49 protein-coding genes, 2 tRNA genes and 1 pseudogene (1 of these 52 running past the window's edge) are annotated in these 57,671 nt (G+C 67.4%); 30 read left to right on the top strand and 22 right to left on the bottom strand.

Going from position 1 to position 57,671, the window contains the following annotated elements; genetic code table 11:
• Positions 1-494 carry the 5' portion of a pirin family protein gene (locus tag NI1_RS27285; RefSeq protein WP_157535369.1) on the bottom strand. 286 nt of this gene lie to the left of the window's left edge, so only the first 494 of its 780 coding nucleotides appear in the window; its start codon is at positions 492-494; the stop codon falls past the left edge of the window.
• 258 nt (positions 495-752) lie between these two features.
• Here NI1_RS27285 and NI1_RS27280 point away from each other — a divergent pair, with 258 nt between their 5' ends.
• From NI1_RS27280 to NI1_RS27270, 3 genes are all read left to right on the top strand, one after another.
• Positions 753-1,223 (top strand): NUDIX hydrolase, encoded by a 471-nt coding sequence (locus NI1_RS27280; protein WP_067826142.1) that lies wholly within the window; start codon positions 753-755, stop codon positions 1,221-1,223.
• Positions 1,220-2,614: an MFS transporter gene (locus tag NI1_RS27275; protein ID WP_439957304.1), complete on the top strand. Its 1,395-nt coding sequence runs from the start codon at positions 1,220-1,222 to the stop codon at positions 2,612-2,614. The genes NI1_RS27280 and NI1_RS27275 overlap by 4 nt, the downstream gene beginning before the upstream one ends.
• 109 nt (positions 2,615-2,723) lie before the next feature.
• Positions 2,724-4,343: a DUF4185 domain-containing protein gene (locus NI1_RS27270; protein WP_067826140.1), complete on the top strand. Its 1,620-nt coding sequence runs from the start codon at positions 2,724-2,726 to the stop codon at positions 4,341-4,343.
• 9 nt (positions 4,344-4,352) lie between these two features.
• Here NI1_RS27270 and NI1_RS27265 read toward each other — a convergent pair whose 3' ends face one another.
• The 3 genes from NI1_RS27265 to NI1_RS27255 are packed head-to-tail and all read right to left on the bottom strand — an operon-like array spanning position 4,353 to position 6,705.
• Entirely contained in the window at positions 4,353-5,216 is an 864-nt protein-coding gene (locus NI1_RS27265) for a 5-oxoprolinase subunit C family protein (protein ID WP_067826138.1), read from the bottom strand.
• Entirely contained in the window at positions 5,213-5,938 is a 726-nt protein-coding gene (locus tag NI1_RS27260; protein ID WP_067826136.1) for a 5-oxoprolinase subunit B family protein, read from the bottom strand. Before NI1_RS27260 ends, NI1_RS27265 begins: the two co-directional genes overlap by 4 nt.
• An 11-nt stretch (positions 5,939-5,949) precedes the next feature.
• Positions 5,950-6,705, bottom strand: coding sequence for a LamB/YcsF family protein (locus tag NI1_RS27255; RefSeq protein ID WP_067826134.1), 756 nt, complete (start codon positions 6,703-6,705; stop codon positions 5,950-5,952).
• A 205-nt stretch (positions 6,706-6,910) separates the two neighbouring features.
• On the opposite strand from NI1_RS27255, the gene NI1_RS27250 reads away from it, so the two are divergent.
• Positions 6,911-7,738: a hypothetical protein gene (locus NI1_RS27250; RefSeq protein WP_067826132.1), complete on the top strand. Its 828-nt coding sequence runs from the start codon at positions 6,911-6,913 to the stop codon at positions 7,736-7,738.
• 25 nt (positions 7,739-7,763) lie between these two features.
• On the opposite strand, the gene NI1_RS27245 is transcribed toward NI1_RS27250, so the two are convergent.
• Complete coding sequence (locus NI1_RS27245; protein ID WP_157535367.1) at positions 7,764-9,197, bottom strand: CCA tRNA nucleotidyltransferase; 1,434 nt, start codon at positions 9,195-9,197, stop codon at positions 7,764-7,766.
• A 122-nt stretch (positions 9,198-9,319) separates the two neighbouring features.
• Here NI1_RS27245 and NI1_RS27240 point away from each other — a divergent pair, with 122 nt between their 5' ends.
• From NI1_RS27240 to NI1_RS27205, 8 genes are all read left to right on the top strand, one after another.
• Complete coding sequence (locus tag NI1_RS27240; protein ID WP_067826128.1) at positions 9,320-9,874, top strand: NUDIX hydrolase; 555 nt, start codon at positions 9,320-9,322, stop codon at positions 9,872-9,874.
• Positions 9,871-12,414 (top strand): DUF6049 family protein, encoded by a 2,544-nt coding sequence (locus NI1_RS27235; RefSeq protein WP_245663425.1) that lies wholly within the window; start codon positions 9,871-9,873, stop codon positions 12,412-12,414. The genes NI1_RS27240 and NI1_RS27235 overlap by 4 nt, the downstream gene beginning before the upstream one ends.
• A 953-nt stretch (positions 12,415-13,367) precedes the next feature.
• A complete protein-coding gene (murJ, locus tag NI1_RS27230; RefSeq protein WP_245663431.1) occupies positions 13,368-17,156 on the top strand; it encodes a murein biosynthesis integral membrane protein MurJ in 3,789 nt (1,262 codons plus the stop codon).
• A 301-nt stretch (positions 17,157-17,457) separates the two neighbouring features.
• Positions 17,458-18,042, top strand: a complete 585-nt coding sequence (sigM, locus tag NI1_RS27225) for an RNA polymerase sigma factor SigM (protein WP_067826126.1) — start codon at positions 17,458-17,460, stop codon at positions 18,040-18,042.
• Between the two features lie 102 nt (positions 18,043-18,144).
• A complete protein-coding gene (locus tag NI1_RS27220; RefSeq protein ID WP_067826124.1) occupies positions 18,145-19,005 on the top strand; it encodes an RsmA family anti-sigma factor in 861 nt (286 codons plus the stop codon).
• Positions 19,006-19,247: 242 nt separating this feature from the next.
• Positions 19,248-20,231: a thioredoxin-disulfide reductase gene (trxB, locus tag NI1_RS27215; protein ID WP_067826122.1), complete on the top strand. Its 984-nt coding sequence runs from the start codon at positions 19,248-19,250 to the stop codon at positions 20,229-20,231.
• Positions 20,232-20,241: 10 nt separating this feature from the next.
• Positions 20,242-20,580 (top strand): thioredoxin, encoded by a 339-nt coding sequence (gene trxA, locus NI1_RS27210; protein ID WP_067826120.1) that lies wholly within the window; start codon positions 20,242-20,244, stop codon positions 20,578-20,580.
• 222 nt (positions 20,581-20,802) lie between these two features.
• A complete protein-coding gene (locus NI1_RS27205) occupies positions 20,803-21,999 on the top strand; it encodes an N-acetylmuramoyl-L-alanine amidase (protein WP_067826118.1) in 1,197 nt (398 codons plus the stop codon).
• Positions 22,000-22,085: 86 nt separating this feature from the next.
• Here NI1_RS27205 and NI1_RS27200 read toward each other — a convergent pair whose 3' ends face one another.
• From NI1_RS27200 to rpmH, 9 genes are all read right to left on the bottom strand, one after another.
• Positions 22,086-22,820 carry a hypothetical protein gene (locus tag NI1_RS27200; protein WP_067826389.1) on the bottom strand — a complete coding sequence of 245 codons (735 nt, stop codon included), beginning with the start codon at positions 22,818-22,820 and terminating at the stop codon, positions 22,086-22,088.
• A 221-nt stretch (positions 22,821-23,041) separates the two neighbouring features.
• Entirely contained in the window at positions 23,042-24,067 is a 1,026-nt protein-coding gene (locus tag NI1_RS27195) for a ParB/RepB/Spo0J family partition protein (RefSeq protein ID WP_067826387.1), read from the bottom strand.
• A gap of 65 nt (positions 24,068-24,132) precedes the next feature.
• Positions 24,133-25,101: a ParA family protein gene (locus NI1_RS27190; RefSeq protein WP_174564531.1), complete on the bottom strand. Its 969-nt coding sequence runs from the start codon at positions 25,099-25,101 to the stop codon at positions 24,133-24,135.
• 589 nt (positions 25,102-25,690) lie between these two features.
• Positions 25,691-26,398, bottom strand: a complete 708-nt coding sequence (gene rsmG / locus NI1_RS27185; RefSeq protein WP_067826114.1) for a 16S rRNA (guanine(527)-N(7))-methyltransferase RsmG — start codon at positions 26,396-26,398, stop codon at positions 25,691-25,693.
• 156 nt (positions 26,399-26,554) lie between these two features.
• The gene (locus tag NI1_RS27180; RefSeq protein ID WP_067826112.1) at positions 26,555-27,091 is read right to left on the bottom strand and encodes a Jag family protein; all 537 of its coding nucleotides are present in this window, start codon (positions 27,089-27,091) and stop codon (positions 26,555-26,557) included.
• A gap of 47 nt (positions 27,092-27,138) precedes the next feature.
• Positions 27,139-28,203 (bottom strand): membrane protein insertase YidC, encoded by a 1,065-nt coding sequence (gene yidC, locus NI1_RS27175; protein WP_067826110.1) that lies wholly within the window; start codon positions 28,201-28,203, stop codon positions 27,139-27,141.
• Positions 28,204-28,207: 4 nt separating this feature from the next.
• Positions 28,208-28,549 carry a membrane protein insertion efficiency factor YidD gene (gene yidD, locus NI1_RS37470; protein ID WP_084523786.1) on the bottom strand — a complete coding sequence of 114 codons (342 nt, stop codon included), beginning with the start codon at positions 28,547-28,549 and terminating at the stop codon, positions 28,208-28,210.
• Entirely contained in the window at positions 28,546-28,947 is a 402-nt protein-coding gene (gene rnpA, locus NI1_RS27170) for a ribonuclease P protein component (protein WP_084523784.1), read from the bottom strand. The genes yidD and rnpA overlap by 4 nt, the downstream gene beginning before the upstream one ends.
• Before the next feature lie 112 nt (positions 28,948-29,059).
• Complete coding sequence (gene rpmH / locus NI1_RS27165; protein ID WP_033085250.1) at positions 29,060-29,203, bottom strand: 50S ribosomal protein L34; 144 nt, start codon at positions 29,201-29,203, stop codon at positions 29,060-29,062.
• A gap of 562 nt (positions 29,204-29,765) precedes the next feature.
• Between rpmH and dnaA the strand changes: the two genes are divergently transcribed.
• The 13 genes and pseudogenes from dnaA to NI1_RS27100 all read left to right on the top strand — a co-directional run.
• Entirely contained in the window at positions 29,766-31,613 is a 1,848-nt protein-coding gene (dnaA, locus tag NI1_RS27160) for a chromosomal replication initiator protein DnaA (RefSeq protein ID WP_067826109.1), read from the top strand.
• A 797-nt stretch (positions 31,614-32,410) separates the two neighbouring features.
• Positions 32,411-33,580 carry a DNA polymerase III subunit beta gene (dnaN, locus tag NI1_RS27155; RefSeq protein WP_067826108.1) on the top strand — a complete coding sequence of 390 codons (1,170 nt, stop codon included), beginning with the start codon at positions 32,411-32,413 and terminating at the stop codon, positions 33,578-33,580.
• 140 nt (positions 33,581-33,720) lie between these two features.
• Positions 33,721-34,893, top strand: coding sequence for a DNA replication/repair protein RecF (gene recF, locus NI1_RS27150; protein WP_067826107.1), 1,173 nt, complete (start codon positions 33,721-33,723; stop codon positions 34,891-34,893).
• 76 nt (positions 34,894-34,969) lie between these two features.
• Positions 34,970-35,563, top strand: coding sequence for a DUF721 family protein (locus NI1_RS27145; RefSeq protein ID WP_067826106.1), 594 nt, complete (start codon positions 34,970-34,972; stop codon positions 35,561-35,563).
• 445 nt (positions 35,564-36,008) lie between these two features.
• Positions 36,009-38,042: a DNA topoisomerase (ATP-hydrolyzing) subunit B gene (gyrB, locus tag NI1_RS27140; protein WP_084523782.1), complete on the top strand. Its 2,034-nt coding sequence runs from the start codon at positions 36,009-36,011 to the stop codon at positions 38,040-38,042.
• A 126-nt stretch (positions 38,043-38,168) separates the two neighbouring features.
• Entirely contained in the window at positions 38,169-40,682 is a 2,514-nt protein-coding gene (gene gyrA / locus NI1_RS27135) for a DNA gyrase subunit A (protein ID WP_067826102.1), read from the top strand.
• Between the two features lie 179 nt (positions 40,683-40,861).
• Positions 40,862-41,668 (top strand): DUF3566 domain-containing protein, encoded by an 807-nt coding sequence (locus tag NI1_RS27130; RefSeq protein ID WP_245663424.1) that lies wholly within the window; start codon positions 40,862-40,864, stop codon positions 41,666-41,668.
• A 113-nt stretch (positions 41,669-41,781) separates the two neighbouring features.
• Positions 41,782-41,855, top strand: a tRNA-Ile gene (locus NI1_RS27125).
• 29 nt (positions 41,856-41,884) lie between these two features.
• Positions 41,885-41,992: a DLW-39 family protein gene (locus NI1_RS38950; protein WP_218026833.1), complete on the top strand. Its 108-nt coding sequence runs from the start codon at positions 41,885-41,887 to the stop codon at positions 41,990-41,992.
• Between the two features lie 28 nt (positions 41,993-42,020).
• Positions 42,021-42,093: transfer RNA gene (locus NI1_RS27120), tRNA-Ala, on the top strand.
• A 64-nt stretch (positions 42,094-42,157) separates the two neighbouring features.
• Positions 42,158-43,186, top strand: a complete 1,029-nt coding sequence (locus NI1_RS27115; protein WP_169815645.1) for an adenylate/guanylate cyclase domain-containing protein — start codon at positions 42,158-42,160, stop codon at positions 43,184-43,186.
• Positions 43,187-43,533: 347 nt separating this feature from the next.
• A complete protein-coding gene (locus NI1_RS27105) occupies positions 43,534-44,529 on the top strand; it encodes an ATP-binding cassette domain-containing protein (protein ID WP_067826095.1) in 996 nt (331 codons plus the stop codon).
• 8 nt (positions 44,530-44,537) lie between these two features.
• Positions 44,538-45,371: pseudogene (locus tag NI1_RS27100) on the top strand (ABC transporter permease); the annotation flags it as partial.
• Positions 45,372-45,630: 259 nt separating this feature from the next.
• On the opposite strand, the gene glmS reads toward NI1_RS27100, so the two are convergent.
• Both glmS and NI1_RS27090 read right to left on the bottom strand, forming a co-directional pair.
• Positions 45,631-47,469 (bottom strand): glutamine--fructose-6-phosphate transaminase (isomerizing), encoded by a 1,839-nt coding sequence (gene glmS, locus NI1_RS27095; RefSeq protein WP_067826093.1) that lies wholly within the window; start codon positions 47,467-47,469, stop codon positions 45,631-45,633.
• A 15-nt stretch (positions 47,470-47,484) separates the two neighbouring features.
• A complete protein-coding gene (locus NI1_RS27090) occupies positions 47,485-47,754 on the bottom strand; it encodes a hypothetical protein (protein ID WP_067826091.1) in 270 nt (89 codons plus the stop codon).
• A gap of 257 nt (positions 47,755-48,011) precedes the next feature.
• On the opposite strand from NI1_RS27090, the gene NI1_RS27085 reads away from it, so the two are divergent.
• Together NI1_RS27085 and NI1_RS27080 are read left to right on the top strand one after the other, a co-directional pair.
• Positions 48,012-48,539 carry a peptidylprolyl isomerase gene (locus NI1_RS27085; protein ID WP_067826381.1) on the top strand — a complete coding sequence of 176 codons (528 nt, stop codon included), beginning with the start codon at positions 48,012-48,014 and terminating at the stop codon, positions 48,537-48,539.
• Positions 48,540-48,566: 27 nt separating this feature from the next.
• On the top strand, positions 48,567-49,445 hold the full coding sequence (locus NI1_RS27080) for a rhomboid family intramembrane serine protease (RefSeq protein WP_067826089.1): 879 nt from the start codon (positions 48,567-48,569) through the stop codon (positions 49,443-49,445).
• Here the strand turns inward: NI1_RS27080 and NI1_RS27075 are convergent.
• Positions 49,442-49,876, bottom strand: coding sequence for a PH domain-containing protein (locus tag NI1_RS27075; protein ID WP_067826087.1), 435 nt, complete (start codon positions 49,874-49,876; stop codon positions 49,442-49,444). The two genes, NI1_RS27080 and NI1_RS27075, sit on opposite strands and share 4 nt — an antisense overlap.
• Positions 49,877-49,949: 73 nt before the next feature.
• Positions 49,950-50,216, bottom strand: a complete 267-nt coding sequence (gene crgA, locus NI1_RS27070; RefSeq protein WP_067717872.1) for a cell division protein CrgA — start codon at positions 50,214-50,216, stop codon at positions 49,950-49,952.
• 218 nt (positions 50,217-50,434) lie between these two features.
• On the opposite strand from crgA, the gene NI1_RS27065 reads away from it, so the two are divergent.
• From NI1_RS27065 to NI1_RS27055, 3 genes are read left to right on the top strand one after another with little or no spacing between them, the layout of a single operon-like run.
• On the top strand, positions 50,435-51,073 hold the full coding sequence (locus tag NI1_RS27065; RefSeq protein ID WP_067826085.1) for an aminodeoxychorismate/anthranilate synthase component II: 639 nt from the start codon (positions 50,435-50,437) through the stop codon (positions 51,071-51,073).
• On the top strand, positions 51,070-51,762 hold the full coding sequence (locus tag NI1_RS27060; RefSeq protein ID WP_067826083.1) for a RibD family protein: 693 nt from the start codon (positions 51,070-51,072) through the stop codon (positions 51,760-51,762). The genes NI1_RS27065 and NI1_RS27060 overlap by 4 nt, the downstream gene beginning before the upstream one ends.
• Positions 51,755-52,216, top strand: coding sequence for a cytidine/deoxycytidylate deaminase family protein (locus NI1_RS27055; protein ID WP_067826081.1), 462 nt, complete (start codon positions 51,755-51,757; stop codon positions 52,214-52,216). The genes NI1_RS27060 and NI1_RS27055 overlap by 8 nt, the downstream gene beginning before the upstream one ends.
• 57 nt (positions 52,217-52,273) lie before the next feature.
• Here NI1_RS27055 and pknB read toward each other — a convergent pair whose 3' ends face one another.
• The 4 genes from pknB to NI1_RS27035 form a co-directional block, all read right to left on the bottom strand.
• Positions 52,274-54,178 carry a Stk1 family PASTA domain-containing Ser/Thr kinase gene (pknB, locus tag NI1_RS27050; RefSeq protein WP_067826079.1) on the bottom strand — a complete coding sequence of 635 codons (1,905 nt, stop codon included), beginning with the start codon at positions 54,176-54,178 and terminating at the stop codon, positions 52,274-52,276.
• Positions 54,175-55,734 carry a serine/threonine-protein kinase gene (locus NI1_RS27045; protein WP_067826077.1) on the bottom strand — a complete coding sequence of 520 codons (1,560 nt, stop codon included), beginning with the start codon at positions 55,732-55,734 and terminating at the stop codon, positions 54,175-54,177. The genes pknB and NI1_RS27045 overlap by 4 nt, the downstream gene beginning before the upstream one ends.
• 34 nt (positions 55,735-55,768) lie before the next feature.
• The gene (locus tag NI1_RS27040; RefSeq protein ID WP_067826075.1) at positions 55,769-57,241 is read right to left on the bottom strand and encodes a peptidoglycan D,D-transpeptidase FtsI family protein; all 1,473 of its coding nucleotides are present in this window, start codon (positions 57,239-57,241) and stop codon (positions 55,769-55,771) included.
• Positions 57,238-57,671: FtsW/RodA/SpoVE family cell cycle protein (locus tag NI1_RS27035; protein ID WP_169815642.1), on the bottom strand; the 434-nt coding region annotated here is incomplete at its 5' end. The genes NI1_RS27040 and NI1_RS27035, both read right to left, overlap by 4 nt.

The raw sequence follows: 57,671 nt of genomic DNA, 5'->3' as shown, positions 1-57,671 counted from the left end.
CCCGAGGCCACCGTCACCAGCCCGCCCCCGGCCAGCTCGTCGTCGATCTCCAGCTGCTGATAGCCGGGCGTCAGGCCGGGTTCGTCCGGCACCACCCACATCTGCACGAAATGCACCGGCTCCTCGTGCGCGGGGGCCGTGCTGATCCGCCAGGAATCGTTCTTCTCCGAATGCAGAATGCCCGCGCCCGCGCTCATCCGCTGCGCCAGGCCCGGATAGATGACACCGCTGTGCCCGAGCGAATCCTGATGCACCAGGCTGCCGCTCAGCACCCAGGTGACGATCTCCATATCCCGATGCGGATGGGTTTCGAATCCCTCGCCGGGCAGCACAATGTCCTCGTTGTTGACGAGTAAGAGGCCGTGATGGGTGTTGTCGGGATCGTAGTGTTCCCCGAAGGAGAACGAATGCTTCGAATCCAGCCATGCCACACGCGTTTTCATACGATCGCCCGCGCGATGGACATCGATGTGTGGTGTCGTGAGGGTGGACACCGCCGTACTCCTCTCACCGGCGAGCACCGATCAGAATCCAGGGTAGGGGCACAATCCGCGCCTTCAGCTGAATTCCCGGTAAATTCTATCGTGAGAGCAGCACCGTCCTGCACGCCGCCGACCAGGCACTTCGATATCGGCGTAGCGAGCAGGCAAATACGCGGCGACCATCCGCCCTTGTGAGTGCCTTGTCAGCGGTATTCGGTCGGCGACCGTATCATGATGTGCCGCAAGTGAAACCGGAGGGAGAGCAGGGGGATGCGACCCGAAGTACTCGCGGGCATCGAACGCGAACTCCGGCAGCAGGCCGAGGGTGAGGGGATCGTCCACTTCGTAGTCGGAGTGGCGGTATTCCGTAATGGGAAACTCCTGGTCGTACGGCGTGTCGCCGATGATTGGCACGGCGGGATGTACGAACTGCCCGGTGGCGGAGTGGAATCCGGGGAGAGTTTCGCCGAATGTGTGGAACGCGAACTCTTCGAAGAAACCGGGCTGCGGGTCACCCGGATCACCGATGTGCTGGGCGGGTTCGACTACGCCACCCGGACCAAATCCCGGGTGCGGAAATACAGCTTCGTGGTGGAGGCGCTGGGCGGGGAGATCATCCTCGATCCGAGCGAACACGACCAATTCCAATGGGTCGATGCCGACGGACTCGACAACCTCCCCATGGCCGAGGATATGCGCGCGGCCGTGTTCGCCCTCGTCACCACGCACCCCGCCAGGTGAGCACACCCGCTACCGACCACACCGCCGGATCCGAACCGACCCGTCCGTCAGGCCGCCGTGCCGCGCTCGCGACCGCACGCGCCGCGATCCGGGAGAGTCCGGGCACGCTGCGGCTGAGCGTCATCCGGCTGGCGGGCCAGTGCGGCGACGGCATGTTCCAGGCCGCGCTGTCGGGGGCGATCCTGTTCAATCCGGAGCGGGAGACCGATCCGCTCGCCATCGCGGGCGGGTTCGCGGCCCTGCTGCTGCCCTACTCGATCATCGGGCCGTACGCGGGCGCCATGCTCGACCGCTGGGATCGGCGGCTGGTGCTGCTGGTCGCGAATATCCTGCGCGCCTTGCTCATCGCGATCACCGCGGCCGGACTGCTCGCCGGCATGGGCAATCGGCTGCTGCTGGTGTTCGCACTCGCCGTGATCGGGGTGAGCCGGTTCGTGGGAGCGGGCGTATCCGCCGCGCTGCCCCGCGTACTGGCACAGCGGTGGCTGGTGCCGATGAACTCCGTCCTCGCCACCGTGGCGTCCGGGTGTGCGGTGCTGGGCGCGGGCGTCGGATTCGGCATCATCGGCGCGGCCGGAGCGGGGGATCTCGGCTCGGCGCTCGCGGTCGGGGTGAGCGCCACCGGGTCGGTGATCGGCGCGCTCGCGGCCCGCGGGTTCTCGCCCGGGGCACTGGGACCCGAGCGGGCACCCGTCACCGTGAATACCCCACCTGCTTATCCGCCCGGCGATACCGGCACGCTGCGGGCGCTCGCGGCCGGGCTGCGGTCGGGGGCGACGGCGGCGTGGCGGTCCCGCGAGGTCACCACGGCAATGCTCGGAATCGGGGCGCACCGCATGGTGTTCGGGGCCGACACGCTGTTGATGGTGTTGGTGCTGCGGCGTGGCACCGAGGCCGGGGTGGGGAAGAACCTGGCGAAATTCAGTGCCGCCATCACCTCGACCGGGGCGGGCATGCTGGTGGCGGCCGCGGTCGCGCCGCTGCTGATTCCCCGGCTGGGCCGCTCGCGGACCGTGGTGGCGGGGCTGGTGACCGCCATCGTGGTGCAGTTGGCGCTGGTCACGCCGATCACCATTGCCACCGGCGCGGGGGAGCGGCGCGCGGAGCTGATGCTGCTGGCGGCGGCGTTCCTGCTCGGGCTGTGCGGGCAGACCATCAAGCTGACCGGGGACGCGGCCATGCAGATCGATATCGACGATGCGCATCGCGGGCAGGTGTTCGCCTTGCAAGACACCGTTTTCAACATCACCTACGTGCTGGCGCTGGCCGGGACGGCGCTGTGGATTCCGGCCGACGGGCGCTCACCGGCGCTGGTGCTGGTGGCGGCGGGCGTCTACGGGTGCGGGATCGCCGCCATCGCGGTGAATTCGCGGCGGCATGCCGGACGGTAGCCGGTCTCGGCTCGATCACATCCGGTCGACAGCCGGGTGAACGTCCGGGCGTGTCGCGCGGAACCGGTTACGGTGGAGACTCAGCCCGCCCGAGGAGGCTCCACCACGCATGAGATTCCGGACGCCCGGTCACCCGCCGCGCCTCGGAATCCCTGTCGCACTGGCCCTCTCGGGCGCTCTTGCCGTGGGCGCGGGAATGTTGCCGGTCGCCGCGCGCGGTGCGCCGCATCCGTGGGCGCCGCCGCCGGTGAACAGTTGCGGGGAAACAGGATTCGACCCACTGCTGCGTGAGTCACCGGAACCGGCCCCCGAACCCGCACCCGCGCAACCGGATCCGACCGTTCGCATCACGGTGCCCGCGCCCAGCTTCCTGCCGGTACCGGTGCCGGGTCCGCGACCGGACGGTACGCGGATCGATCCGGCGCCGCTGCCGGCGAATCCCTGCGACAATCCGTGCCCGGATATCCGGGACAGTCCCAAACCCGCGCCGGCCACCACGACGCCGGAAACTACCGCGCCGGAGGCGAATCCGGGCGAACCGGCCGAACCCGCCACCACCACCACCGCGGCCCCGGCCACCCCGCCGGGACTCTTCCCCGATATCGAGATCACGCCGCGCACCGAGACCGTTCCCATCCCGTACCCGGGCGGCGACCCACCCGAACCGCAGCCGGGACCCGCCGTGGAGCCGCAGCCCTGGGAAGCCGGCCCGGCCGCCGCACCCGGGCCGGTGCCGGAGGTCGAATCGGTGGAGCTGGTCGAGCAGCTCACCGGGCACGGTTCCGCCAACCGCACCGATATGCGCTGGTCGGTGGATGGCACCGATCTCGGACTGATCTACGAGACCGGTCCGGGCCAGGTCGCGTTGGTCTTCGGCGACACCTTCGGCAAGGGCTGGGAACCGCCCGGCGCGGGCACCGGCGAACAGGATTGGCGCAGCAACACCCTCGCCTACAGCACCGACCGGAATCTGGCCGACGGCCTGACGCTCGATACCTTCGTCCAGGATTCGCGCTGTCACGCGGCCGAGATCCTGGACAGCCGCAAGATCGAGAACTTCGAGGTCACCACCATTCCCACCTCCGGGTTCACCCTCGGCTCGCGGCAATACCTGACCTATATGTCGGTCAACGCCTGGAGCAGCCGGCCCGGCGCCTGGGTGACCAATCGCGGCGGGCTGGCCTGGTCCGACGACAACGGCCGGACCTGGACCAAATCCCAATGGGCGCAATGGGACAACCTGCTCGGGCTGGCGCGGTTCCAGGTCTCGGCCATGGTGCCGCACGGCGATTACGTCTATCTGTTCGGTACGCCGAACGGCCGGTACGGGACGCTCGGGCTCGGGCGGGTACGAAGCGAACAGGTGCTCAACAAATCCGCCTACCAGTACTGGATCGGGAACACCTGGGTCTCGGCCGACGGGCCCACCGAAATGCTGGTCAGCCCTTTGGTTTCCGGTCCGGTCGGGGAGGTGTCGATCAGGTACGACGCGGCGTCGGGGGAGTGGCAGATGACGTACCTGGACGTGAACCGGCATCAGATCGTGCTGCGCACCGCGGCGGAACCGCAGGGAGCGTGGAGTGAACCGGTGCCGCTGATCGACACCGACGACTACCCCTCGGCCTACGGCGGATTCATCCACCCGTGGTCGACGAGCAAGGACCTGTACCTGACCATGTCGGCGTGGAACAGCTACAACGTGTACCTCGTGCACGTAGCGCTGAAGTGAGACAACCGATCACGACGCGCGGCGGAAACGCAGGGCCTGCCCCGGTCGCGCCTGCGCCACCGCATCCACATCGGCATCGACCACCACCGCGATCACCGGGTAGCCGCCGGTGATCGGGTGATCGGCCAGGAAGATCACCGGCTGTCCGCTCGGCGGCACCTGGATCGAGCCCAGAGCCATTCCCTCGGTGGGTAATTCGCCGCGAACGCGACGCTCCAGCGCGGGGCCCGACCGCCGGTCCAGGCGAGCGCCGATCCGATCGGTATCGGAGGAGATCAGCCATTCGCCCGCGAAAAGCGCTGCGGCATCGGTGAACCAGTCGTCGCGCGGTCCGGGGATGGCACGCACCACGAGTTCGCCGTCCGGGGGCGGCGGGACCGGGGCCACATCCACGATGGGATGGCTGCGCGGGGGAGCGCCGATCGGGAGGACATCGCCCGCACGCAGCGGGTCGGGGCCGATGCCCGACAGCGTGTCGCGGCTGCGGGAACCCAGCACCGGGGGGATGTCCAGGCCACCGCGCACCGCGAGGTAGCTGCGCAATCCGGCGGTGGCCCAGCCGAGCCGAAGGCGTTGCCCCTCCTCCAGTTCCAGCACGCTCGCCATGCCCATGGCGCGGCCGTCCAGGGTGATGGGCACCGCCGCGCCCGTGACCGCGACGGTGAGATGGCGTTCGGCCAGCAGTTCCAGACCGCCCAGCAGCACCTCGATACCGGCCGCGCCCTCCGGGTTCCCGACCAGTCGATTGGCCAGCCGCAACGCGGAGCGATCGGCCGCACCGGATCGCCCGACACCGGAATCGAACCAGCCGGGACGGCCCAGATCCTGCACGGTGGCCAGCGGTCCGACCCGCTCCACTCGAATCGCCGTCATCGGGCCGCCTCCGCGATCACGAATCGCACCCGGGTACCCGCGCGCACCAGCGCGGGCGGATCCCGATCCACCTGCCACATGGGCGATTCGGTGGTGCCGATCAACTGCCAGCCGCCCGGACTGCGGCGCGGATAGACCGCCGAATACCCGCCCGCCAGGGCCACCGCGCCCGCCGGGATCGCGGTGCGGGACTGTTTGCGGCGCGGCACCGTCAACCGGCCGTCCGGGGATTCCAGATAGCCGAACCCGGGTGCGAAACCCACAAAGGCGCAACGCCATATCGTCCCGGTGTGCTGGGCGATGACCTCCGCCGGCGGCACCCCGAGCAGCTCGGCCACGGCATCCAGATCCGCGCCGTCGTAGCGCACCGGGATCACCACCGGTTCCGAACGGAAACCGTTGCCGCCCACCGTGGGCTCGATCCGTTCGGACCGGTCCGAACTGCGGGGACCGAACGCACCGGCGGGCACTCGCGACCGCGCGGCCGAACGGGCCAGCAATACCTCCAGCTGCCGTCGCACCGATTCGGCCGCAGCCGCCGAAACCAGTGTGACCAGTACGGTTTCGGCCGCGGGCAGCACATCCAGCACGCCATCCGGCCGCTGCCGCAATCCGGCCACCAGCTCCACCACCAGATCACGCGACGGCGGAATCACCAGCAGCGCACGATCACCCGCCGACCGGATCTCCCCGGTCGGTAGCACGCCCTCCGCCCCAGTCATCGGCTGTCAGCTCACCGGGTGAAGGACTCGACGGGCAGGCCGGACTCGTCCAGGGCCGCGCGGATGCGCCGGGCCATCTCGACGGCGGCGGGGGAGTCGCCGTGCACACAGATGCTGGCGGCGTGCACGGCCACGGTACCGCCGTCGAGGGTGACGGCTTTGCCGGTGCGAGCGATCGAAAGCGCCTGGGCCACCGCATCGTCCGCGGTGAGGACCGAACCGGGAAGTCCGCGCGGGGCGAGCAGGCCGTCGGGGGTGTAGGCGCGGTCGGCGAAACCCTCACCGATGAAAGGGGTTCCGGCCGCGATGGCGGCGGCTTCCATCTCGGTGCCCGCCGGACCCAATAGCGCGAGGGCGGAATCGAATTCGCGGAGCGCCGCCACCACGGCATCGGCGAGGGCGCGGTCGGCGGCGGCCGCGTGATACAGCGCGCCATGCGGTTTCACATAGCGGACGCGGTCACCGGCGGCGCGGGCGAAGGCATCCAGGCTGCCGATCTGATACAGCGTTTCGTCGCGGAGTTCCGCCGGATCCACCGCGATGGCACGCCGGCCGAACCCGGCCAGGTCGCGGTAGCCGACATGGGCGCCGATGCGTACACCCCGCTCGACAGCCAGCCCGCAGGTGCGCCGCATGATCGACGGGTCGCCGGCATGGAAACCGCAGGCGATATTGGCGCTGGTGACCACCTCCAGCATGGCCGCGTCATCGCCCATCCGGTACACGCCGAAACCCTCGCCCAGGTCGCTGTTCAGATCCACGGGCATATGTTCTCCCTCGGTAGGCCGGTCGCAGGTTCGATTGTGGTCGCGTACGCGGGCCGCGACAACACACATGGTCCGGACGGGGCAGACCGGCCCGGGACGGAGGTCGCGGTACCCCGACCGTCGCGGACGGGCCGCGGCCGCTGTGACGTGGATCGCAGGGCGATCCCGGCCGCTGTCACCGCCGACCGCTACGCTCGAACCAATCATGGCCACGTATTTCGATCCGAAGTCCTGGTCTCCACTGCGTGCGGTGGATCTGGGGATGGACTTGGGTAAGCGCCTGTTCGACCAGACCTGGGTCGACCAGTGGACCAGCTTCACCTCCGCGTGGCTGGATCCGGTGGCGGATTTCGGGGTCGGCACCGTCACCGCGCTCATGCCCGACGTGCTCATGACACTGCTGTCGGAGGGGATACTCAGCCAGTTCGGCGGGCAGGAGGTCAACGCGACCTTCCTGGGACACGAACTACGCGCCACCCTGCACACTTTGAAGGTACGAAGACGCGGGGCGCACTTCCAGTCCAAAACCGTACTCACCGAACTGTTCTGGAACGAGCATCCGATCCAGGAGCTCACCGTGATCGCGCACGGGGTGCGTTTGATTCCGGGGGTGCCGACCAAGCTGCGCAGTCAGCAGCTGGATGTGAGCGGCGTGATATCCGTTGCGGCGCTGCTGAAGTGGATCAATACCTGGCAGCCGGACTGGGAACTGGAGCCGGCCGAGAACGGTCTCGTACTGGCCAAGCACCGGCATCGCAAGTTCCGGGCGCTGGCCGAGGCCGAGATCGTGGACAATACGCTCGTCATCAAGGTGCACAGTGCGCACTGGCGGAAAGTACGGGCGCCCAGGCGATTGACGATGTTGAAGCCGATCGCGTTGACACAGTTGCCGAATCAGGCCCGCATCCTCCGCGCCCAGCGCAAGGGCGACCTGATCGAATTCGCCGCCGACCTACCGGGATTGGCGGCCTCGTTCGATCTGGCGCAGATCCGGTCGGCCATCGTCGCCGGAACCACGCTCATCGTCTTCTAGCCGAGGGGCGAAACCCCCCTCAGCGCTACGAGAGTTGCCCGTTCCACCACTTCAAAAGTTCGGCCTCGGCTTCTTCGCGCTCCATCGGGCCGCGGTCCAGGCGCAGTTCCTTCAGGAAACGCCACGCCTTGCCGACATCCGGACCCGGTTGCAGGCCGAGCAGTTCCATGATGGCGTTGCCGTCCAGCTCGGGGCGGACGCGTTCCAGATCCTCCTGCTCCTTGAGCCGCTCGATGCGCACCTCGAGGTCGTCATAGGTCGAACGCAGCAGCGCGGCACGGCGTTTGTTGCGAGTCGTGCAATCCGCGCGCACCAGCTTGTGCAGACGGGGCAGCAGCTCACCGCCATCGGTCACGTAGCGCCGCACCGCCGAATCCGTCCACTGCCCCTTGCCGTAGCCGTGGAACCGCAGGTGCAGGTACACCAGCCGCGCCACATCCTCGGTGAACTGCTTCGGATACTTCAAGGCGCGCATGCGCTTTCGCACCATCTTCGCGCCCACCACCTCGTGATGGTGGAAGCTGACCCCGCCGCCGGGCTCGTTCCGCTTGGTCGGCGGCTTGCCGATGTCGTGCAGCAGCGCCGCCCAGCGCAGCACCAGATCCGGATCGCCCTCTTCCTGGTCGATGGCCTGGCGCAGCACGGTCAGCGAATGCTGGTACACGTCCTTGTGCTGATGGTGTTCGTCGATCTCCAGCATCATGGCCGGGACCTCGGGCAGCACCTGCTCGGCCAGGCCGGTCTCCACCATGATGTCGATGCCGTCGGTCGGGTAGTCGCCGCCGATCAGCTTGTCGAGCTCGGTGTGAATGCGCTCCGCGGTGATCCGGTCGATCTCCGGAGCCATGGCCACGATCGCCGCCCGCACCCGCGGCGCGAGGGTGAAACCCAGCTGCGAGACGAACCGCGCGGCACGCAACATGCGCAGCGGATCGTCCTGGAAGGAATCCTCCGGCGCCGCGGGCGTATCCAGCACGCCTTCGAGCAGATCCTCGACACCGCCCAGCGGATCCACGAATTCGAGTTCGCCGAGTTCACCGATGCGCACGGCCATGGCATTGACCCGGAAGTCGCGCCGGACCAGATCGCCTTCGAGGGTGTCGCCGAAGGTCACCTCGGGATTGCGCGAGACGCGGTCGTAGCTGTCGGCGCGGAACGTGGTGATCTCCAGCTGCTGACCGTCCTTCGAGGCACTGACCGTGCCGAAGGCGAGCCCGCCGGTGTCCCACAGATTGTCGGCCCAGCCGCGCATCAACTCCTGCACGACCTCGGGCCGGGCATCTGTGGTGAAATCGAGATCGGTGCCGAGCCGGCCGAGCACCGCGTCGCGCACGCTGCCACCCACCAGATACAGCTGATGGCCGTGCTGGGCGAAAAGCTCACCCAACGGCGTCAACACGTCGGAGAGCCGACCCAGAGTTATCGCCGCCGCGGCGAGCAATCGGGTACGGCGATCCACGCTTGCTTCCTCGGACTTCGGCGAAACCACGAATACGCAGCTTAGTGCAGCGGGCAAATCCTTTGCGGCGGCCGGTGCGGAGGATGAGCGGGAGCGTCCGCTCTCCCCGCTAGACTGGCGCAGTGTCCCCGGCCGATCGCGCGAACAATCGCCGCCGCCAGCCCCGGCGCCGCGGTTCGGCCGGTAGTGCGGCGAAACCCGCCGGTGCCCCGAAACCACGCATGCGCACGGTCCGCGAAACCTCCGCGGGCGGGCTCGTCGTCGATGGTCTGGACGGGCCCAGCGAGAAACGCTGTGCCGCCCTCATCGGGCGCACCGATCGGCGCGGCCGGCTGCTGTGGTCGCTGCCGAAGGGGCATATAGAAGAGGGTGAGACCGCCGAGCAGACCGCCATCCGTGAGGTCCAGGAGGAGACCGGGATCCACGGCACGGTCGTCGCCGAACTGGGCAGCATCGACTACTGGTTCGTGACCGAAGGCCGGCGGGTACACAAGACGGTGCACCATTATCTGATGCGTTCACTCGGCGGGGAGTTGTCCGACGCCGATGTGGAAGTCACCAAGGTGGCCTGGGTTCCGTTGAGCGAACTCGATTCCCGGCTCGCCTACGCCGACGAGCGCAGGCTGGCCGAGGTCGCCAACCGGCTGATCGACCGGATGGAGAACGGCAGACAATGACGCGTGCGGGGTCCGAGCGTGCTGGGCGAGACACCGCGGCGGTTACACCGAAGAGAACGCAGCGGAAGCTGCATCGCTGGGTGCTGTCGCTGATCGCGGTATTGCTGACGGTGCTGACCGGCGCCTTGCCCGCGAGCGCGCAACCCAGCGGCAGCAATGGTTCCGGCACCTCCAATGCGCCGAAATTCCTGAAGCTGTCACTGGATTCGGTGACGCCCAATGCCATCACCGCCACCAGTGACCCGTACTTCGTGGTGTCGGGGACCATCACCAATATCGGTGACCGGCCCGTGGACGATGTGGCGGTCCGGATTCAGCGGGCCGCCGCCGTCAGCGGTCCCAGCGGGCTGCGCTCCACGCTGCGGCTCGATCAGATCAACTATGACGTCGCCGGCGAATTCCAGGACGTGGCCGAACGATTGACGCCCGGCCAGCGGAAACAGTTCAGCCTCACCGTCGCTCTCCAGGCCGGCGCCGAACTGCCCGGCGGCGTCTCGGCTTTGGACATCACCGCGCCGGGCATCTATCCGCTGCTGCTCAATGTGAACGGCGAACCCGCGTACGGCGGACAAGCCCGCCTGGACGACGCGCGGTTCCTGCTGCCGGTGCTCGGCGTGCCGGCCGTGGCCGACGCCAAAACCCCTGCCGCGCCGCCGGTTACCCCGCCCGCCGACGCGCCGGTCGCCACCACCATGCTGTGGCCGCTGGCCGATCGGCCGCGCCTGGTCGCGGGGATGCCCGGCTCGCCGGACGGGAAGGCGATGCTCACCGACGACGATCTGGCCGGTTCGCTCGCCTCCGGCGGACGGCTCGATCAGCTGGTGTCGGCGCTGGAGACCTCGCTCAAGACCGAGGGGCAGCGGGACAAAGTACTGAACAGCGCCTTGTGCCTGGCCATCGATCCGGATCTGCTGCTCACGGTTTCGTCCATGATCGACGGCTATCTGGTGCTGGCCAGCCCCTCCGATCCGGAGGGGGCGACCCGGTCGGGTACCGGCTCGCACGCCGCCAAGACCTGGCTGGATCGATTGCGCACGCTGGCCTCCGGCATGTGCGTGGTGGCGCTGCCGTTCGCGCAGGTGGATCCGAGCGCGCTGGCCGCGACCGGGGACATCACGCTCGCCGACCGGGCGCTGAATTCGCCCGCCGAACTGGTGGATTCGCTGCTGTCGGTGAAATCGGTGCGCGGCGTGGCGGTGCCGGACGCGGGCAGCATCGACAACGAGGCCGCGGCGCTCTTCGCGCACCACGGATACGGGACCGCCGTGCTCGCCGACAATGCGGTGACCACCGGCGAGGGGCGCAGCAATCTGGTGAGCGCCGCGAAGACGCCCGGCGCCCCCGCCGCCCCGCTGCCGGAACCGGCGAGCCCGGATATGGTGCGGCTGACCGGAATCGGCGACACCACGCCCGGCACGCCGGAGCTGAAGGCCGCCACCTTCGATATCTGGTCGGCCACCGCGCTCGCGGCCGTCGGCTCGCATCCGCCCACGCCGCCGTTCACGCCGGAGAAGGTGCGCTACGACCTCACCAACGATTCCCGGGCGGCGCGCCTGCAAGACGCGCTCGGGGCGATCACCTGGTCGGCGCTGAATCCGCAACCGGGACGGCCGCGTTCGGCGCTGCTCATGCCGCCGCAGCAGTGGGGCGCCAACCGGGACGAGGCGACGGCGCTGCTGGGGCAGCTGCAATTGCTGTTCCGCAGCAATCTCGCGGTGCCGCGGGCGCTCACCGATCTGGTGGCGCAGGCCCCGGATCCGCAGCCCTACGAACTCGACTACCTGAGCCAAGCCGCCGGTGAGGCGGTGCCCGCGCACTTCACCGAACCGGTACGGCAGCAGGCGCAACGCATTACCGAGATGATGAACGCGCTGGTCGACGTGCCGCAGCAGGAGCTGAGCCCGCGCGCGTTCCTGAATCCGCTGCGCGACGACCTGATCCGGGTGCTGACGCTCTCGGATCGGCGGGCATCGAGCGCGCAGGCCGACACCACCGCGCAGCGGCGGCTGGATCAGACCGGGCGGACGCTGGACAAACTCTTCGGCTCGGTGACGGTGCTGCCGCCCGGCGGGGTGTACACGCTGGCCTCCGAACAGAGCCCGCTGCTATTGGTGGCGCGCAATGATCTGCCGGTCGCGATCCGGGTCGAGTTCCGCATCGACGCCCCCGCCGAGACCAACATCACCGATATCGGCGAACAGGTGCTGCCCGCCAAGGGAACCCGCTCGTTCCAGATCCCGACCGAGGTCTCCGACAGCCGAAACCTGGTGATTCCCATTGCCCTCAGCACACCCGACGGGGTGCCGCTCGGCAATCAGGTTTCGGTATCGGTGCGGTCCAACGCCTACGGTCAAGTGTTGGCGATAATTACCGCGAGCGCCTTCGTACTGCTGCTCCTGCTGGCGGGCCGCCGGCTCTGGCACCGCTTCCGCGGCGAGTCCGATCCGGCCGACGAAGGGTTCGACCCGGGAACACGCCGCAGGGTCAACCGTTACCGGCGCGCGCGGAAACGGGAGTTGAAACGACAGGAGACACGGTGAGCGAGTACGGCGGGCCGCGCTCATCCGGCCGAGGGGAAGGTCCGGGGCAACCGGGCCGACCCGGGCGACCCGGCGGGCCCGGCGACTCCGACCGTTTCGACGGCTCCGATCGAGCGGGCGCCGAATGGCCCGAAGACTCCGACCAGTTGGACGGACCCGGCCGGTTTCCGGGAGCGGGGCGTCCCGAGCAGCCGGGACGGCCGGAGGGACAGGACGGGCCGACGCCACGGCGGGCGCCGTCGGCACCGTGGGAGCGTGGCGTGCGGCAACCCGGCCGCCGGCCTGGACCAGGAGGAGGGAACGTGCCGAGCGGAAATCCGCCGGGAGCCCCGGGGCGCCAGCAACCCGGTCAACCGTCCGGTCCGCGTTTGGTGCCGGGACGCGAACCCGAATCCGGGCCGATCCTGAGACGCCCCACCGGACAGCAGCCGGTACCGCCGCGCGCACCGCAGCCACCGCGACCACCGCAGCCACCGGGCGCGCTACCGCCCAGGTCGGCCGCCCCCGCACGCCCCGGACCCGATGGGCGGATCGCGCCCGAAGAGCGCTACCACTGGGGACACGGCGGGCCCGATCGAGATCAGGGATTCGAGGAGGGGCGGTATTCGACACCGCCGCAATCGAATCCGCAGTACGGCGGGCCGCGCTCGACCCCGCGCCGGTACGACGAGCCCGGCGCGCCGGCTCGCTACCCGGCGGGACCGGGGTCGGGTGCGCAACCGCGCTACCCCGGCGGACCCGCCTCCGGTGCGCAACCGCGCTATCCCGATGGGCCCGCCTCCGGTGCGCAACCGCGCTACGCGGGCGGACCGGCCTCGGTCCCGCAGGCGCGCTACACCGGCGGTCCCACTTCCAGCGCGCAGCGCCACGCCGCCGGGCCGGCCTCGAATCCGGCGCTGCGGCAAGCGCAATCGCCGGCGCGGAAGGCGCCGGGCGCGACCACAACAGGCCAATTGCCGGAAAGCGCCAAAGCGGAGAACTCGAACGCGCGGTTGGTGCGCGACTCCGGTTCGATGGCCATCGCGACCCTGATCAGCCGCGTCACCGGCTTCGGCAAACAGCTCATGCTGCTCACCGTGCTCGGCCCGGCCATCGCCTCGGCCTTCACCGTCGCCAGCACCCTGCCCGCCATGATCTCCGAACTGCTGCTCGGCGCGGTGCTCACCGCCATCGTGGTGCCCACCCTGGTGCGCGCGGAGAAAGAGGACCCCGACGGCGGCGCGGCCTTCGTCCGGCGGCTGTTCACGGTCGCGTTCACGGTGCTCGGCATCGGCACGATCGCCGCCCTCGCCGCGGCGCCGATCCTCACCTCGCTGCTCGTCTCCGACAGCGGCAAGGTGAATTCCGGCCTCACCACCGCACTGTCGTACCTGCTGCTGCCCGCCATCCTGCTGTACGGCATATCGGCGCTGCTCATGGCCATCCTCAACACCCACCAGGTGTTCAAGCCCGGCGCCTGGGCGCCGGTGCTGAACAACGTCGTGGTGCTGGTCGTGCTGTTCCTCTATTGGATACTGCCCGGCGAGATCACCCTCGATCCGGTTCGCATGGGCGAGCCGAAGCTGCTGCTGCTCGGCGTCGGCGTCACGCTGGGCGTGGTGGTCCAGGTCGCGAGCCTGGTGCCGGCCATTCGCCGGGAAGGCATCGACCTGCGGCCGCTGTGGGGCGTGGACGACCGGCTCAAGCAGTTCGCGGGCATGGGCGCGGCCATTCTGCTGTACGTGGCGATCAGCCAGGTCGGCTGGATGGTCAGCACCCACGTGTCCTCCAGCGTCGACACCGCGGGCCCGGCCATCTACCAATTCGCCTGGCTGCTACTGCAATTCCCCTACGGCGTGATCGGCGTGACGCTGCTGACCGCCATCATGCCGCGACTGTCCCGCAATGCCGCCGCCGACGACACACCGGCCGTGGTGGACGATCTCGGCACCGCGACCCGCCTCACCATGATCGCGCTGCTGCCCATCGTCACCTTCCTGACCTTGGCGGGACCGCAGATCGGCGCCGCGCTGCTCTCCTACGGCCGCTTCGGCGCGGCCGACGCCCACCGGCTCGGCGAAGCGGTGTCCTGGTCGGCGTTCACCCTGATCCCGTACGCGCTGGTGCTGATTCACCTGCGCGTCTTCTACGCCCGCGAACAGGCGTGGACCCCGACGTGGATCATCCTCGGCATCACCGGCGTGAAATCCGTGCTGTCGCTGCTGGCGCCGGTCGTCTTCGCCGACGATCAGGTGGTCGTCGCGCTGGGCGCCGCCAACGGTCTCGGCTTCGTCGCGGGCGCGGTGATCGGCGGCTGGCTGCTGCATCGCAGCCTCGGCGATCTGCGCATGACCAATGTCGGCCGCACCGTGAGCCGCGTGGTGGCGGCCTCGCTGGCCGGCGGCGCGGTCATGCTGATCGTGGACAAAATCCTGGGCCTGCACCGGCTTTCGGACTCCTTCGGCGGCATCGGCTCCATGGTGCGGGTCGCGCTCACCGCGCTCGTCATGTTCGGCGTCGCCTTCGGCCTGATGCGACTGGCCGGCATCCCGGAGATCGTGGCCATCACCGTCGCCATCTCCCGCCGCCTCGGCATCACCCCGCCCGCGCCCGATCTGGGCCTCGAGGGCGGCATCGTCGAGGACATTCACGAAACCACCGTGCTGGCACGGCCCGATCTGCGGGCCGCACCCTACTACTACCGCTTCGATCCATACCTCGACGCGCAGACCATGGTGCTGCCCGTCGTCCGACCCGATGCGGTTGACATCACCGGTACGGGCGAACTCCCGTACCCTGTTCGGCAGAGAAGCGCAACTGCCGGAACCGGCCCGGACGAGCTCGCAACTCGGACGAAGCCGGCTGATCCCCGCGCGAGCTCGGGTAGCGACGTCAGAAAGGCGCAGGACGATGCCGTCCGCATGTCACAGGATGTTCCGGCCCAGCGAACCTCGGCATACCACGGCGAAGGAGGAGCGAGGGTGAGCGACGACGCGGCGGGCGGGGTCCCGGCCGCCGACTCTACTGCGAACGCGGGCGGCGGGCTGTCCACCGATGTGCCTCCCACGGCAGCGCAGCAGAGCGGAAAGCCGGGCGCCAAGGCCGAATTCGTGGATTCCGAACCGGACCTACCGGACGAGGAACCCGAATCCGGTCCCGAAACCGGCGTCTACGAGGCGGTATCGCCACAGATGCCGCCCATGCGCGTGGAGTCGCCGACCAAGCGAGTCCAGCGCGGTCCCAAGCTGATTCCCGGCGCGTCCGTCGCCGGCGGCCGCTACCGGCTGCTGGCCGGGCACGGCGGGGCGCGCGGACTGCGGTTCTGGCAGGCCCTCGACGTCAAACTCGACCGCGAGGTGGCGCTCACCTTCGTCGACGCCGACCAGAAGGACGGCGACAACTCCGGACACGATGGGCCGCAGGCCATCCTGTCCCGCACGCTGCGGCTCGGGCGGATCAACTCGCCCGGTCTGGCGCGGGTGCTGGACGTGGTGCGCGGCTCCTCCGGCGGCATCGTGGTCGCGGAGTGGACGCCGGGCCGCTCGCTCAAGGAGATGGCCGATACCGTGCCGTCGCCGATAGGAGCCGCGCGGGCGATTCGCGCGCTGGCGGCGGCGGCCGAAATGGCGCACCGCGGCGGCGGCTCGCTCTCCATCGACCATCCGGATCGGGTGCGGATCAGCGCGACCGGTGATGCCGTGCTGGCGTTCCCGGGCACGCTGTCGGACTCCGACGCGCAATCGGACGTGCGCGGCCTGGGCGCCATGCTGTACGCGCTGATCACCGCGCACTGGCCGATCCGGGGCGCGGTGACCGGTACCGCCGCCACCGTCGGCGGGCTGCCGCTCGCCGACTTCGGCCCGGACGGAACTCCGGTGGAGCCCAGGACGATTCGGCCCGAGGTGCCCTTCGAGATCTCGGCGGTCGCGGTGCGGTCGCTGGAATCCAACAAGGGCGTGCGGACCGCGGCGACCGTCCAGCACGTGCTGGAGCAGGCGTCGGTGGTCGACCAGAAGACCGATTTCATTCCGGTGCTGCGCCTGGGCCAGAAGCCGCCGAGTGTGCCGGACGAATCGCTCGCGGATCCGGAACTGCTCGCGGCCGAGAAGGAACGCTCGCAGCGGATGATGTGGATCCTGGTCGGACTGGGCGTGCTCGCGGCGCTGGTCGTCGGCGTGATCATCTGGTGGCTGCTGAGCGTGTTCGCGCCCGGCGCCTCCGATCAGCCGCTCAACGAACAGCGCAATATCGGGCTCACCACCGCCAGCACCGCACCCGCGGTGCCCGGTTCCGGCGAAACCCCGGCCGCCGCCCCCACCGGCGGCGTGCCGGTGCCGGTGACCGGGGCCATGGTGTTCTCACCCGAGGGGACGCCCGACAACATCGGCCAGATCGGGACGGTGCTGGACAACAATCCGACCACCATGTGGCGCACCGACCAGTACTTCCAGCAGTTCCCGGCGCTCAAGAAGGGCGTCGGGGTGGTGGCCACCCTGGGCAGCCCGAGCAAGCTCACCAAGGTGATCATCGACTCGACCACGCCGGGCACCCAGGTCGAGATCCGTACCGCGCCAACCGCTTCGCCGACCCTCGATCAGACCCAGCTGATCGGGGCGGCGACGCTCGGCAACGGGGTCACCGAGATCGCGGTGCAGGCCGACCAGCCGGCCCGCTACGTGCTCGTCTGGATCACCGCGCTCGGCCAAAACGGGGGCCAGTACCAGTCCACCATCTCCGAACTGCGTTTCGAAGCCGCACCGTAGTACTCACCGACGCGCCCACGTGCACACCCCGTGGAGCCGCTCGCCCCGCACCGCAATGACGCGGTTCCAGCGTGGAGTTGCCGCTGACGGCCCCAGGGGGTTCGGGGGGCAACGCCCCTGAGAGGCCCGAGAGTCGCCATCCCCGCGAAGCACTCAAAACGGACCGGTCGCCGTGTCGGATTCGCCCGAAAAGGCCCCGCTAGCTGCGCTTTTTCGAGCCGATCCATTGCTGCCGAATCGTTATCTTCGATACGATCTTGCGTATTCCCTGGCAGGGGCTCACCAGCACTAGGGGTCGCATTTGTCGTCAGCGCAGGAAAATGCCGTCCGGTCTCGACCGTCCGTCACCGAGACCTCCGATCGAGATCTGCTCGCCGCGCACGCGCACGGTGAACGCGACGCCTTCGCGGAGCTATTGCGACGCCATCGCGACCATCTCTGGCAGACCGCCCTGCGCGCCTCCTATTCGCACGAGGACGCCGACGACTGCCTCCAGGAGGCCATGCTCTCCGCACACCGGGGCGCGCGTAACTTCCGCGGCGACTCCGAGGTCCGCAGCTGGCTGCACCGCATCGTCGTCAACGCCTGCGTGGACCGGATCCGGCGCAACAAACTACGCCGCACCGAACCGCTGCTGGACGAGTCGCCACACGAACCCGTCTGCCCCCGAGACGATTTCGCGGCCCTGGACGACACCCTGCTGCTCGACGGCGCATTGTTCCGGCTGCCCGCCGAACAGCGCACCGCACTGGTGCTGGTCGAGCTCGAGCAGTACTCCATCGCGGATGCCGCTGCGCTGCTCGGCATTCCGGAGGGGACCGTGAAGAGCCGATGTGCGCGCGGCCGCCGGCGACTCGTCGAATTTCTCGACCGCGAGAACTCCTGATTTCGCTCGGAATCCAGCAAGATAGCGGGAACCGGTACTCACACCGGTACGTCGAATACTCGAGAAGGTCTGCGAATTCCCACATCTGGCCCTGGAGGGGCAATGGACGAGTTCTCCACCGAACTGCTCGGTGATCTGCACGCCGGACTCATTCCGGCCGAGGTATCCGAACAGCTGTGGCCGCGGGTCCGCCGTGACCCGGCCGCCGTGCGTTACCTGCGTTCGCTCGACCGTGTGAACAACCGGCTGCACGACCTCGGCCGCGCCGGCCGCATCGTCCATCCCATGCCCGATGCCGTCTCCGCACGCCTGGAACGAATGATCGACGAGCTCGCCACCGCCGATTTCACCGACACCGCCGAACGAGTCGCCACCGTGCATCAGCTCCGCCCAGACCAGCCCGCCAACCCCCCGGCAACGCCCGCCACGGCGCCCATGCCGGCCATCAACGCCTCGATCTTCGACACCGGTCGCCTCGACCCGCGCGACCTGGACCACCCCGACCTCGACCAAGGCGAGGACCCGGACCCCGAACCCGTTCGCCACGAACACCTTTCCCGCAACCTGCGCTGGCTCACCGCCGCGGCCGCGGCGGCCGCCGTCATCGCCGGGGGAGTGGTGGCCGTCGACGCCATGCAGAACCGCACCGCCACCCCCGCCGCCCAACCCGGGGACGCCGCGCCCGAACTGGCCCCGGACTTCTCCAGCACCGAAGTCCTCACCGCCATGGGCCGCCACGAGATCACCGGCCCGCTAGCCAGCGGCACCGCCCTCGACGACTGCCTCGAAGCCGCCGGCCTCGGCCGCGCGGTCCTGGGCACCCGCAGCGTCACCTACTCCGGCACCAAAGCCGTCCTGGTCCTGCTAGCCGGGCCGAAACCCCCGCAAATCACCGCGGCCGTCCTCGGAAACTCCTGCACCCCGGCCAATCCCCAGCTCCTGGCCAACACCGACATCGGCTGACCAACCGCCCCACCCGATTTCACCCCGGCAAGCCGAAGGCTGGGAGGTGCGCCGTCCCCCGGGCGGAGTGAGCTGCGCCACTCCAATCCTCGCGGGGGTCTGGGGGCTTGCCCCCAGGTTTCCCCATAAGGGGTGTGGGGGCGAAGCCCCCACGATCCCGCACGCCGCGAAGAGCGGGGAATGACAGCGTTTACGCTGTTGTTGACCCGCATGCTCGTTTCACAACTGCCTCGGAGGGCCTCTTGAGTACGCCTGTACGCGACCTGATCATCGTCGGTTCCGGTCCCGCCGGCTACACGGCAGCCGTCTACGCGGCGCGTGCGGAGCTGGAACCGCTGCTCTTCGAGGGCACCCAGTTCGGCGGCGCGCTCATGACCACCACCGAGGTCGAGAACTTCCCCGGCTTCCGCGAGGGCATCATGGGCCCCGACCTGATGGAGGAGATGCGCGAACAGGCCAAGCGGTTCGGCGCGGACATCCGCACCGAGGACGTCGACGCCCTCGACCTGTCCGGCACCATCAAGAAGGTCACCGTGGGCGGCGAAGTCCACGAGGCCTACGCCGTGATCCTCGCCATGGGCTCGGCCGCCCGCTACCTGAACATCCCCGGCGAGCAGCGCCTGCTCGGCCGCGGCGTCAGCGCCTGCGCCACCTGCGACGGCTTCTTCTTCAAGGGCCAGGACATCGTGGTGGTCGGCGGCGGCGACTCCGCTATGGAGGAGGCGACCTTCCTCACCAAGTTCGCCGCCAGCGTCACCGTCATCCACCGCCGCGAGGAGTTCCGCGCCTCCCGCATCATGCTCGAACGCGCCAAGAACAACGAGAAGATCCGTTTCATCCTGAACTCGGAAGTGCTGGAGGTGCACGGCGATTCGAGTGTCACCAGCCTCACGCTGCGCGACACCCGCACCGGCGAGACCTCGGAGCTGGCCGCCACCGGCCTGTTCGTCGCCATCGGCCACGACCCGCGCAGCGAACTGGTGCGCGGCCAGGTCGAACTGGACGACGAGGGCTACGTGAAGGTCGAGGGCCAGAGCACCTACACCTCGGTGCCGGGCGTGTTCGCCGCCGGCGATCTGGTCGACCACACCTACCGCCAGGCCATCACCGCCGCGGGTACCGGCTGCCGCTCGGCCATCGACGCCGAACGCTGGCTCGCCGAGCAGGGCGACATCACGACCAATACGCTCGATCACGCCGGTGCGCCGGTCGAAGTGAACAACTAAGGAGTACGACATGTCCGACGCCAAGACCACCGCGACCGTGACGGTGACCGACAAGACGTTCGCCGACGACGTGCTGCTCAGCGAGAAGCCGGTGCTGGTCGATTTCTGGGCGGCCTGGTGCGGCCCGTGCAAGATGGTCGCCCCCGTGCTGGAGGAGATCGCGGCCGGCAATTCGGACAAGATCACCATCGCCAAGGTGGACGCCGACGCCAATCCGGAGAGTGCGGCGACCTACGGCATTCTGTCGTTGCCTACCATGGTGCTGTTCCAAGGGGGCAGGGAAGTCAAGCGGATCGTCGGCGCAAAGGGCAAAGCGGCCCTCTTGCGCGAACTCGAGGGTGTTCTCTGACCACACTGGGTAGGATTTCGGCGCTGACGGAGGCCGGAGTGGGAGCCGACAGGTTCCTCCTCCGGCCTTCTACCGCAGCGCCACGCTAGGATTCCTGCACTCGACAGTTGCCGAAATTCGGTCCGGGTCTGAGACAATCGACCGACGCTCCGGTCGTGCGCTGGTGATTGAACCAACGCATGAGTGGGTACCCGGGTTGGCGGAAGGAAAGGGCTCTCACGCATGCACCGACTTCGTCACGGCGATACAGGTCCAGCCGTAGCTGAGGTTCGGAGCACCCTCGCAAGCCTCGGTTTCCTGCATACCCATCCCCATACCGACCCGTCGGGTCATAACGGGGAGTACTGGAAGGACGCCGACGCCTCCTTCGACCACGATCTCGACTCCGCGGTGCGCGCCTTCCAGCAGCACCGCGGCCTGTTGGTCGACGGCGTGGTCGGACCGGCCACCTACCGGGCGCTCAAGGAAGCCTCCTACCGGCTCGGCGCGCGGACGCTCATCTACCAGCTCTCGGCCCCGCTCTACGGCGACGACGTCGCGACCTTGCAGCGCCGCCTGCAAGATCTGGGGTTCTACGTGGGCCGGGTGGACGGGTTCTTCGGGCCGCACACCCACGAGGGGCTCACCTCCTTCCAGCGCGAGATCGGCCTGTCCGCCGACGGCATCTGCGGTCCCGACACGCTGCGCTCGCTGGATCTGCTGGGCGCACGCGTCACCGGCGGCAACCCGCATCGCATCGCCGAGGAAGAAGTGGTGCACCGGGCCGGGCCGCAGCTCACCGGCAAGCGCATCGTCATCGATCCGGGTCTGGGCGGACCGGACAAGGGCGCGCCCGTGCCCACCGAATTCGGTGACGTCTACGAATCGGAGATCCTCTGGGATCTGGCCAGCCGCCTCGAAGGCCGGATGGCCGCAACGGGAATGGAGACCTTCCTCTCCCGGCCGTGGGGCGCCAACCCCTCCGACGCCGAGCGCGCCGAGACCTCCAATACTTTCGACGCCGACCTGATGATCTCGCTGCGCTGCGCGGGCAACAACAGCCAATCCGCCAGCGGCGTAGCCAGTTTCCACTTCGGCAATTCGCACGGCTCCACCTCGATGATCGGCCAGGTGCTGGCCGGGTTCATCCAGCGCGAGATCGTGGCCCGCACCTCGCTCCAGGACTGCCGCACGCACGCCCGCACCTGGGATCTGCTGCGCCTGACCAAGATGCCGACCGTGCAGGTCGATATCGGTTATCTGACAAACGATTACGACGCCTCGGTGCTGACCAACCCGCGCATGCGCGATGTCATCGCCGAAGCCATCCTGATCTCGGTGAAGCGGCTGTACCTGCTCGGCCAGGACGACCAGCCCACCGGCACCTACACTTTCGCCGAACTGCTGGCCGAGGAACTGGCCGCCGCCGATCGCCTCTAGGCGCTCGGTTTCACGGGAAACAACGAAAACCCCGCCTGCCCGATTCGGGAGGCGGGGTTTTTCGTTGCCGTAGGCGGCTTTTCGGGTCAGAAGGTCGCGACGCGGTTCGGGGCGGTCAGGGCGGCGGCCGCGAGCAGCTGATCCAGCGCGCGCTCGACGTCTTCCTTCCACAGGTGATCGTGATCGAGCTCCAGCCGCAGCCGCGGGAAGCGGTGATGCGAGGCAACCACTTTGAAGCCGACCTCCTCCAGGAAATCGGCATCGATCATGCACGTCTCCGGCGAGCACGGGCCATTGGGCGACAGGCTCGCGGTGGTGCGCAGGGGAGTGGGCGCGATCCGCTGCATCAAGGTCATCGATCCGAGTTCCCGATCCGGCATGGACGCGGACGGCGGATCCCAGCGCAACCCGAAGGCTTCGATGGCTCGCACACCACGGCGCACCAGATCGTTCACCACCGCCTGAATCAGCTGAATGGCTACATCGGTGTCATGGAACTGGAATTCGGAGCGCAGCGTGGTCAGCAGCACCGCATCCGGGCTCACGGGGGAGGTGGGGAAGAGGCCGGCCCGCGGCACCGCGCTCGGCGGCGAGTACAACGCGCACCCGGCCGACTGGCCGTCCACCAATGCGACCTGCCCGCAGGAGCCCCACTCCAGCAGCACGGTGGAAAGCCAGGCCTCCTTCTCGAAGACCGGGTCGCTGAAATCCTGACAGTCCGCAGCCACCGCCGGATCGATCTCCCAGAACACGCAACGCCGTGCGTGTCCGGGCAGCATGTCGAGTCCGCCGAGGGTAAGTGCGGTAACGCTGGTCGACACCGCTCTGTTCAGCCTCCAGCTGTCGAATTCATCCACCACACTCACGCCGCATCGATATCGGCTCGCCAGCAAGAATAAGCGATCAAGGGATCGTGCCTCATTCCAGTTTGGGGTACGGGGCCGAAGCCCCGGAATCATTCGGCTGGTTCGGGGGAGGAGTCCCTCGAACATCGCCGATAACTTGGGACCGTCACAGTGACGTTTCGGCCCCGGGTGCCGGGTCAGAGCTTGGATTGCTCCATCAGGCTCACGATTCGCTCCAGATCGTCGATCGATCCGAACTCGACCGTGATCTTGCCCTTGCGCTTGCCGAGACTCACCGTGACGCGGGTGTCGAACGACTCCGAAAGTCGCTCCGCCACATCCTGGAGACCGGGCATCTGGATCGGCTTGCGCTTGGGCGCCGGGGGAGCGGCGGTGTCCGGATTCGAGTTGGCGATCTTGACCGCTTCCTCGGTGGAGCGAACCGACAACCCTTCGGCGATGATGCGCGCCGCGAGCGCTTCCTGCGCTTCCGGTCCGGCCTCCAGCGCGAGCACGGCACGGGCGTGCCCGGCGGAGAGCACGCCGGCCGCGACCCGGCGCTGCACCGGAATCGGAAGTTTCAGCAGCCGAATCATATTCGTGATGACCGGACGGGAACGGCCGATTCGAGTCGCCAATTCCTCGTGCGTCACGTCGAACTCTTCGAGCAGCTGCTGATACGCCGCCGCCTCTTCGAGCGGATTCAACTGCACCCGATGGATGTTCTCCAGCAACGCATCCCGCAGCATGGCGTCGTCGGCGGTCTCGCGCACGATGGCGGGGATGGCCTCCAGCCCCGCCTCCTTGCTGGCCCGCCAGCGCCGCTCGCCCATGATGAGCTGATAGCGCGGCTCCGGCTCGGCCGCGACCTGACGCACCACGATGGGCTGCATCAAGCCGAATTCCTTGATGGAGTGCACCAGTTCGGCGAGCGCCTCGTCGTCGAAGTAGTCGCGCGGCTGCTTCGGATTCGGCTCGATCCGGTCCGGCGGGATCTCCTTGTACACCGCGCCCGCATCGGTCTCCTCGACCGGATCCGGGACGCGATGCAGGAACGCCGACGGGGGAGTCGGACCGATCGGGTCGATGCCGATGACGACATTCGCGGCGGCACTGCCCAGCCCGCCCGGTGTGGTCGTGAGGCCGCCCGGTGTGGTCGCGGGCCCGGTCGGGATCAGCGCCGCGAGACCGCGGCCCAGTCCACCTTTCTTCGCCTGACTCATCGGCTTACCGACCCGCCTTTCCTTGTCCACCACACCCGAACACTCTCACTGCGAAAACTTTTGAACTACACACCGGATTGTGCGTCGGGAGTCTCCTCCGACGCGGCACGACTCGCCGCACGAGCCGCGATCTCACGCCCGGCATCGAGATAGCTCATGGCGCCACGTGAACCCGGATCGTAATCGAGGACGGTCATGCCGTAGCCCGGCGCCTCGGAAACCTTGACGCTGCGGGGGATGACCGAGCGCAGCACCGCTTCACCGAAGTGGCCGCGCACCTCCTCGGCCACCTGATCGGCGAGCTTGGTGCGGCCGTCGTACATGGTGAGAACGACGGTGGAGACATGCAATTCGGGGTTCAGGTGCGCCTGCACCAGACCGATATTGCGGAGCAGCTGACCCACGCCCTCGAGTGCGTAGTACTCGCATTGGATGGGGATCAGGACTTCCTTGGCGGCCACCATCGCATTGACGGTGAGCAGACCGAGCGACGGCGGGCAGTCGATCATCACGTAGTCGATGTCGTACCCGGCGAGGTTGGCTTCTTGGATGGCGGTCTTCAATCGGCCTTCGCGGGCGACCATGGAGACGAGTTCGATCTCGGCGCCGGCCAGGTCGATGGTGGCCGGGATGCACATCAGCTTGTCGTTGTGCGGGCTCTGCTGGATGGCGTCCTTGACCGAGCATTCGCCGATGAGCAGTTCGTAGCTGGACGGGATGCCGGAGTGGTGGGGGATGCCCAGCGCGGTGCTGGCATTGCCCTGCGGATCCAGATCGATGACGAGCACCCGCATGCCCTGGATCGCCAGCGCCGCCGCCAGGTTCACGGTCGTGGTGGTCTTACCCACGCCGCCCTTCTGATTGGCGATGGTGAAGATGCGCTGTTCCTTCGGACGGGGGATGGTGGCGTTGCCCGGGTGCAGGACCTGGCTGGCGCGCTGCGCCTCGGCCGCGATCGGGGTCTCGCTGGCGGAGATGTTCCCGAACGGGGTGCGGCTGAACTCCTCCACATCGAAGGATCCGCCATCGAGCATGCCGGGCACCCGGGACGTTGTTTCCCGTGAAACATTCGCCGGACCGTTGGACATACAGGCTCCTAACCGCGAGAACTCAAAGACACGTGGTCGAGCGGAAATCCGCGCACTCTGGCAGCAGCGCGCAACGCTGCGTAGTTACCGAGAAGGTGCGAGGTGCTAGATCGATACCCATTCCGAAGCCGTTCCCCAGCTGAGTGCCAGCCGATTTCGAGCCGGTGCCGGGCATCGCAAGTCTGCGCTCACGCTCGACGATCACTAGCTTGCCAGTACGGGACACAATACGGAAGTTGAACCGCGAGGAACTCGCTGCGACACGCGAATTCAACCAGCCTGAAACGAATACCGGTGGGGTTACGCGATCTTGGTCATGTTTCACGGGAAACATTGCCGACTCCCCGGAGCCTCAGGGGCTTCGCCCCCGGACCCTCGAAGCGGCGCCGGCCCCAGCGCCCCGAGCCCCCACCGTGCCCAGCTTCTCCGCCATGCGCCATCCGGAAAAGAAACGACCCCGCCATCAGGCGGGGTCGTGTCTCAACCAATGGTGCTGTCACAGTGACGGATAGCGGGAAGCTGTCCGCCCGGGGGCTCAGCGGCGCTTGGACTTGCCTTTGCGCTCCGCCCGGGGGAGCTTCTCGGCGCTGATCACATAGGTGGGCGTCTCCAGTACTCCCGCACCGCATTCGAAGACTTCGGCATGGCCCGCGCCCGCCTTGGTCAGTTCGTCGCGATCACGCTCCAACTCCTCGGCGGCGCTGATTCCCTTGAGCGCCAGCATCCGTCCGTGGTCACGGACGAGGGGCATGGACCAACCGGCGAGCTTCGCCAGGGGAGCGACCGCGCGGGAGGTGACGACATCCGCGCCGCCGGCTTCCTTCTTCACGCCCGGCTGCTCGGCTCGGCCGCGCACGACGGTGATGTTGTCGAGCCCGACCGACTGGACGAACTCGGCGAGGAAGACGGTGCGGCGGAGGAGGGGCTCCACCAAGGTGATTCGGAGATCGGGGCGAGCGATCGCAAGGGGGATGCCCGGCAGCCCCGCGCCGCTGCCGATGTCGACCACGCGGACGCCCTCGGCCATCAGGTCGCCGATCACCGCGCAGTTGAGGATGTGGCGATCCCAGAGGCGGGGGACTTCACGCGGACCGATCAGCCCGCGCTCCACGCCGGCGCTCGCGAGCGCGGCGTAGTACTCCCGGGCCATCTCCAGACGGTCACCGAAAACCACCGACGCAACGGCCGGCGGCTCGACGAGTTCCGGAGGGGTCACCTCGGCGGCTGGTTCCACGTGAAACATCCTTCCGACCAGACTTGCCCAACTCTTTGGATTCCTCAGGGGCGCAGCCCCCGAACCCCCGACCGAGGGGGACATGGATAAGCGTAGGGCCCCCGGTCTATTCGACCCGGGGGCCCTGCCTTCAACACCGGGCGCGTGTCACGCGCCGCCCGAATCTCACTCGGGGAGAACCACCACGCGGCGGTTCGGCTCCACGCCTTCGCTCTCGGAGACGACGCCGTCGACCGCGGCCACCGCGTCGTGCACGATCTTGCGCTCGAACGGGGTCATGGGGGAGAGGACCTCGCGCTCACCGGTTTCCAGCACCCGCTTGGCCGCCTCGGTACCGATGGCGCCCAACTCGGAACGACGCTTGGCGCGCCATCCCGCCACATCGAGCATGAGCCGGCTGCGCACTCCGGTCGACTGCTGCACGGCCAGCCGGGTCAGTTCCTGGAGCGCGTCCAGGACCTCGCCGCGACGGCCGACCAGCTTCGCCAGATCCTTCCCACCGTCGATGCTGACGATCGCGCGATCGCCTTCCACGTCGAGGTCGATATCGCCGTCGAAATCCAGGACGTCGAGCAACTGCTCCAGGTAGTCGCCCGCGATCTCGCCCTCTTCGATGAGCGCTTCCTCGGCCTCGTTCGCGGACTCGGTCGCCGCCGGCGCAGCCGTCACAGTGGGATCCCCTCCGTCGGTTTCAACTGTCATTGTTGTGTCCTTCATCTGGAGTTGTCGGCACTAGGCCGTAGAAGTCCTCAGCGACGCCGCTTCTGGTTCGCGCGCCCGCGGTTCCCGGAGCGCTGCTGCTTCTTGGCGGTCTGCTTCGAGCCGTTCTGCGACGCCTGCGGAGCATCCTGCTTCGGCGTCTCGGCGCTGTCGCCCGGGGTGGAATCGGCGGCCTGCTTCTTGCGCACGTCGACCGGCTTCACGCCCGGCTTGGGCGCATTGGCGGCGCGCTTCTCCAGCGCGGCGGCCTTCTTGGCCTCTTCTTCCTGAGCCATGCGGCCGAACACCAGATGCTGCTGCGCGTAGGTCCAGATGTTGTTGGACACCCAGTAGATCAGGATGGCGACGGGCAGGAACGGACCACCGACGAGCACGCCGAGCGGGAAGACCCACAGCGCCAGCTTGTTCATCATGGCGGCCTGCGGGTTGGCCAGTGCCTCGGGCGACTGCCGCTGCACCGATGCGCGCGCGTTGAAGTGGGTCGCCAGGCCGGCGATGATCATCAGCGGAATCGAGACGGCCGCGATGGCCACCTTGCTCGGAATACCGCCGTACTCGGCGAAGGAGTTCAGCACGCTCGCCGGCTCGGTGATGTACGCCGAGAGCGGAGCGCCGAAAAGCCGTGCGGTGAGGAAGGACTGAACGTCCGCCGCGGAGAAGATGTAGTTCGGCGTATGCGCGTTGTCGTACGGGGTCATGCCCAGCTGGCCGATGCCGGTGCCGGTGCGGTTGAACGAGCGCAGCACATGGAACAGACCGAGGAACACCGGCACCTGGAGCAGGACGGGCAGGCAGCCCATGAGCGGATTGAAGCCGTGCTCCTTCTGGAGCTTCTGCATCTCGACCGTCATCTGCTGACGATCGTTCTTGTACTTCTTCTGTAGTTCCTTGATCTGCGGCTGCAACTCCTGCATCTGCTTGGTGGTGCGGACCTGCTTCACGAACGGCTTGTAGAGCACGAGCCGCAGCGTGAACACCAGGAACACCACGGCCAGGGCCCAGGCGAACCCACTGTCCTTGCCCAGCACGAACCCGAACGCTCGATGCCAGAACCACAGAATGGCCGACACCGGGTAATAGATGAAGTCGAGCACGGCGCTATGCACTCCCGTCGTTCGTATCGCCGGTCACCGCGGGCGATGACCCTTCAAAAGCTGATGCCGCGTCCCGGCGCGCCTGTTCTTCGCGAACACGACGCGGCTCCGGTACGGGGTCCCACCCACCAGGGTGCCAGGGCGCACATTTCGCCAAACGGACGGTCGCCAGTCCGAGCCCGACGAACAGTCCACGGGTGCGCAAGGCCGTCACCGCGTACTCACTACAAGTAGGGGTGAACCGGCACGTCGGCATGCGGGTGGGGGAGATGTAGGTCCGATACAGCTCGATGAGAAATATCAGAGCTTTGGCCGGTAAGCGGACCGCCGCGCGGAAGGCGTTCACGACTCGCTGCCGGAAGGATGAGGTTCGGCGGTGACCACGCCGAGTTTGCGCAGTCCGGCCCGCAGCTGCCGTTCCAGTTCGGCCGAGGGTGCGTCGGCCGCACCGGGCAGGGCGCGCAGCACGATGTCCGCGCCTTCGGGCACGTCGATCGCCAAGCCGGCGCAGATATGACGCAGGCGGCGGGCCACCCGGTGGCGAACCACCGCTGGACCCACCGCCTTGCTGACGATCAAGCCGAAGCGCGGGCCTCCCACCCGTACGGATGGTGCCGCGAGGTTCGACTGCTCGTCGTGTAGCAGTACGTGCACAACGAGATCCCGTCTCCCGATCCGCCGGCCTTGGCGAACCGTCCGGGAGAAGTCGGTGCGCCGATGCAGCCGGTACGGCTCAGGCAGCACCTGAGCGTCCGGTGACTATCGGTCGGATGAGGTTTCGGGAACCGAGCGGCGAGCCGAGCTGTGGACACCTCGGCGAGCCGGGCGTCTCGCGCCGCATTCGGGGATTACCGAATCAGGCGGTCAGCTTGGCGCGGCCCTTGCCACGGCGCGCCGACACGATGGCGCGGCCCGCACGGGTGCGCATCCGGAGACGGAAGCCGTGGACGCGCGCCCGACGACGGTTGTTCGGCTGGAACGTCCGCTTGCCCTTGGCCACGGTCAACACTCCTCATAGTGGTGGACGCCTGGTGACGCCCGAAGTCTGTTCGGTGAAACGGTGCTCTCGGGGAATCCAGATGGAATCTCCGGCGCAATACCCTTGTCGGCACGGGCAGCAAACAGCCGCCACCGCACCATAGGGTGACTGTAGAAGGGTACTTACCCAGTGAACGAGAATCAAACTCGGGGTTGGATATCCCCGTCACGCCGCTGATCAGCACCGTCGTGGCGAGCTCGAGTGTAGTACCGCGCGCCGCTGCCTGGGGGTTCGTGTCGCGGGGTGGGTCTCGTGTACGGTCCATTCCAGGCAATTGGGAGACCGCGAGTGCTTTTGCCAGCTGTTAGCTGATGCACCGCAGGTCCCGGTCCGATTCGGGGGAAACGCCGCGATTCGACGCGCATCCCCAGGTTGTCCACATCTGTGGATAATTGTGTGGAAAGACCCCTGGAGTGGCATATTCGTAGGGCCGACGGTGCCTCGCCGACGCCCTAACCGGGGGAAAGCCGAGCAGTGCTCATCGTCTGCTCCGCATCGACCTACACCGGGGAGGACCACGTACGTGGACGACGAGCAGAATGTGCTGACCGCTGTCTGGCCGGAGGTGATCGCGGAACTCGCGAGCGGCTCCGCCGACGGGGAGATCCAGCCGGTCAGCAAGGCTCACAAGGCTTGGCTCGGAATCATCGAACCGATCACCTTCGCACAGGGATTCGCCCTGCTCTCGGTACCCGGGACGATGGCGCAGGAGGTTGTGGAACGCGATCTCCGGGAGCCCATTCTGCGCTCGCTGGGACGGCGTGGTCTACAGGTCGAGGGTTTGGGTGTGCGTATCCGCGCGCAGCAGAGTTCCCCGGTCGACCGTTCGCCGAACGCGCCCCGTCATGCCCGCATGACATCTCGTCCGGAACGGCCCCGGGAGCCCGAACACGCCCCGCTCGGCTACCAGCCGGCACCCCCGCCGGTGGAACGCCAGCAGCCGTATTACCAGGCCCAGCCGGAATACCAAGCCCCCCGCCACATTCCACAGCCCGAGTACAGCCCTCCACAGGAGTACCCGGCGGAGTACGGCGAGCGCGAAGCTTATCCACCGGTCGATTACGGGCAGCCGCAGATGGCCGAAGAGTTGCCGGTCCCGGTTCCGGAGCCGCAGCAACCGCCGCGGCGGCGCGAGAACCATCGCGCCCCGGCCATGCCGCCGGGACAGGAGTCGCTGTTCTCGCCGGAGCCGGACGACGAGCCGCCCATGCCGTCGGGTCCGACCACACGCCGCCCGGTGGACGACGACCACGACGACGAGCCGGTGGTGAACGTCCGCAACAACTGGCCGACCTACTTCAACAAGTCGCCCGAGCGCGAGCGCGAGCCCGCACCGTCCTCCTCGGGCAGCCTGAACGCCAAGTACACCTTCGAGACCTTCGTCATCGGTGCCTCCAACCGCTTCGCGCACGCCGCCGCGGTGGCCATCGCGGAAGCGCCGGCGCGGGCCTACAACCCGTTATTCGTTTGGGGCGCTTCGGGTTTGGGCAAAACACACCTGCTGCACGCGGCCGGGCACTACGCCCAGCGACTGTTCCCGGGCATGCGGGTGAAGTACGTATCCACCGAGGAATTCACCAACGACTTCATCAACTCGCTGCGTGACGACCGGAAGGTGGCCTTCAAGCGCCGCTACCGGGAGACCGACATCCTGCTGGTGGACGACATCCAGTTCATCGAAGGTAAGGAAGGCATCCAGGAGGAGTTCTTCCACACCTTCAACACCCTCCACAACGCGAACAAGCAGATCGTGGTCTCCTCCGACCGGCCGCCCAAGCAGCTGGCCACCCTGGAGGAGCGGCTACGGACCCGGTTCGAGTGGGGCCTGATCACCGATGTGCAACCGCCGGAGCTGGAGACGCGCATCGCGATCCTGCGCAAGAAGGCGCGGATGGATCGCCTGGATGTGCCGCACGACGTGCTGGAACTCATCGCCAGCCGGGTGGAGCGCAATATCCGCGAGCTCGAGGGCGCGCTCATCCGCGTGACCGCCTTCGCCTCGCTGAACGGGCAGCCGCTGGATCTGTCGCTGGCCGAGGTGGTGCTGCGGGATCTGATGCCCGACACCGCCACGCTGGAGATCACCGCGGCCACGATCATGGCCGTGACCGCGGAGTACTTCAATACGACGCTGGAAGAACTGACCGGCCCCGGTAAGGCCCGGCCGCTGGCGCAGGCCCGGCAGATCGCCATGTACCTGTGCCGTGAACTGACCGACCTATCCCTACCCAAGATCGGTCAGGCCTTCGGCCGCGACCACACGACGGTCATGTACGCCGAGAAGAAGGTGCGCAAGGAGATGACCGAGCGCCGCCGGGTGTACGACCAGGTTCAAGAACTAACAGCCCGAATTAAACAGCGTTCGCGCTGATCCACAGTCCACAGGTCCCCACGTCGTCTGACGTGGGGATCTGTCGTTTCCGGGGTTGTGGATTCCTCGAGGAGTCCTCGAGGAATGCCTGTGGACTCCTCGAGGATTCCCACTGTTGTCCACCGATTCGCTCACAGGTCGCTACTAACAGGGGTGCACAACCGGTAGTGCACAGTTCCCACAGGTTGCTTCATCCTCGAGGGCTGACCTGGGCCGATGCGAAGTTGTCCCTGTGGATTCCTCGAGGAGTCCTTGTCAGCTCCTCGAGGAATCCTCGAGTTGTCCCCGATTTCACTCAGATGTTGGCTACCCGGCCCGGAACGGGGGAGCAACTCGAGGATGGCTCGAGGATGAATGTGTACAGCCCGGTTGTCTCCACAGCCGTTCGCCGTTCATCCTCGAGACACCCCAGGTACATCCCCACGCCGCCGCACGCTCCCACCTGCGGAAACGGCCGAAGTCCACAGAACTAACAGGACCTACTACTACTTCATTTCTCTCTCTATAAATTCATCTTTTAAAACAGGTGTGTGGAAAGTCGGTCTGGGAGCGAACGGATCGAGGGGTAGCTCCTCCCTATCCGAACGAAGCCTGGACAAGAGGGAGCCGGCTCCGCTCCGCGCGCATCTCTCGATGGGATCCGGGCTCGCCCCCTCCGGTGAGATCAGTGGTGGGTCGCCGTAGGCAATGCGGTCGTGCGCGGGTACGGTTTGGTGTCGGTCGGCTATGCCACACTGCGTGGACGGCCGATCGAGACGCACCGACCACGAACGACACTGGAGAGGACAGACCGGGCGATGGAGCTTGCAAGCATGAAGTTTCGAGTTGCTCGCGAGGACTTCGCCGATTCCGTGGCCTGGGTGGCTCGCAGCCTGCCCTCTCGGCCCCCGGTGCCCGTTCTGGGCGGCGTTCTTCTCGTAGCCGACGAGGACGGCCTGACGGTCTCCGGTTTCGACTACGAGGTCTCCGCGCAGATGCGGGTGGCCGCCGAGGTTGCCGGACCGGGCCAGGTGCTGGTCTCCGGGCGTCTGCTCGCCGACATCACCAAGGCGCTCTCCAACAAGCCGGTGGATGTCTCCGTCGACGGCACGCGCGTGCTCATCGCCTGTGGCAGTGCGAAGTTCTCGCTGCCCACCATGCCGGTCGAGGACTATCCCCAGCTTCCCGAACTTCCTCCCCAGACCGGCGAGCTCGGCGTGGATCTGTTCTCCCAGGCGGTCGGCCAGGTGGCCGTCGCGGCCGGTCGAGACGACACGCTCCCCATGCTCACCGGCATCCGGGTCGAGATCGAAGGCCCCAAGGTCGTACTCGCGGCCACCGACCGCTTCCGCCTCGCCGTGCGCGAGCTGGAATGGCAGCCCGGTCGCGCCGATGTGGAGACCGCGGTCCTGGTCCCGGCCCGCACCCTGTCCGAGGCCGGTAAGACGCTCGGTGCGTCCGATCAGCCCGTGCAATTGGCCTTCGGCACCGGCTCCGACGGCCTGCTTGGCATCGTGAACGGCGGCCGCCGCACCACCACCCGCCTGCTCGATGCCGAATTCCCCAAGTTCCGCCAGTTGCTCCCCAAGGAGCACACCTCCGTCGCCACCCTGACCGTGAGCGCGCTGACCGAGGCCATCAAGCGTGTGGCCCTGGTGGCCGAGCGCGGCGCCCAGGTGCGGATGGAGTTCTCCGAGGAGGGCGTGCTGCTCTCCGCCGGTGGGGACGACGCGGGTCGCGCCGAGGAGTGGCTGGATGCCGACTTCCGCGGTGAGCCGCTGACCATCGCCTTCAACCCGGGCTACCTGCTGGACGGCCTGTCCGCGCTGCACAAGGACAAGGTGACCTTCGGTTTCACCACCCCCAGCCGTCCGGCCGTCTTCGTGCCGGCACCGGAGGAGGAGCTGGAGCCGCTGGAGTCCGGGGCCTTCCCGGCGCTGTCGAGCAGCTTCATCTACCTGCTGATGCCGGTCCGGCTGCCGGGCTGATCGTTCGAGAGTCGACACGGTGCTGTGCACACTGTTGACAAACCTGTGAAAAACTCGGCCCGACTGGGAGTTTCGCGGCGTCTTCGTGCTGCTTCCCCAGGTCGGGCCGGGTTTTCCCCAGCCACGATGGGCTGATCCACATGTATGTGCGCGCGCTGTCGCTGCGTGATTTCCGGTCCTGGGAGGCCGCGGAGCTGGAGTTATCACCAGGCAGAACGGTCTTCCTGGGGTCGAACGGGAATGGCAAGACCAACCTGATCGAGGCCATCGGCTACTTGTCCACACTCGGTTCCCACCGGGTATCGGCCGACGCCCCGCTGATTCGCATCGGCGCCGCCAAGGCTCGGGTCGGGGCCACCGTGGTGAACACCGGGCGCGAGCTGCGGGTGGACATGGAGCTCAATCAGGGCAGCGCCAATCGCGCGCAGATCAATCGTTCGCCGGTGCGCCGGACCCGGGAGATCCTGGGGATTCTCCAGACGGTGCTGTTCGCGCCGGAGGACCTGTCGCTGGTCCGGGGCGATCCGTCCGAGCGCCGGCGCTTCCTGGACGAGCTGGCCACGGCGCAGTTGCCGCGGCTCGCCGGGGTGCGCGCGGATTACGAGAAGGTGCTGCGGCAGCGCTCGGCCCTGCTGAAAACCGCTGGGCGGCACGCGCGTTCGGGGTCGCGGGGTGCGGAGCTGAGCACCCTGGACGTGTGGGACGGGCATCTGGCGGCGCACGGCGCGGTGCTGCTGGCGCAGCGGCTGCGGCTGGTCCACGAACTTTATCCACATCTCGCACAGGCCTATGGATCGATCGCGCCGGAGTCGCGACCTGCGACGATCGGCTATCGAAGCGGCACGCTCCCAACGGAATTCCTCGATCCCATGCGTACTCCACAGGCTGAGGATGCCGAGCAGCTCGAAGCGATCTTGTTGCGGGAGTTGGGGATTGCCCGGCAGAAGGAACTGGAGCGCGGGGTCTGCCTGGTCGGCCCGCACCGCGACGATCTGGACCTGATGCTGGGTTCGGCGCCCGCCAAGGGTTTCGCCAGTCACGGCGAATCCTGGTCCTTCGCACTGGCTTTGCGGCTCGGGGCATTCGAATTGCTGCGCAGTGCGGGCACCGATCCGGTGCTCATCCTCGATGACGTCTTCGCCGAACTGGATCGCCGCCGGCGCACCGCGCTGGCCGCCGTGGCCGCCGGGGCCGAGCAGGTATTGATCACCGCCGCGGTTCCGGAGGACGTGCCGGCCGAACTCGAAGCCGCTCCGATGCGGGTCGAGACCACCGGCGAGGCCGACCATCGCGCGTCGCGTATCGCGAGCTGACCATCGTGCCGTGATGTTGTCGGTGGGATGGGGCAGAATCCTCGGTGAAGCGCGGGTCCGAGGAAAGGTGTTGTGAATGGCTGACCAGCCGGAATCACCCGAATCCAGTTCTCCTGCCGCCAACTCCGGCGCCACCGGTCCCGGTGCCGAGCCCGAACTGCGCGGTGTCGACCTCGCGCGGCGTGCGCTCGAAGAGGCCCGGGCGGCCGCGCGGGCGGCGGGCAAGTCGGTGGGCCAGGGGAGGGCCTCGCCGCGCAAGGGCGGGGTGCGCGCACTGCGCCGCCGGAGCGGTTGGTCGGGTGCGCATCCGGACGAACGCGACCCCCAGTCCCTTTCGTCACTGACGATGAAGCTGGCCAAGGGCCGCGGCTGGTCGGGCAAGGTCGCCGAGGGCACCGTGTTCGGCCGCTGGTCCGCGGTGGTGGGGGAGGACATCGCCTCGCATGCCCAGCCCATCTCGCTGGAGAACGGGATCCTGAGCGTGCAGGCGGAATCGACCGCTTGGGCGACCCAGCTCCGCATGTTCCAATCCCAGATCCTGGCGAAGATCGCGGCGGCCGTCGGCAACGGCGTGGTCACCCAGCTGCGCATCAACGGCCCGACCGCGCCGAGTTGGCGCAAGGGCGAGCGGCACATCAAAGGCCGCGGCCCGCGCGACACGTACGGATAGGCCCTACTTCGCGTCGGCGGGTGGTGGACTGTCGTCAACTCGGCCCGAAGGGGTCAGGGGGCGAAGCCCCCGGGAGTTACGAGAGTCGGTGGTTTCACGTGGAACGTTCGCGTGATCGCCGAGCACCCCGTCGCTACCGGTTTCCGCGCACCGGCGTGAACGGCCGCTGAAGGTCTCGGGACCCCCCATCCCTATGACGGGACTTATTGATGGTCGATTTCACGCACGTACGTCGCACACAGGGGTGTCATAGGTGCATTCTGTGTCGGTCGTACCAGTAGGATGGGGGAGTAACTAGCGGCGATACCTCCCGGCGCGTTCAGCGACAGGTCGCCCGTGGGCTCCGTAACTCTCGAGCAGACACTCCCGAGGGACCCCACGTGTGCCGTCCGCCCCGATGCCTGGTGGATCAGCAAGTAAGGAGAGCTACCGACCAGTGGCTGCCATGGACTCCAACGAAGACGGCGCGAACCAGTCGAAGTCAGGCAATTACGACGCCTCCTCCATCACCGTGCTCGAGGGCCTCGAGGCGGTGCGCAAGCGGCCCGGCATGTACATCGGTTCCACCGGTGAGCGGGGTCTGCACCACCTGGTTTGGGAGGTCGTCGACAACTCGGTCGACGAAGCGATGGCCGGATACGCCTCGCGGGTCGACGTCACCCTGCTCGCCGACGGCGGCGTCGAGGTCGTCGACGACGGCCGTGGTATCCCGACCGGCATGCACGCCCAGGGCATCCCCACCATCGAGGTGGTCATGACCCAGCTGCACGCCGGCGGCAAGTTCGACTCCGACTCCTATGCGGTCTCCGGTGGTCTGCACGGCGTCGGCATCTCCGTGGTGAACGCGCTCTCCACCCGGCTCGAGGCCGAGGTGGACACCGCGGGATTCCACTGGACCCAGGAGTACAAGGACGCCAAGCCCGGCAAGCTCTTCCAGGGCGAAGCCACCAAGCGCACCGGTACCACCATCCGCTTCTGGGCCGACCCGGAGATCTTCGAGACCACCACCTACAACTTCGAGACGGTCGCCCGCCGGCTCCAGGAGATGGCGTTCCTGAACAAGGGACTCACCATCACCCTCACCGATCAGCGGGTGAGCGAAGGCGACATCACCGACGAGGTGGTGAGCGATACCGCCGAGGCGCCCAAGCACCTCGACGAGAACGCCCCGGTCGCCGAGCCGAAGGTGAAGACCCGGACCTACCACTACCCGGGCGGTCTCGAGGATTACGTCAAGCACATCAACCGGACCAAGACCGCGATCCACAATTCGATCGTCGGCTTCACCGGTAAGGGCACCGGGCACGAGCTCGAGGTGGCCATGCAGTGGAACTCGGGTTACTCCGAGTCCGTGCACACCTTCGCCAACACCATCAACACCCATGAGGGCGGCACCCACGAAGAGGGTTTCCGCGCCGCGCTCACCACGGTGGTGAACAAGTACGCGAAGGACAAGAAGCTCCTCAAGGAGAAGGAAGGCAACCTGACGGGTGACGACATCCGTGAGGGCCTGGCCGCCATCGTCTCGGTGAAGGTCGCCGACCCGCAGTTCGAGGGTCAGACCAAGACCAAGCTCGGCAATACCGATGTGAAGGGCTTCGTGCAGCGCACCTGCAACGAGCACCTGACGCACTGGTTCGAGGCCAACCCGGCCGACGCCAAGACGATTGTGCAGAAGGCGGTTTCGTCCGCGCAGGCGCGGGTGGCCGCGCGGAAGGCGCGAGAGCTGGTGCGGCGCAAGTCCGCCACCGATCTCGGTGGCCTGCCGGGCAAGCTCGCCGACTGCCGCTCCAAGGATCCGAGCAAGTCCGAGATCTACATCGTGGAGGGCGATTCCGCCGGTGGTTCGGCCAAGTCCGGCCGCGACTCGATGTACCAGGCCATCCTGCCGCTGCGCGGCAAGATCATCAACGTCGAGAAGGCGCGCATCGACCGCGTGCTGAAGAACACCGAAGTCCAGTCCATCATCACGGCTTTCGGCACCGGCATCCACGACGAGTTCGATATCGCCAAGCTGCGGTATCACAAGATCGTGCTGATGGCCGACGCCGACGTGGACGGCCAGCACATCTCGACGCTGCTGCTCACCCTGCTGTTCCGTTTCATGCGCCCGCTGGTCGAGCACGGTCACGTGTATCTGGCCATGCCGCCGCTGTACAAGCTCAAGTGGCAGCGGTCCGAGCCGGAGTTCGCCTACTCCGACCGGGAGCGCGACGGACTGCTGGAGCGCGGTCTGGCGGCCGGTAAGAAGATCAACAAGGACGACGGCATCCAGCGCTACAAGGGTCTCGGTGAGATGAACCCGAAGGAGCTGTGGGAGACCACCATGGATCCGAGCGTGCGCGTGCTGCGCCTGGTGACCCTCGACGACGCCGCCGCGGCCGACGAGCTGTTCTCCGTCCTGATGGGTGAGGACGTCGAGGCTCGCCGCAGCTTCATCACCCGGAACGCCAAGGACGTGCGGTTCCTCGACGTGTAGTCGGGCCGGCTCTCGGGACTCTCAGGGGCTTCGCCCCAGAACCCCCGAGAGATCCGGGGGCTGCGCCCCTAGGCCCCGCTTCCACGTTCGGAACCCACCCAAAAGACTTCCCACGGAGACCAATTCATGACTGAGATCGAACTTCCCCCGTCGGGTGGCGACCGCATCGAGCCGGTCGACATCCAGCAGGAGATGCAGAACTCCTACATCGACTACGCCATGAGCGTGATCGTCGGGCGCGCGCTGCCCGAGGTGCGCGACGGCATGAAGCCGGTGCACCGGCGCATTCTCTACGCGATGTACGACAACGGGTACCGGCCGGACCGCGGCTACGTGAAGTCCGCGCGCCCCGTCGCCGACACCATGGGTAACTACCACCCGCACGGCGACTCGGCCATCTACGACACCTTGGTGCGTATGGCGCAGCCGTGGGCGCTGCGGTACCCGCTGGTCGACGGCCAGGGCAACTTCGGTTCGCGCGGCAACGACGGCGCGGCCGCCATGCGCTACACCGAGTGCCGGCTGACCCCGCTGGCGATGGAGATGCTGCGCGAAATCGACCACGAGACGGTCGATTTCATCCCCAACTACGACGGCAAGACCCAAGAGCCCGTCGTCCTGCCGAGCCGGGTGCCCGCCCTGCTCATGAACGGCTCCAACGGTATTGCCGTCGGTATGGCGACGAACATCCCGCCGCACAACCTGACCGAGCTGGCCGAGGCCATCTACTGGGCGCTGGACAATCACGAGGCGGACGAGGAGTCCACCCTCGCGGCCTGCATGGAACGGGTGAAGGGTCCGGACTTCCCGACCTCCGGTCTGATCGTCGGCACCCAGGGCATTCACGACGCGTACACCACCGGCCGCGGTTCGGTGCGCATGCGCGGCGTCGTGGAGATCGAGGAAGACAGCCGTGGTCGCACCACGATCGTCATCACCGAGCTGCCCTACCAGGTCAATACCGACAACTTCGTCAATGCCATCGCCGAGCAGGTGAAGGACGGCAAGATCGCGGGCGTCTCCGACATCCACGACGAGTCCTCCGACCGCGCCGGGCTGCGCATCGTGGTGACGGTCAAGCGCGACGCCATCGCCAAGGTCGTGCTGAACAACCTGTACAAGCACACCCAGTTGCAGACCTCCTTCGGCTGCAACATGCTCTCGATCGTCGATGGGGTGCCGCGCACGCTGCGCCTGGATCAGATGATCCGGCTGTACGTGAACCACCAGCTCGAAGTGATCATCCGGCGCACCAAGTACCTGCTGCGCAAGGCCGAGGAGCGGGCCCACATCCTGCGCGGTCTGGTCAAGGCGCTGGACAAGCTGGACGAGGTCATCGCCCTGATCCGCCGCTCGGCCGATACCGAGACCGCGCGCACCGGCTTGATGCGGTTGCTGGAGATCGACGAGATCCAGGCCACCGCCATCCTCGATATGCAGCTGCGCCGCCTCTCCGCGCTGGAGCGGCAGAAGATCATGGACGAGTTGGCCAAGATCGAGGCCGAGATCGCGGACCTGAAGGACATTCTGGCCAAGCCGGAACGCCAGCGCGCCATCGTCCGTGACGAATTGCGGGAGATCGTCGACAAGTACGGCGACGACCGGCGCACCAAGATCATCGCGGCTGACGGCGACGTGCAGGACGAGGACCTGATCGCACGCGAGGACGTGGTCGTCACCATCACCGAGACCGGCTACGCCAAGCGCACCAAGACCGATCTGTACCGGTCGCAGAAGCGCGGCGGCAAGGGCGTGCAGGGTGCGGGGCTGAAGCTGGACGACGTCGTGTCGCACTTCTTCGTCACCTCCACCCACGACTGGCTGCTCTTCTTCACCAACCTCGGCCGCGTCTACCGCGCCAAGGCGTACGAGCTGCCCGAGGCCATGCGCACCGCGCGCGGCCAGCACGTGGCGAACCTGCTGGCCTTCCAGCCGGACGAGAAGATCGCCCAGGTCATCCAGCTCAAGACCTACGAGGACGCGCCGTACCTGGTGCTGGCCACCCGCAAGGGCCTGGTCAAGAAGTCCAAGCTGACCGATTTCGACTCCAACCGCTCCGGCGGCATCGTCGCGGTGAACCTGCGCGATGGTGACGAATTGGTCGGCGCGGCACTGTGTTCGGCGGAGGACGACCTGCTGCTGGTCTCGGCGCACGGTCAGTCCATCCGCTTCTCCGCCAACGACGAGGTGCTGCGTCCCATGGGCCGCGCCACCTCCGGCGTGCAGGGCATGCGTTTCAATGCCGACGATGAACTGTTGTCGCTCAACGTGGTTCGCGACGAAGAGGGCATCTACCTGCTTGTCGCGACGGCGGGTGGGTACTCCAAACGCACGGCCATCGGCGAGTACACCGCCCAGGGTCGTGGCGGCAAGGGTGTATTGACCATTCAATACGACGAGAAACGTGGCAGTCTGGTCGGTGCGCTCATCGTCAACGACGAGGATGAGCTGTACGCGATCACCTCCGGCGGCGGTGTCATTCGCACCGCGGCGAATCAGGTTCGCAAAGCGGGACGCCAAACCAAGGGCGTGCGATTGATGAACCTGGGAGAAGGCGATACGTTGCTCGCGATCGCGCGTAACGCGGACGAGCCCGACCAGGTGGCCGAAGATGACACCAGCGGTTCGGCGAAGCAGTAGTTTCACCACAGCAGCGGCGGCACAAGGAATCGAAGGATTCACCATTGACCACGAATCAGCCGAATGACCAGCGCGGTCATGCCAATGGCGTGACCGAGAGAATCGCCCCGTCTCCGATTCCGCCGCGCCCCATCCCGCGGCCGGGCGCCGGTGAGGGCGGTGCGCCGCAATCTCCCGAAATGTCGGACCAGTCCGGTGATTTCGGACAGGCACCGCTGAGTGATCCGACCGAGGTGACCGCTCCCGAAGCGGCCGAACCCGCAGCGGGTTCGCCGTACCAGGAGGGCGGCTGGTCCCAGCTGCCGCAGCGGGAACCGCAATCCAACCTGTACCGGCCCGGCCAGGCCCCGACCACCGGCCGGCCCGGCGGCGTCGGCCTGAATGCCGGTGTCTCCAACGCGCGTACGACCGCCGACCTGGCGGCCAAGGCGGCGCGCAAGGAGGCCGCGATGGTGAAGTCCGTCGGTATCGACGGACCGACCCGCAGCATCGCGCGCCCGGAATTGGTGAAGGATCTGCCGGACCTGTCCGAGATCCGGCATCCGCTGCCGCCGCCGGAGCCCATTCCGGTGGCCGGTCCGGTGTCGCCGTCCGCCCCCGCGGCGGTGGCGGCCGCGGCGGCCACGGGTGAGCCGCTGCGCGCGACAGTCCAACTGCGCCATATCGATCCGTGGTCCACGCTGAAGGTGTCGCTGGTGATCAGCGTCGCCATGTTCTTCGTGTGGATGCTCGCGGTCGGCCTGCTGTACCTCGTGCTGGAAGGCATGGGTGTGTGGGAGCGGCTGAATTCCACGTTCACGGACATGGTTTCGGACAGCTCCTCCTCCGCGCTCATCGATGCCGGCACGGTCTTCGGTTATGCGGGTGTCATCGGTCTGATCAATGTGGTGCTTCTGACCGCGCTGTCGACCGTGGGCGTATTCGTCTACAACCAGTGCACCGACTTGGTCGGCGGCATTCAGGTAACCCTGGCCGACCCCGACTAGATCATTGCTTCCAACGCCCGGTCAGCAGCCCGCTGACCGGGCGTTTTGGTTATCGGCGCGCGGGTGCGGTAATCTTCTGCGCGGCCCGAGAGAAACACTCGAGCCGACGATGAGGGCCTATAGCTCAGGCGGTTAGAGCGCTTCGCTGATAACGAAGAGGTCGGAGGTTCAAGTCCTCCTAGGCCCACTCCCGAACATCACAGTAGGGTGGGATTCATGAAATTTCTCCTCACGATCGGCGTCGTCGCCGCGGTGATCTTCGGAATCAGCAAGCTTCGCCAGCGCAGTGACGCGGACCTCTGGCACGAGGTCACCACGCGCTGAATCCAGGCTTCCGGGTTCTCCCGGATCAGGGGCCTTAGCTCAATTGGCAGAGCACTGCCTTTGCAAGGCAGGGGTTAGGGGTTCGATTCCCCTAGGCTCCACTTCTTTCGGCTGTGACACGGAACATCACGCCGATTTCCCTCAGGATCTGCCCGTAAGGTGGCGATCATGGCCTCCACTGAGATCTCCGAACTCGTTCAGTCCGTGGTGGAGCCATACCTGCTCGGCGGTTCGCGCAAGTACAACCGGCGGGAAGTGTCGGAGCTGACCGGCATGCCGAATTCCATGACCCGGCGGCTATGGGTTTCGCTGGGTTTCCCGGCCGATCCGGATGACGATGCGCTCGAATACAGCGACTCCGATATCGAGGCCGCCAAGACCTTCAGCAAATTGCACGTACTCTCCTCCGCCGATATGCACCGGCAGACCACCGCGGCGCGCACGCTGGGCAGGTCGATGGCGCGGCTGGCCGAGTGGCAGGTGGATCTGGTGGCCGAGGAGATCCTGGATCGGATCGCCACCATCACCCGCGAGGATCCGGCGGCCGATCCCGAACAGGTGGCGCGCGAAGCCACCGAGGCGGTCATCAACGAATTCGAAGCGCTGCAACGGTATGCGTGGCGGCGGCACCTGGATGCCGCGCTGGCGCGGTCGCTGGACGAAGGCGCGGTCGCGGGGGACACCATCCGGTCGATGGCCATCGGATTCGCCGATATGGTCGGCTACACGCGACTCACCCGGCATTTGGAGCCGGACGAATTGTCCGCACTGCTGGAGGCTTTCGAGACGGCCACCAGCAATGCCATCGTCGCCAATGGCGGGTGGGTGATCAAGAACGTCGGTGACGAAGTCATGTTCGCGGCCAATACCGCCAAGGACGGCGCGCGCATCGCCCTCGCCGTGCAGGAGGCGGCGACCGCGTCGCACGGTGTCACCCAGGAACTTCGGGTCGGTTTGGCCTACGGCGAGGTGTTGCAGCGGTTCGGGGATCTGTACGGGTCGGTGGTGAATGTGGCCGCGCGGCTCACCGGTGTGGCGCGGCCGGGCACGGTGCTGGTGGACGACGGCGCGGCCGCGGCGATCGCCGATGATCCGGAGTTCGAGCTGCGGCATCTGGCGACCGTGCGGGTGAAGGGGATCAACCGGCTGCACGGGCATGTGTTGCGCCGCAATGTGATTCGCCCCCTGGTCTAGATATGGGGGCGGGCCTCGGCGAAGGGGGGGAGTTAGCCGAGGCCCGCGTAGGTCGGCCCGGGGGGGAGGGGCCGACGAAATCGATCCTACGCGACGAAGACCTTTTGTGTGGGCATCAGGGGTGGGCGTTCCAAGATTTTTTACCGGAAAAAGTGTCGTACCCCGGTGCGAGGATCTCCAGGTGACCGGAAGGCGTATGCGCGACGCGGAAACTGCATGACTTTTTTGCCGGAATTGGGCAATACTGGCCCATAGTGTCCGGTCTTGTTCGGCGTATTTTCGCAGTTCAGAGGCCATGCGTAGTTCGAAGCGATTGCGTAGTGAACCTACGAGACATCAGGAGAGTCATGCCCGACGCAATAGTCGCCGAGGGTCTGGTCAAGAAGTACGGCCGCTTGGTCGCCCTCGACGGACTCGATCTCAGTGTTCCGGAAGGAACAGTCACCGCCCTGCTCGGTCCGAACGGCGCGGGTAAGACCACCGCCGTCCGGGTCCTCACCACCCTGCTCATCCCGGACTCCGGCCGCGCCACCGTCGCCGGCGTGGACGTTCTGAAGGATCCGCAGCTGCTGCGTTCGCGCATCGGCACTTCCGGTCAGTACGCCGCCGTCGACGAATACCTCACGGGCTTCGAGAATTTGGAGATGGTCGGCCGCCTGTACCACATGGGCGTGGCGCGCTCGAAGGAACGCGCGCGCGAGCTGCTGGACCGCTTCCGGCTCTCCGATGCCGCCGACCGCCCGGTCAAGGGTTACTCCGGCGGTATGCGCCGGCGGCTCGACCTGGCCGGCGCGCTGGTCGCGAATCCGCCGGTGTTGTTCCTGGACGAACCCACCACCGGCCTGGATCCCCGTGCGCGGCTTGACCTCTGGGATGTGATCGAGGAGCTGGTCGCGGGCGGCACCACGCTGCTGCTCACCACCCAGTACCTGGAGGAGGCCGACCGGCTGGCCGATTCCATCGCCGTCATCGACCACGGCAAGGTCATCGCCGAGGGCACCTCCGACGAACTCAAGGCCATGGTCGGCGGCGACCGCATCGAACTCGTTGTGGACCATGTGGATTCGCTGCCCATTGCCCGGCAGGCGCTGGAAGGGCTGGCGCAGGGCGAGATTCGGCTGGAGCCGGGGCTGCGCCGGATCATCGTTCCCGTCAACGACGGTTCGCAGGCGCTGGTCGACGCGATCGGGCAGCTCACCAAACATGAAGTGTCCATTCACGATGTCGGCCTGCGCCGGCCCTCGCTCGACGATGTGTTCCTGTCGCTGACCGGGCACGAGGCCGAGGAGCTCGTGAACGGTTCCGGTAAGGGCGAATTGGCGAAGGAGGGGCAGCACCGATGAGTGCGACCATGGGGATCGCGACCAAACCGTCGCTGGGGCAACGCGCGGTCATGTTGGTCAACGACAGCCTGACCATTACCAAACGCAATGTCATCAAGATCAAGCGCGTGCCGGACGTGCTGATCTTCACCACGCTCTCGCCGATCATGTTCGTGCTGTTGTTCGCGTACGTGTTCGGCACGGCCATCGATGTGCCGGGGCTGGAGGGTGGTTATCGGGAGTTCTTGCTGCCCGGCATCTTCGCGCAGACCGTGGTGTTCGGCGGGACGTTCACCGGGCTCAGCCTGGCCGAGGATATGCAGAAGGGGATCATCGACCGGTTCCGGTCGCTACCCATGGAACCGGCGGCGGTGCTGATCGGCCGGACCGCGGCCGATGTGGTGATCAATGTCGTCAGCCTGGTGGTGATGTCGCTGGCGGGTCTGCTGGTCGGCTGGCGGATTCGGGGGTCGTTCCTGGACGCGGTGCTGGCGTATCTGCTGCTGTTGCTCTTCGCCTACGCGATCTCGTGGATCATGGCGGTCTTCGGTTTGATGGTGCGGGCACCGGAGGTCTTCAACAACGCGACCTTCATGGTGATCTTCCCGCTGACCTTCTTGGCGAACACCTTCGTGCCGCTGGACAAGCTGCCCGCGCCGTTGAAGCTGTTCGCGGAGTGGAATCCGGTGTCGGCGCTGACGCAGGCTTGCCGACAGCTGTTCGGCAATACCAGCTCTGCCTTCCCGCCCCCGGATACCTGGTCCATGCGGCATCCGGTGGCGACGACCCTCATGTGGGTCGTGGGCATCTTGGTGGTGTTCGTACCCCTGGCTGTGCGCCAGTACAAGCGTTCCGTCAGCCGCCGACCGAGCGGGGCGGGGGCCGAGCCCCCGGACCTCCTCAGTGAGCCGCTGACAAACTCGGTGCGGAACCGTTGCGCGAGTATCCGAGGCGCGGCGGTTCCGCTGCCGGGGCGGAGGGTTGCGGCCGGCGACCCACGAAGATCGCTACCACCGCACCCACCGCCGCCACCAGAGCCGCCGCGATTGTCCATTTACGAAATGTCCCCAGCTCCATCCGACCACTGTGACACAGCAATGGATTTCGCGCATCAACCGTCAGCTACTCGACGGTAACGCTCTTGGCCAGGTTGCGCGGCTTGTCCACATCGCGGCCCAGGGCGATGGCGGTGTGATACGCCAGCAGCTGGAGCGGAATGGTCAGGATGATGGGATCGAGTTCGGTGCCGACCTTCGGCACTCGAATCACCGCATCCGCCAGACCATCCGGGATATCGGCGTTGGTGACCGCGATGACCGGCCCGCCGCGCGCCTTGATCTGCTCGATGGTGGTGATGTTCTTGGCCAGTAGTTCGTCATCGGGCACCAGCACCACGCTGGGCATTTCCGGATCGATCAGGGCGAGCGGGCCGTGCTTGAGTTCGGAGCCCTGGTACGCCTCGGCGTGAATGTAGGAGATCTCCTTCAGCTTCTGCGCGCCCTCGCGGGCCACCGGCCACATCCGGACCCGGCCGATGAAGAACATGCTGCGCGCCTTGGCATATCGGGCCGCGACATCCGCGATGGTCTTCTCGTCGGCGAGCACCGCCTCGATGGCATCGGGGAGCGCGCGCAGGCCGTTCACGATGCGCTCGCCCGAGGCGGCCGACAGGTCCCGCACCCGGCCCAGCAGCAGCGCCAGCATGGCGAACGAGACGGTCATATTGGTGAGCGCCTTGGTCGAGGCGACCGAGACCTCCGGTCCGGCGTGCAGGAACACCCCCGCCCCGCATTCGCGGGCGATGGCGCTGCCGACCACATTCACCGCACCGATGACCCGGCCGCCCTTGCGCTGCAATTCCTGAACGGCCGCAAGGGTATCCAGGGTCTCGCCGGACTGGCTGATGGCGATGTACAGGGCATCCGGATCGACCACCGGATTGCGGTAGCGGAACTCCGAGGCCGGTTCGGCGGTGGCGGGGATGCGCGCCAGCTCCTCGATCAGCTGCGCGCCGAGCTGGCCGGCGTAATAGGCCGAGCCGCAGCCCAGGAACACCACCTTGGTGATGCCGCGCAGTTCGCGCGCGTCCATGTTCAGTCCGCCCAGCACGGCGGTGGCGAAGCGTTCGTCCAGGCGGCCGCGCAGGGCCCGGCGCACCGCCTCGGATTGTTCGGCCATCTCCTTGGCCATGAAGTCGGGGTAGCCGCCGAGCGCGTAGTCCTCGGCCGCCATCGCGATGGTGGTCGGGATCTTGTCGGTGCGGCGCGCCTCGAGTCCCAGTGTGCTGGTGCGGAATTCGCCCGCGCGCACGGTGGCGAGCTCGCCGTCGTCGAGGAAGACCACGCGCTGGGTGTGGTGCACGAGCGCGGCCACATCGGAGGCGACGAACATCTCGCCGTCGCCGACGCCGAGCACGATGGGGGAGCCGTTGCGGGCCACCACCAGTTCGTCGGGGCGGCGGGCGTCCAGCACCAGCAGGCCGTAGGTGCCCTGCACCCGGTACAGCGCGGTGCGGACGGCGTCTTCCAGGGATTCGGCGTCGTCGAGCGCGGCGGCGATCAGGTGCGCGATGGCCTCAGTGTCGGTGTCGGAGAGGAACTCCACCCCGGCCGCGGTGAGTTCGGCGCGGAGTTGTTCGGCGTTCTCCACGATGCCGTTGTGCACCACGGCGATCCGGCCGGAGCCGTCGGTGTGCGGGTGCGCGTTGGCGTCGCTGGGTTCACCGTGGGTGGCCCAGCGGGTGTGCGCGATGCCGACATTGCCGCGCAGGCGGGCGCCCTCGGCGTCGACGCGATTGCGCAGATCCTGGACCCGGCCCTGGGTTTTGGTGATGCGCAGCCGGCCGCGATGCGGGATGGCCAGGCCCGCCGAGTCGTAGCCGCGGTACTCGAGCCGGTGCAGGCCCTCCAATAGGACCGGAACAGCATCCCGATGCCCGATGTATCCGACGATTCCACACATTGCGGGACGGACTCCTCACCCGTAGACGATGCGACGCAGTTGGCGTTCGGTGAATTCGGGGGACGCGACCGGGCGGTGAGCCAGCTCTTCGGCGATCCGCTGCCAGATCTCGGCATTACGGAGCTGACGACCCTGTAGTTCGGCATGTCTGCGGCGCACGAACTGCTCGGCGGTCTCGTCGAAGTACCCGACGATGTCTGCGACCACCCGGGCCGCGACCGCACCGGGTAAACCCGTGGAGGCCGCGACATGGCGGACCAGATCGACCGGAACCCCGTCATTCACCCGACCGAGCCTGCCTTGCCGACGCGGTTTCGACAACTTGCGTGCCCGAATTCGGGCAGAGAATCACACGCCTTCGCCGCTCCGCGTCTTCGGGCGGGACTCGAGCGCCCCCATCGGCCGCAAGCGGTCGATCCGGTGGCGGGTTCGCCCGTCCCCGACGAGTTACCCGGCTCGGCGCGAAATCGCAGTCACCTTCGCGAACGTTCCCTGGCCTGCCGTCGGCTTCGTGCCGGGCAGCAACACCTAGGCTGGTGCGCGTGACCTCACCGAATCAGACCGCCGTGGCCACGTTGCACACCAACCATGGCGACATCAAGATCTCGCTCTTCGGTAACCACGCTCCCGCCACCGTCCGGAATTTCCTGGGCCTGGCCGACGGCACCGCGCCGTACACCAAGCAGAACGCGTCGGGCACCGATTCGGGACCGTTCTACGACGGCAGCACCTTTCACCGGGTGATCGAGGGATTCGTCATCCAGGGCGGCGATCCGACCGGGAGCGGGCGGGGCGGGCCGGGGTACGAGTTCAAGGACGAGTTCCATCCGGAGCTGCGGTTCGATCGGCCGTACCTGCTGGCCATGGCGAACGCGGGGCCGGCGACGAACGGTTCGCAGTTCTTCATCACCCTCGCGCCGCAGCCGACGCTGAATCGCAAGCACACCATTTTCGGTGAGGTCATCGACCCGGACTCGCGCAAGGTGGTGGACGAGATCGGCGCGGTCGCGGTGGATCGCAACGACCGCCCCAAGGACGAGGTCGTGATCTCCGGGATCACCATCTCCTGAATCCGGCCCGACGCGAAGAGAACTCACATGGATCAGTACCAGCCCGCACCGACCTGTTTCAGACATCCGGACCGGCCCACCGGCCTGGCCTGTACCCGGTGCGGGCGTCCGTCCTGCCCCGAATGCCTCACCGCCGCCGCGGTCGGGCAGCACTGCGTGGAGTGTTATCAACAGGGCCGCGACCAGGTCCGGCCGGTGCGCAACGCGGCGGGGGTGGCCACCGGGCAGCAGCGGCCGCAGCCGTATGTGACCTGGGCGCTCATCGCGATCAATGTGCTGGTCTTCGCCGTCACGGCGGTGCAGGCGCACAGCGTGATGGACAACCAGCGTTCACAGCTGTTCTTCGACTGGGTGCTGATCCCCGGATTCGTCGGCGAGGGCGAGTGGTGGCGGGCCGTCGGATCCGGCTTCCTGCACTACGGCATCCTGCACCTGGCCGTGAACATGTTCGCGCTGTACGTGCTCGGCCCCTACTGCGAGATCGCGCTGGGCCGGGTGCGTTTCCTGGCCGTGTATCTGGTGTCGCTGCTGGGCGGTTCGGCCGCGACGGTGCTGTTCTCGTCCGAGCTGACCGCTTCGGCGGGCGCGTCGGGGGCGATCTACGGGTTGTTCGGCGCGGTCGCCATCGTCATGTTGCGGACGCGGCAGAACCTCACCCAGATCCTGGTACTCCTGTTGATAAACCTGGTGATCACGTTCTCGGTGCCGGGCATCTCCATCTGGGGACACCTGGGCGGATTGCTCGCCGGCACCGTCGCAACCGTCGGGATTCTCTACCTGCCGACCTGGTTGAAGGCCCGTGACCTGCGCACGGCTTCGATCATCGGCTGGGTGACGGTCGCGACGGTAGCGCTGATCGAGGTCCTGCTGATCGTGCTGACGGCCCCGACCGGGGTTGTGTATTAACCGAGATGGGCGCGGAGCGTGTCGAGGACTTCCTCGGGGCGCTCGCCCAGATCCCACCGCCCGAAGACGATGAGCTTCTCATCCCCGTCGTGGTTCAAATCCAGCTCCAGCATCGGCGTCTTGCGGCCGAGGCGGCGGTAGTAGACCACGCGGGCGCGCAGCACCTGCTGCGCGGAGTACCGCTGCGGCCCGGACACCCCGCCGATCACCAGCGGCTGCGGGGTCCCGGGTTCGATGGACAGGCGCGGCCGCTGCCGGAATCCCATTCCGGCCGATACCAGCAGGCCCAGCGCGGCCAGGCCGATCAGTACCTTGCCGGCGCCGTCATCGGTGATCACCGCCGCACCGGCCAGAATCACGCCGCCGACCGCGCACGCGATCAAGGCGGCGGGGGGTGTGGACCACGCGAGTCGGGAGTCGGTCGAAGTCACTGTCCCCACTCCGTCCTCGAGTTGTCCACAAGGTCATCCACAGGTGTGTATGAATAACAATGATGTAAGGCACTCATCGCCAGCGCATGGTCATGATCAGACCGACCACCATGAGGCCGAATCCGATCAAGAAGTTCCACGCGCCGAGATCGTTCATCCAGGTGATGTGCTCCGCGGCCAGGTAGTAGACCAGCAGCCAGGCCAGGCCCGCGAGCATGAAGCCCAGCATGATGGTGACGTACCAGACCGGCGACGGACCGGCCGCTTTGACGCGCACCGGAGTGCGGCTAGCCGGGTTGATCGTGTAATCGGTCTTCTTCCGGACCTTCGACTTGGGCATGGCTCCTCCGCCTCTCCGGGACTTCAGCGCATGGCTGAGTGCCGTCGACATTCTTGCATGCGTGCCGGCGGTGGCTGCCGACCCGATTCTGGGCGTGGCCCAGGAGTTACCCCGAGCGTCGCGAAATCAGTTGTCACGGCCGCCTACGCTCACGGTAGTTACTCCACATAGTAGGTATTGCCCGGGACTCTCGCGTGCCCGCCCATTAGTCTCGGTGTATGCGTGTACTGGTCGTCGACAACTACGACAGCTTCGTGTTCAACCTGGTCCAGTATCTCGGACAGCTCGGGGCCGAAGCCGTGGTCTGGCGTAATGACGATGCGCGGCTCGCGGACGTGGATCAGGTCGTCCAGGACTTCGACGGGGTGTTGATCAGCCCGGGACCGGGTTCGCCGGATCGGGCGGGGCGCAGTATCGATCTGGTGCATGCCGCCGCGCGGCATGAAACGCCGCTGCTGGGTGTGTGCCTGGGGCATCAGGCGATCGGGGAGGCGTTCGGCGCGACCGTGACTCGGGCGCCCGAGCTGCTACACGGCAAGACCAGCGAGGTCTTCCACATCGGAGCGGGCGTGCTGGCGGGTCTACCGGATCCGTTCACCGCCACCCGCTATCACTCGCTGACCGTGGTCGAGGAGACCATGCCGCCGGAGCTGGAGGTGCTGGGGCGCACCGAATCCGGCATCGTGATGGCGCTGCGGCACCGCACGCTGCCGATCCACGGGGTGCAGTTCCATCCCGAATCGGTGCTGACCCAGGGCGGGCACCGGATGCTCGCCAACTGGCTGGGCGTGTGCGGGGAACGGCCCGCCGAGGGCCTGGTGCAGACGCTCGAGGCGGAGGTCGCGGCGCTGGTATGAGCGAATCGGCGCGGCCGCGCGTGCTGCTGTCGGTGGCGGTCAGCGTCGACGGTTATATCGACGATGCGTCGCCGGATCGGTTATTGCTCTCCAACGCGGCCGATTTCGATCGCGTGGACGCCCTGCGCGCCGACTCCGACGCGGTGCTCATCGGGGCGGAGACGCTGCGCCGGGACAATCCGCGGCTGCTGGTGAACAGCGCGGATCGGCGTTTGCGGCGGGTCGCGGACGGTAAACCCGCGTATCCGCTGCGGGTGATCGTCACCGCGCGCGGGGATCTGGATACCGGGCTGAAGTTCTGGCACAGCGGCGGCGAAAGACTGGTCTACACCACTGATTCCGGGGCGGCGAAGCTCGGTGACTCACTCGCCGGGCTGGCGGATGTCGTATCGCTGGGCGCGGCAATAGATTTCGGTGAACTCCTCGACGACCTCGGGAAACGTGATGTCGAACGGCTAATGGTGGAAGGCGGGGGATCCATTCACACCGCTTTCCTGTCTGCCGGGCTGGCCGACGAGATACGCATGGCGATAGCGCCTTTGGTCGTCGGCGACCCGGCCGCCCCGCGCTTCCTGGGTCCCTCGGATTTCCCCGGCGGCCCCAACCACCGGATGCACCTGGCCGATGTCAGCCGGATCGGCGACATCGCACTGCTGCGCTATCTGCCGAAGGAGGAGTCGGATGTCTGACGAATTGCGTTCGGACCGCGGCTGGATGCGGCATGCCATCGGGTTGGCGCGCCTGTGCCCGCCGAGCGAGACCGCCTTCTCGGTGGGCGCAGTGATCGTCGGCGCGGACGGCGTGGAGATCATCCACGGCTGGTCGCGCGAGACCGACGAGAAGGTGCATGCCGAGGAATCGGCGCTGAACAAGCTCGCGCCGAACGATCCGCGCCTGCCGCACGCCACCATCTACAGCACCCTGGAGCCTTGTTCGCGGCGCGCGAGTCAGGACCGTTCGCCGTGCACGGATCGCATCTTGCAGGCGGGTATTCGCCGCGTGGTCATCGCCTGGCGGGAGCCGGGCACCTTCGTCGACAACTGCGAAGGCGTGGAGCGACTGCGGGACCACGGCGTCGAGGTCGTCGAACTCCCGGACCTCGCCGACGAGGCCATGTCGATGAATCGGCATCTGCGGCTCTGAAAGACGAAAGCCGCACTCCCGGTGGGAAGTGCGGCTCCGACGGCTACCGGTAACCGATCACGGCGGACCGAGCGACAGCACGCCGGTGGTGATGGTGACCGTCTGCGTCTTGCCGATGGACGATCCCGCCGTCGGCTGCTGGCTCACGATCCGCCCGACCTCGCCGGTGTTCAGCGTGTTCTGCTGCGCCTGGGTGATCTGCCCGTTCCAGCCCTTCTGCCGCAACGCGTCCGCGGCCTGCGAGGGGGTCAGCCCGATCAGGCTGGGCATGGTGATCTGATCACCGGTGGAGACCTGCACGGTCACCGTGGAACCCTTGTCCGCCATCGTCCCCGCCGCCGGATTGGTGGCGATGACGGTGCCCTTGGCCTGCGAGTTCGGTACTTCCTGGATGCTCACCTTGAACCCGGAGCTGTCGACCAGGTTCGGTTGCGCCACATCGATGTTCTGCCCCACCACATCCGGCACCCGGACCTTCTCCGGCCCGGAGCCGAGGGTGATGGTGACCTGCCCGCCGGCGTCGGTCTTCTGGCCCTCACCCGGGATCTGGGTGGTGACCTTGTCCTTGTCCTCGGCGCTGGAGGCTTCGCGCTTCACGTCCGGATTCATTTGCAGGCCGATCGAATTCAGCTTCTGCTCGGCCTGTTGCTGGCTGAGTCCGGCCAGCCGCGGCACCACGACCTGGGCGGGGCCGGTGGAGACCTGGAGGGTGACCGTCTGTCCCTTGTCGATGCGGGAGCCGCCGAGCGGCTGGGTGGCGATCACATTGCCCGCCGCCACTTTGCTGTCCGGTTTCTCCTGGATAGCCACGCTGAAGCCGGCCTTCTCCAGATCCCGTTGCGCCAGTGCGGAATTCTTGTTGGCCAGCTCGGGCACCGTCACCTGGTCGGGGCTGGCGCCGGGGCCGACCAGCACCCACAGCAGGGCCGCGATCAAGGCCACGGCCGCGGCCGCTCCGCCCGCGATCAGCACCGTGCGCCGGGAGCGCTCGGGTTCGACGAGCTCCTGTTCGGTGGTGTCGTCGCGGCGTTCGATGGTGCGGTAGCTGCGCGGCGGCGGCAGATCGTCGTCGAGGAAGTCGTTGCGGTCCTGATCGCTCATCACGATGGGCGCGGTGGGCTTCTGCCCGCCCAGCACCCGGATCAGGTCGGCGCGCATCTCGGCCGCGGTCTGATACCGATTGGCCGGGTTCTTGCTCATGGCCTTGAGCACGACCGAATCGAGTTCGCGCGGCACCGTGGGATGCACGTGCGAGGGCAGCCGCGGATCCTCCCGGACGTGCTGGTAGGCGACCGCGACCGGGGAATCACCGGTGAAAGGCGGTTCGCCGGTGAGGATTTCGTAGAGCACGCAGCCGACCGAGTACACGTCCGAGCGCGCGTCGACCTGCTCGCCGCGCGCCTGCTCGGGGGAGAGGTACTGGGCGGTGCCGATGACGGCCGCGGTCTGGGTCATCGGATTGGAGCTGTCGGCGATGGCCCGGGCGATGCCGAAGTCCATCACCTTCACCGCGCCCGCGCGATTGATCATGATGTTGGCGGGCTTCATATCCCGGTGCACGATGCCGTTGCGGTGCGAGAAGTCCAGCGCCGCACAGACATCGGCGATGATCTCCATGGCCCGGCGGGGCGCCATCGGCCCCTTGCCACGCACGATATCGCGCAGCGTGTCGCCGTCCACGTACTCCATCACGATGTACGGCAGCGGCCCGCCGTCGACCTCGGCCTCGCCGGTGTCGTAGACGGCCACGATGGCCGGATGGTTCAGCGCCGCCGCGTTCTGCGCCTCGCGTTTGAAGCGCAGATAGAACGTGGGGTCCCGGGCCAGATCCGCGCGCAGCACCTTGATCGCCACATCGCGGCCGAGCCGCAGATCGCGCGCCTTGTGCACCTCGGACATACCGCCGAACCCGATGATCTCACCCAGCTCATAGCGAGACGAGAGATTCTTCGGGGTCGTCATGGCAGTCCTTGCTCGGGCAGGGGCAGTGAGTTATTGCTCTGACCACGTATTCCGGCTCCCCCCGGGAAGGGGAAGGTCGGTATCTCGATTGTGGGCCGCACGGGCTTGGTGGTCGACGCCGCCCCGGCCGTGGTGGTCGGCTCCACCGGTTTGGTGGTCTTGGGGACGGTGGTCGACGGCTTGGTGGTGGGCGGCTGCGTGGTCGGCGGCACCGTGGTGGTCGGCGGCTCGTAGGTGGTGGTCGGCGGCTCGTAGGTGGGCGGCACCACCGGTTTCTCCCACGTGGTGGTGGGCGGCGGGGTGGTCGTGGTGGAGGGCACCACCGGCGGCACCACGACGGCGCTGGTCTTGGTGGCCGGCGGCGTCTCGGTGGTATTGCTCGACAGCAGTACGAAAGCGGCTGCGGCGCCGAGGATCAGCGCGCCCACCCCGAGACCAGCGACGGCCTTCTGATTGTTGGTGAACCGGCCGCCGCCCTCGTCGCCGGCGAACGGCGTGATGGTGGTGGGGCCGACCGGGTGCTGTGCCCCGGACAACATGACGGTCTGTCCCTCACCGGCGCCCGGCGGCGGCCCGGACTGCCGCATGGGCTGCGGCGGGGTGGGATAGCGCGTGGTGGCCTGATCGGACCGCATGCCCGGAATGATCATGGTGGGTCCGGGCGGCAGCACCCGGGTGGCGCCGGTGGGCGGCACCGCCGGAATTCCGCCGGGCGGGGTCGGTCTGCGCCCCGAGCGCACCGCGGCCACCGCATCGGCGAACTCGCCGCCGTTGGTGTAGCGCTGCGCCGGATCCTTGGCCATGGTGATCTCGATCAGCTCGCGCACGTTCGGCGGCAGATCCGAGGGCAGCGGCGGCGGGGTGTCGCGCACATGCTTCATCGCCACCGTCAGCGCGCCGTCGCCGGTGAACGGCCGGGCGCCCGAAAGCGCTTCGTAGCCGACCACTCCCAGCGAATACACGTCCGAGGCCGCGGTCGCGTCCTCACCGGTGGCCTGCTCGGGCGCGATGTACTGGGCGGTGCCCATCACCATGCCGGTCTTGGTCACCGGGGAGGCGTCCACCGCCTTGGCGATGCCGAAGTCGGTGATCTTCACCTGACCGGTCGGCGTCACGAGGATATTGCCGGGCTTCACATCTCGATGCACCACGCCCGCGGCGTGCGCCACCTGTAGCGCCCGCCCGGTCTGCTCCAGCATGTCCAGGCCCTGCATGACCGAGAGCCGGTTCAACCGGTTCAGCACCGCGTTCAGCGGTTCGCCCTGCACCAATTCCATGACCAGATAGGCGGTTTCGCCGCCGGACGGATCCATGGTCTCGCCGTAGTCGTAGATCCCCGCGATACCGGGGTGATTGAGCTGCGCCGTCGTCCGCGCCTCGGTCCGGAACCGATGCCGGAAGGTCGGATCCGCGGAGAACTCCGCCTTGAGCACCTTCACCGCGACCCGGCGATCGAGCCGGGTGTCGAGCGCTTCCCAGACCTGACCCATGCCGCCGGTGGCGATCAGCCGCTGTAGCCGGTACCGGTCCGCGATCATCGCACCGTTGTTCAGCATTCGAGTCCCCGTCTACCTTGCACCTTCATGTCGTTCAGCCCCCCAGTCCGGCATCGAGCACCGCGCGCGCGACCGGCGCGGCCACCGAGCCACCGGTGGCGGCCAGCGCCCGGTCACCGCCGTTCTCGACGATGACCGCGATCGCGATCTTCGGGTTCTGTGCCGGCGCGAAGGCGATGTACCAGGCGTGCGGCGGGGTGTTGCGCGGGTCCGAACCATGTTCGGCGGTCCCGGTTTTCGATGCGATCTGGTAGGAGCGCGGCGCCGTGCCGCCCTGCGTGTTCTTCTCCGATTCGATCATCAGCGCGGTCAGCTGGGACGCGACCTGGGCACTGACCGCCTGCCCGACCGACATCGGCTTGACGGTCTCGAGCGTGCTCAGATCCGGCGCCGTCAGCTGATCCACCAGGTGCGGTTGCATCCGCACCCCGCCATTGGCCACGGTGGCCGCGATGACCGCGTTGTCCAGCGGCGTGATGGCCACATCGCGCTGTCCGATGCTGCTCTGCCCGAGCGCGGCATTGTCCCCGATGGTGCCGACGGTGCTGTTGGCCCAGGGAATCGGAATGGACGGATGCTCGCCGATGCCGAACGCGGCCGCCTCGTCCTTGAGTTTCGCGGCCCCCACCTTGATACCGAGGTCCACGAAAGCGGTGTTACACGAGTACTTGAACGCGTCGGTCAGCGCAGCGGTGGGCGCGTCGCCCGGGCCGCAGTGGCTGCCGTTGTAATTCTCCAGCGTGGTCTCGGTGCCCGGCAGCGTGGTGCGCGGCGCGGCATTGAGCTGATCCTCCGGCTTGGCGATGCCATTGGAGAGCGCGGCCGCGGTCACCACCACCTTGAAGGTCGAGCCGGGCGGATAGGTCCGCGACACAGCGCGATTCATCATCGGCTCGTTGGGGTCGTTGGCCAGCGAGGTGTAGGCGTTCTTCTCGGTGGCGGCATCGTGGCTGGCCAGCAGGTTCGGATCGTAGGACGGCGTGGACACCATGGTCAGGATGCGCCCGGTGCTCGGCTCGATGGCCACCACCGAACCGGTGTAACCCTTGGCGGTCAGCTGCTCGTAGGCGACCTTCTGCATGACCGGGTTGATGGTGGTGATCACGTTGCCGCCGCGCGGATCCCGGCCCGAGATCATATCGATCAGCCGCCGCCCGAACAGCTGATTGTCGGAGCCGTTGAGCACCGAGTCCTCGGCCCGTTCGATGCCGTTGCTGCCGTAGTTCATCGAGTAGAAGCCGGTGACGTTCGCGTAGGCGAACGGATCGGTCGGGTAGGTGCGCAGGTACTTGTAGCGGTCGTCGGTCTCGACCGAACTCGCGAGCACCGTGCCCTGCGCGGAGATCTGGCCGCGCTGGCGGGCGTACTCGTCCAGCAGCACCCGCCGGTTGCGGGAGTCGCTGCGCAGTTCGTCGGCCTTGTAGACCTGGACGTAGGTGGCATTGGCGAGCAGGGCGACGACCATCACCATGACGGCCATGGCTACGCGGCGCAGCGGTGTGTTCACGCGGCTCCCCCCTTGGGTCGGCGCACGAGTTCGGTGGGCGCGTCGGCGATCGGCTCCGCCACCCGCTTGCGGGCCGGGATCGGCGCGCGGGCCGCATCCGAGATCTTGATCAGCAGGGCCAGCAGCGCGTAGTTGGCCAGCAGCGACGAACCACCGTAGGAGACGAAGGGAGTGGTGAGACCGGTCAGCGGGATCAGTTTGGTGACGCCGCCGACCACCACGAACAATTGGATGGCGATGGTGAAGGCCAGGCCCGCGGCCAACAGCTTGCCGAAGCTGTCGCGAATGGCCAGTGCGGTGCGCAGCCCGCGCACCACGAAGATGGTGAAGAGCATGAGCACGGCGGCCAGCCCGATCAGGCCCAGCTCCTCGCCGATGGTGGTGATGATGAAGTCGGTCTTGGCGAACGGCACCTGCGAGGGCCGCCCGG

The sequence above is a fragment of the Nocardia inohanensis NBRC 100128 genome (assembly GCF_001612945.1).
Lineage (GTDB): Bacteria > Actinomycetota > Actinomycetes > Mycobacteriales > Mycobacteriaceae > Nocardia > Nocardia inohanensis.
The sequence above is the reverse complement of the archived record's forward strand: the minus strand, read 5'-3'. Positions and strand labels throughout refer to the sequence as shown.

Coding starts and splice junctions, on each gene's coding strand:
- NI1_RS27280 (WP_067826142.1), top strand. CDS start 753: ATGCGACCCGAAGTACTCGCGGGCATCGAACGCGAACTCCGGCAGCAG.
- NI1_RS27065 (WP_067826085.1), top strand. CDS start 50,435: ATGCGTGTACTGGTCGTCGACAACTACGACAGCTTCGTGTTCAACCTG.
- NI1_RS27220 (WP_067826124.1), top strand. CDS start 18,145: ATGGACGAGTTCTCCACCGAACTGCTCGGTGATCTGCACGCCGGACTC.
- crgA (WP_067717872.1), bottom strand. CDS start 50,216: ATGCCCAAGTCGAAGGTCCGGAAGAAGACCGATTACACGATCAACCCG.
- NI1_RS27195 (WP_067826387.1), bottom strand. CDS start 24,067: ATGAGTCAGGCGAAGAAAGGTGGACTGGGCCGCGGTCTCGCGGCGCTG.
- NI1_RS27260 (WP_067826136.1), bottom strand. CDS start 5,938: ATGACTGGGGCGGAGGGCGTGCTACCGACCGGGGAGATCCGGTCGGCG.
- gyrB (WP_084523782.1), top strand. CDS start 36,009: ATGGACTCCAACGAAGACGGCGCGAACCAGTCGAAGTCAGGCAATTAC.
- NI1_RS27055 (WP_067826081.1), top strand. CDS start 51,755: ATGTCTGACGAATTGCGTTCGGACCGCGGCTGGATGCGGCATGCCATC.
- recF (WP_067826107.1), top strand. CDS start 33,721: ATGTATGTGCGCGCGCTGTCGCTGCGTGATTTCCGGTCCTGGGAGGCC.
- NI1_RS27180 (WP_067826112.1), bottom strand. CDS start 27,091: ATGACAGTTGAAACCGACGGAGGGGATCCCACTGTGACGGCTGCGCCG.
- dnaN (WP_067826108.1), top strand. CDS start 32,411: ATGGAGCTTGCAAGCATGAAGTTTCGAGTTGCTCGCGAGGACTTCGCC.
- NI1_RS27205 (WP_067826118.1), top strand. CDS start 20,803: ATGCACCGACTTCGTCACGGCGATACAGGTCCAGCCGTAGCTGAGGTT.
- NI1_RS27145 (WP_067826106.1), top strand. CDS start 34,970: ATGGCTGACCAGCCGGAATCACCCGAATCCAGTTCTCCTGCCGCCAAC.
- gyrA (WP_067826102.1), top strand. CDS start 38,169: ATGACTGAGATCGAACTTCCCCCGTCGGGTGGCGACCGCATCGAGCCG.
- NI1_RS27235 (WP_245663425.1), top strand. CDS start 9,871: ATGACGCGTGCGGGGTCCGAGCGTGCTGGGCGAGACACCGCGGCGGTT.
- NI1_RS27250 (WP_067826132.1), top strand. CDS start 6,911: ATGGCCACGTATTTCGATCCGAAGTCCTGGTCTCCACTGCGTGCGGTG.
- trxA (WP_067826120.1), top strand. CDS start 20,242: ATGTCCGACGCCAAGACCACCGCGACCGTGACGGTGACCGACAAGACG.
- rsmG (WP_067826114.1), bottom strand. CDS start 26,398: ATGTTTCACGTGGAACCAGCCGCCGAGGTGACCCCTCCGGAACTCGTC.
- NI1_RS27105 (WP_067826095.1), top strand. CDS start 43,534: ATGCCCGACGCAATAGTCGCCGAGGGTCTGGTCAAGAAGTACGGCCGC.
- NI1_RS27080 (WP_067826089.1), top strand. CDS start 48,567: ATGGATCAGTACCAGCCCGCACCGACCTGTTTCAGACATCCGGACCGG.
- NI1_RS27265 (WP_067826138.1), bottom strand. CDS start 5,216: ATGACGGCGATTCGAGTGGAGCGGGTCGGACCGCTGGCCACCGTGCAG.
- NI1_RS27130 (WP_245663424.1), top strand. CDS start 40,862: ATGTCGGACCAGTCCGGTGATTTCGGACAGGCACCGCTGAGTGATCCG.
- NI1_RS27060 (WP_067826083.1), top strand. CDS start 51,070: ATGAGCGAATCGGCGCGGCCGCGCGTGCTGCTGTCGGTGGCGGTCAGC.
- NI1_RS38950 (WP_218026833.1), top strand. CDS start 41,885: ATGAAATTTCTCCTCACGATCGGCGTCGTCGCCGCGGTGATCTTCGGA.
- NI1_RS27255 (WP_067826134.1), bottom strand. CDS start 6,705: ATGCCCGTGGATCTGAACAGCGACCTGGGCGAGGGTTTCGGCGTGTAC.
- NI1_RS27190 (WP_174564531.1), bottom strand. CDS start 25,101: ATGCTCGATGGCGGATCCTTCGATGTGGAGGAGTTCAGCCGCACCCCG.
- pknB (WP_067826079.1), bottom strand. CDS start 54,178: ATGACGACCCCGAAGAATCTCTCGTCTCGCTATGAGCTGGGTGAGATC.
- glmS (WP_067826093.1), bottom strand. CDS start 47,469: ATGTGTGGAATCGTCGGATACATCGGGCATCGGGATGCTGTTCCGGTC.
- NI1_RS27045 (WP_067826077.1), bottom strand. CDS start 55,734: ATGCTGAACAACGGTGCGATGATCGCGGACCGGTACCGGCTACAGCGG.
- NI1_RS27270 (WP_067826140.1), top strand. CDS start 2,724: ATGAGATTCCGGACGCCCGGTCACCCGCCGCGCCTCGGAATCCCTGTC.